The following is a 52,224-nucleotide window of genomic DNA, read 5'->3' as shown; positions in this document are numbered from 1 at the left end:
ATAAAACCTCCGTTTAACGTCTCGTCCGCGCTAACGGTCCAAGCCGGAGGTCTCTCCACTACGATGTAGAACTCGTCTAGTCCTCCACCGTAGGTGGAGGTTTACTTTGATTACAACGAAAACGCCCGGACAATGCCGGGCGTTTTGACATCAGAATTGGTGAGGCTCAGACGCCGGACTGGCCGTCCGGGCCGATATAGGCCATGCGCAACATGTTGGTGGCACCGGGCGTGCCTAGCGGAACACCGGCGGAAATGATGATGCGGTCGCCGGGCTTTCCGAAGCCTTCATTCGCCACGATGCGGCAGGCCTTGTTAACCATATCGTCAAGATCGCTCGGCTCTTCGGCCACAACGCAATGCAGGCCCCAGCAGACCGAAAGACGGCGTGCGGTCTGCACAACCGGCGAGAGCGCAATGATCGGCACCTGCGGACGCTCGCGCGAAGCACGCAAGCCGGTTGTACCGGACGAGGTATAGGTCACGATGGCGGAAAGCTTCAGCGTCTCGGCAATCTGGCGCGCAGCAAGCGAAATGGCATCGGCTCCAGTCGCTTCCGGCGACGGACGCTGCGCATAGATGATGTTCGAATAGTAGGGATCCTGCTCTACCGTGCTGGCGATGGACGCCATGGTGGAGACCGCCTCGACCGGATACTGGCCGGACGCGGATTCCGCGGACAGCATGATAGCGTCCGCACCTTCGAACACGGCCGTGGCGACGTCCGACACTTCAGCGCGGGTCGGAACCGGCGCCGTGATCATGCTTTCCAGCATCTGCGTGGCAACGACCACCGGCTTGCCGGCGCGGCGGCAGGCGCGGGTCAACTGCTTCTGCAGGCCCGGAACGGTTTCCAGCGGCATTTCCACGCCCAGGTCGCCACGAGCCACCATCAGCGCGTCGGAAAGCTCGATGATTTCCTCGATGCGCTCGATGGCCTGTGGCTTTTCGATCTTGGACATCAGGCCGACGCGACCCTTGGAGATCTTGCGCACTTCCGCCAGATCTTCCGGACGCTGCACGAAGGAAAGCGCCACCCAATCCACCTGGTCGGTTGCAAGAACGGCATCGAGATCGGCGCGGTCCTTGTCGGTCAGAACACCAACGGCGAGCAACGTATCCGGCAGGCTGACGCCCTTGCGGTCAGAAATGGAGGTTCCGGCAACCACAGTGCAGACAATGCTCTTGCCGTCGCACTTTTCCGCCTTCAGCATCAGCTTGCCATCGTCGATCAGCAGGCGATGACCCGGCTTTACGGACTCCAGAATTTCCGGATGCGGCAGGAAAACACGGTTTTCATCACCCGGCGCTTCGTTGTTGTCGAGCGTGAAGGTCTGGCCGGGAGCCAAGGTCACCTTGGTATTTGCAAACTTTCCGACGCGCAGCTTGGGACCCTGCAGGTCGGCGAGAATGCCAATGGGGCGGCCGTTCCGCGCTTCGACCGAGCGGATCCGCTCGATCAGCATGCGCATCACATCATGGCTGGCATGGCTCATGTTGATGCGGAAGAGGTCGGCGCCTGCCAGATGCAATTTCTCGATCATCGCCTCGTCGGATGAGGCAGGCCCCAGCGTTGCGAGGATCTTTACTTTGCGATTGCGCTTCATCAGTTCTGGCCTTCTTGCGTACCAGGCGTATCAGACAACTGGACCATCCAGCTTCCCTGACGGCCCGTGTCATATTCCTTGAATCCCATGCGCTGATACCCGCGAGCGAAGCAATCACCGACGCCGGTGATCTTGAACTCGTTTTCGGCAACGCACATGTTCACGTCACCGGTCCAGCGCCCGCCACGCGCGGCATCTTCCGCGTAGAGATAATAGTAGCGGGATTGCAGGTCACCCTCAATGAGAGTCGCGCAGCTGGAGGCCGGAACCTGCCACCACCCTTCAGAAATCCAGCCTTCGGCGGCGCGATAGCCAATGGCCACGCCGACGAGGTTTTGCGTGCCATTGCAGACACGAAAATCCGCGTGAGCAGGTGCTGCGGCCAGAAGAACCGGCGCGCCGATCAAAGGCAGCGCAATTGCCGGTATCAGCTTGAGAAGAATGGATGAGAATTTAATTGTCGACACGGCTTCCGCTGGGACTCCATGAGAAATGATCTGCACTGTCTTGGCCCGCGAGCGTTGGAAAGTCAACAAAATCTAATCGATTAAATTACCGTAAGCCACGGTTGACTTGTCTACTTTCCTGCTTGCGCCACGATTGTCAGCCATGCCATCAAAGACAAAATGGACATAAGCAAGGCAGCCCTTTATCGACATGCACGAGTTCGAATCGCACGAAATCATTGATGGAGACGATACGAAAGGTATGATTCTGCTGGCAGATCACGCCATGAACCGTCTTCCCGCATGCTACGGTTCGCTGGGTCTCGATGCATCGGCATTTCAGCGTCACATAGCCTATGATATCGGCATCGAAGGTCTTACAAGGCAGCTGGCATCAAGGCTTGGTGTTCCTGCAGTTCTATCTTGTTTCTCGCGCCTTCTGATCGATCCGAACCGGGGCGAGGATGATCCAACGCTGATCATGAAGATTTCCGACGGCGCCATCATTCCCGGCAATTACCCTATCAGCGACGAGGAATGGCAGCACCGGCTGAACAGGTTTCATCGGCCCTACCATCATGCAGTTGATCAGGCGATCTCGAAGGTCGCGGCCAAGGCAGGCAAGGCGCCTCTGGTGCTGTCCCTGCATTCCTATACGCCCGCTTGGAAGGGGACGCCCAGACCCTGGCATGCGGCAGTGCTCTGGGATACCGATCATCGCGCCGTGCATCCGCTGATCGCGCTCTTGCGCGAAACCGGGGACATTCTGGTGGGTGACAACGAACCCTACGACGGAGCCTTGAGGAACGACACCATGTACCGCCATTGCATGGTGCGGGGCATTCCTCATGCACTGCTGGAAGTACGGCAAGATCTGATCGGCAACGACAGCGGCATTGCGGCCTGGGCGGATCGGCTGGCGCCGATCTTCGAGACCCTGAACGCCCGGCCGGACTTGCACGAATACATGGTGTTTGCGTCCCGCACCGGCCCCTACCCGTCCGAACCTTGAAGGAATGAAGCCATGAGCGAACTGACCCAGGCGCAAAAGACGGAACTGGAGGCTGCCGCCTTCCGTCGCCTTGTCTCCCACCTGCGCAACCGGACGAATGTGCAGAACATCGATCTGATGAATCTCGCAGGCTTTTGCCGCAATTGTCTCTCCAACTGGTATCGGGAGGCAGCTGAAGAAGCTGGCCTTTCCGTCACCAAGGATCAATCGAGAGAAATGGTCTATGGCATGCCCTACGAAGAGTGGAAGGCGCGGTACCAGGCCGAGGCAAACGATGCACAAAAGGCAGCCTTCGAGAGCAGCAGCCCGCACAAATCGTGAGGTGTGATTTGAAAACGCCTTGACCTTGCCATGAGTTCACGGCACTTGGACGACCCAAGACGACAGCGGTCGGGCCGGTCATGATGATCCTCCTGCTGCTGCCTGCGAACAGATGCTAGCGCGTGTCCGGACGGGCACTCGCCACACCCAAATCCTTAATCTGACAGGAGGCCCCGATGTCTGATGCTCATGGCGTCGCCCGCGACCAACTCCGCGCCTTTGTCGAGCGCATCGAACGACTGGAAGAAGAAAAGAAGACCATCGCGGACGACATCAAGGATGTCTATGGCGAGGCCAAGTCCATGGGCTTCGACACCAAGATCCTGAAAAAGGTCATCGCCCTTCGCAAGAAGGATGAGCAGGAGCGTATGGAAGAGGATCTCATTCTCGATACCTACCTGCAGGCTCTGGGCATGGTCGTTGCCCCGGCGGACGAAGCCGCCTGATCGGCAACTGAGCTTTATCGCATAAGACGTACCCGCCGAGACCCCTCGGCGGGTATTTTTGTTTGGGCTGACATAAAACATGCCCTCCCCCATGTCCGCACAGCATCGACATGGCCGTAGTTCACGGCAAAAAAAGCACCTGCAGATCGATGGATTTCATCAACCGGCAGATGCTTTGAAACTTCGAGATCGCTCTCCGTAGCGCCGCTCAGGGCTTTACGGTATTGGCATCGCTGAAACGATTGGGATCCACGGCAACCGCCTGCGAAACCGGGCGGAAACCGCCGCTATAGGCACTGGCGGAATCCGTACTGAAGACGCGGGTCATCAGGCGCGGCGCCTTTGAGGACGCACTCGGGTCCGGGCGGCTGTTGGAGCTTGCCCATTTCGCCAGAATATCCCCGGTTAGAACTTTGGCGTCAGGAGTGGCTGGCGTTCCACCAAGCTTCGTCACCGCACCACCCTTTACGGCCCGCACGTTCTGCATGTCCTGCGGGCGTGGCGGCTTGGGCTGTGCCGCACGGGCAGGATGCGGCGCTGGCGGTTCTGCGGAAGGCTTTGGTGGATCAAAACCATCGTTGAATATCATGCCCCGGGCACCCGTATCCACCGGCGCTGGTGACGCAAGGGCGACCTGTTGCTGGGGCTCGCGCTTTGCCGGAACCGGAACTGCCGGGGCCGAGACGACAGGGCTTTGCGGCTCTTCCGCGGTCCGTGCCAGTTCGGCAATCAGGTCAGGTGTCAGCGCCTGCTTGTCTGTCTCCTGCGGTGCGGTCGCGGCGGCAACAGTCTCGGCACGAACCTGCGCAAGAGCAGGACGCTGGGCTGGCACTGGAACCGAGGCCAGCATGTATTCATCGCTTCCAGGCTGACCGAGTGAAGCTGTTGTCACACCCAGCGCATCACCCTTCAGGCCACGTGGACCGAGAAGGGTTGGAACAGGGACCGACATACTGGCGAGATCGGCAAATCCGGCGTTTTCAGGCGAAGGGCGTGCAAGCGGCGTAGCGGGACTTGCAGGCATGGCGGCCGCAATGGCTTGCTGTGCCGTGTCGCGCTGTGGAGAATAGAGCGCCGTCGCAAGGCTGCCCGGCTCTGGCTCCTGGCGAAATGCCGGGCGTGCCAACGGAACCGGAGCGGCAATGGCCACCTGCTGTGGCTGTGCTGGAGGTGCGGCCGTTGCCACGGCAACCGGTGCGAGTGCCGGACCTTCTTCGTCTTCGGAAGCCGCAGAGGCTGCGGCGCGTGTTGGTGCTGGACGCTGCGCGACCATGGTTGGAGCGGATTCTTCCGCATCCTCCTCTTCATCTCCACCACCAAACAGCATTGCAAAGAGGTTCTTGGACTTGCCGCTCGAACCGGAGCTTACGCCACCGGCAGTCCCTGCGATCTGAATGGAATCGGCTGCGACACGGCGCTTGTAATCGGCAACGGCCTGCTCGTAACCGGGAAGCGGCTTGCCATCCGCGGGAAGATGAACCGTATTTCCGTTTGGAAACAATCGCACGAGATCCTGTCGCGACATGCGGGGCCAGGCGCGAACACCGCCGACATCAAGATGCACGAAGGGTGAACCTGAGCTTGGATAAAAGCCGACACCGCCGACCTGCAATTTCATGGCGGTTTCGCGCAGGGTTGAAAGCTTCACGCCAGGAATGAAGAAGTCCATCGCCCTGCCCAGCATATGCTGGCTGTTCTTTGCCACCCCTTTGGTGCGCGAGCGCAGCATGCCATTCGTGTTGGGCGAACGATAGGCAGAAACGACATGGATGTACTCGGTCCCACCAACCCGGCGGTACACTTCCCAGACGAGATCGAAAAGGCGCGGATCCATGCGGGTCGGTTCATTGCGGCGCCAGTCTCTCAGAAAACGGTTCAGCTCCTGCAAGCCCTTGGGATCAAAGCGACCATTGCGCTTGTAGGTAATGACGGCGCGCTCACCGGTATGCACGAAATAGAGCTTGAGGCTGCGAGTCTCGTTTGCTGCGGCTGCATTGCTGACCGGCAGGATGTTCAGGGATAGACCAAGGGCAAGCCCGAGCATTGACGCCTTCGCCGCTTTGGCCACAGCTTGCGCCACGCGGCTTAGCATTCGCCGTCCGTTGTCACCCGAAGGCGTGGAATCTGCATTCTGATACGGCAAAACGTTCCCCGTCCGATTGACAACATCCGGTGCTGCCTCACATGACCGTGAATTGCGGTTACACGATGGCAAATCTGCCACACGTGTACAAGCATTTATTTCATGGTCAACAAATGACTACTGAATGGTTGACGGAACGTAACAATCCATCCTTACCCGAAGGTAAACGCGCAAACGCATAAGGGAGCGTCAGCGAGGCGCTCCCTAACTCGTGATGATATGGGCTTAGTTCGGAGGCGACGCGGGGTTCACGCCGCCTCCTTCAAAGGGTCGTCAGGGTCAATCCCGTAATCCTTGAGCTTGCGATAAAGGGTCGACCGTCCGATTCCCAGCTTCCTCGCCACCTGGCTCATCTGGCCGCGATAGAATTTAAGCGCGAAACGAATGAGTTCTTCCTCGACGTCAGCCAACTTGCGGACCTCGCCGCTGTCATCTGTACTGATGATGATGTTATCGCTCGTCAGATGGTGATGACTGTTCGTGCGGTTATGGTCGGCCCGTGCCGAGCGCAGCAAATCGGAAAGCGCTGCCTGTTCTTCCTGCGGGTCGTCATGAGGTTGCGTTTCGACGATCGTCGCCAGAAGCTCGGGGCTTTGATAGGCCGGAATTTGCGCCGCAATCTGCGGGAAGTCTTTGTCCGTCAGCTCCGCCCCTTCCGCCAGCACGACGGCCCGGAAGATCGCGTTCTCCAGCTGGCGAATATTGCCCGGCCAGTCATAGGCCGTTAGCAGCGCCATGGCGCTGGCGCCAACGGTCAGGGTTGTCGACAGCTTCTGCTCGGCAGAGAAGCGCTCTGTGAAGACACGTGCGAGATGCGGAATATCCTCCTTGCGGCGGCGCAGGGCGGGGATGGTGATCGGAAAGACATTGAGGCGATAGTAGAGATCCTCACGGAATCGGCCGACCCGGACCTCTTGGATAAGATCCTTGTTCGTCGCAGAGATCAATCGGACATCAACCTTCTGGACCCTGGATGCGCCAACAGTTTCGATCTCGCCCTGCTGCACGGCACGCAGAAGCTTGACCTGGACATCGAGCGGCAGTTCTCCGATTTCATCGAGGAACAGGGTGCCGCCATCCGCTTCGACAAACTTGCCCGTGTGCCGCTCCGTTGCGCCGGTGAAGGCCCCCTTCTCATGACCAAAGAGAATGCTTTCCACGAGATTGGCGGGAATGGCACCGCAGTTTACTGTGATGAACGGCTTGTGAGCACGCTCGCCGCTTGCCTGGATGGCGCGGGCGATCATTTCCTTGCCGACGCCGGATTCGCCTTCAAGCACGACCGGAATGTTGGATTGGGACGCGCGATGGGCAAGGTCGATGACGCGCAGCATGTCCGGACTTGCCGAAACAATGTCACCGAAGCCGACACTCGTTCCCTTGGTCTTGCGGGTCGCCTTGACCTTGGCCTCACGCGTATCCACCTTCAGTGCATTGGAAATGGAAGCAGCGATGCGCTCTGGTGAGACCGGCTTGACGACGAAATCAAAGGCACCGGCCCGCATTGCCTGGACCACGGTTTCAATGCCGCCCTGCCCGGTCTGCACGATCACAGGAACATTGACGTCGATTTCAGCCGCAGCTTGCAGAAAGCCAAGGCCATCCATTTCCGGCATCATCAGATCAAGCACGATGACATTGAACTGGCGGCGGTTGCGCTTCAAGAGGTCGATAGCAATGCGACCGTTCTCGGCCAGGTGAGCCGTATGTCCATGCCGCTCCACCGCATTTTTCAGGAGGCGCCGCTGGACTGGGTCGTCATCGACAACAAGTATATGGGCCGTCATGCTTGCTCCGAGTGCTCAAGTTCTGTCCCTCGACGGGGACCATCGAACATCGTTGTGTCAGAAAGGGTTGAATATCCTGTTTTGGGAAATGCTTGCATTTTAACTGCCGTCACGGAAAACAGAACAGGCGCCTCGATTTGCGCCAGAATTTAGTTGGGAGATCACCATTGACCGTTCAGCATCCTCGTCACCCCGGATCGTATGCAGCATTTGCCCACGCGTCGAGTCCCGGCGGTCAAGATCTGAGCCAGAACGAGGACGCGCTTGGCGATTTGCCCACCTGGCGCCTTCAGGATTTATACGAGGCGCGCGACAGCGCAAGCTTTAACGCAGATCTGAAGAAGGCCGCAGAGCTTGCGCAGGCATTCGAGACCAAGTGGAAGGGCAAACTCGAGCAGGCAGCACAAGCGACCGGCTCTGAAAGCCTCGGCGCAGCAATCGCGGAATTCGAAGCGCTGGAGGATCTGGCCGGAAAACTCGGTTCCTTCGCAGGCCTGACCTATTTTTCCGACACCTCCGATCCTGCCAACGGCAAGTTTTACGGCGATGTCCAGTCGAAGCTCACCGAACTTTCCTCGCATCTTCTGTTCTTTACGCTGGAACTGAACCGGATAGATGACACTATCATCGACAGCTGCCTGAAGCGCGACACAAAGGCCGCTCACTATGCCCCCTGGCTAGTGGATCTGCGCAAGGACAAGACCTACCAGCTGGACGACAAACTGGAGCAGCTCTTCCTGGAAAAATCCATGACGAGTGCGGCCGCTTTCAATCGCCTCTTCGACGAGACCATGAGCGAACTTCGCTTTGAGATCGATGGCGAGAAGCTTCCCCTGGAGCGCACGCTCAATCTGCTTCAGGAAGCTGACGAAGGGGTTCGCGCCAGAGCGGCGGCGGCATTATCAAAGACCTTCAAGGACAATCTGCGCGTTTTCACGCTGATTACCAACACGCTTGCCAAGGACAAGGAGATTTCCGATCGCTGGCGTGGGTTTGAAGATATCGCCGACAGCCGCCATCTGGCCAACCGGGTCGAGCGGCGGGTGGTGGATGCCCTGGCCGCTGCGGTGCGCGATGCCTATCCGCGGCTTTCCCATCGCTACTATGCCATGAAGGCCAAATGGCTTGGCATGGAGCAGATGAATTTCTGGGATCGCAATGCGCCTCTGCCGGAAACACCAAAGGCCCTGATTTCCTGGAGCCAGGCGCGGCAGACGGTTCTGGACGCCTACGGAAACTTTGCGCCCGAAATGGCGGACATTGCGCGCCGCTTCTTCGATGAACAATGGATCGACGCGCCCGCACGTCCCGGCAAGGCTCCCGGCGCCTTTGCCCATCCCACCGTTCCATCCGCCCATCCTTATGTGCTCGTCAACTATCTCGGCAAGCCGCGCGATGTCATGACCCTGGCCCATGAACTGGGGCATGGCGTGCATCAGGTACTTGCAGGCGGCCAGGGCGCTCTGATGTGCCAGACGCCGCTGACGCTTGCCGAAACCGCTTCCGTGTTCGGCGAAATGCTCACCTTCCGCGCACTTCTCAACAAGACCGCCGACAGCAGAGAGCGCAAGGCCATGCTGGCGCAGAAGGTGGAGGACATGATCAACACGGTCGTGCGCCAGATCGCTTTCTACGAATTCGAGAGAAAGGTGCACTCAGCCCGCAGGCAAGGCGAGCTGACTGCTGAGCAGATCGGCGAACTGTGGCTCTCTGTCCAGACGGACAGCCTTGGCCCCTCGATCAGGATCTCGGAAGGCTATGAAACCTGGTGGACCTACATCCCACACTTCATTCATTCGCCGTTTTATGTCTATGCCTATGCCTTCGGCGATTGCCTGGTGAATTCGCTCTACGCAGTCTATCAAAACGCCGAGGAAGGCTTCCAGCAGAAGTATTTCGATCTTTTGAAGGCCGGTGGCAGCAAACATCATTCCGAGCTGCTGGCGCCTTTTGGGCTCGATGCCACCGATCCAGGTTTCTGGAGCAAGGGCCTTTCGATGATAGAAGGATTGATCGACGAGCTGGAAGCTCTTTACAACCAGAAATAGAGAAAATCCAGTAAAAGTGCGTCAGCGGTCTTGCTTCTGGACTGCGTAAAAACAAAGAGATAGAGCATTGCAGGTGATCCCGTATTCAGGGGCAATGCGCTAGCCCTTAAAACGCGATTTTCGTCCTTGGATTGCAAATGCGATAGTAGATCCAACACGAAGCTGCTAGAAAAAAGCTGCCGGAAAAGGACCTCGTCCTTGGGAGACACAAACAAGCCTCATGTCGCTTCAAAAGCACATGGAATGCCGTGTGGATTGAAGCGACAGGCCTTGTTCTATAGTGACCTTGGCCATGAACAGGATTGAAGCACCAGAGCCATTCGGCAAAAAACAGAGGCCCTATGCCCTATTTCGCGACGACCGCGTCGGCACGTCACGCGTCTTTCGTGCGCCAAGAAAAATCGTTCGGGCGCACCGCGCCGCCGAGATCCTTCCCGCCCTTCAGCGTCTGGAGGAGGCGCGCCGTTCCGGCTTCTGGCTGGCGGGATACATATCCTATGAGGCAGGCCATATCTTCGAGGAGAAGCTGCGACATCTGATTGTCGATGACCGGGAAACTCCTCTAGTCTGCATGGGCGTTTTCGAGGCTCCGAAACACGAAAGCGACGTGCCGGTGCCATCCATCGGCGACAATGAAGCCGTCCTCTACGATGCACAGGCTGCCTGGAGCCTCTCTGACTATCAAATCCGCTTCGACACCCTGCATGAGCATCTGCGACGCGGTGACTGCTATCAGGCGAACCTGACAATGCCGGTCCATGCCAGATGGTCAGGTACGCCAACGGGCATTTTCGCGTCTCTGGTCGAACGCCAGCCGGTGCAGTACGGCGCACTGATCGAACTGGGCGGCCCGGCCATCGTATCCCGCTCGCCGGAACTCTTCTTTCGGGTGGACGAAGACGGCTGGATCGAAACCCATCCGATGAAAGGCACGGCACCGCGGGGAAAAACTCCCGCCGAAGACGACGCAATCATTGCTGCAATGCTAGCGGACGAGAAGACGCAAGCCGAGAACCGCATGATCGTGGATCTCCTACGCAACGACGTATCGATCATCTCTGAGGTTGGTTCGCTCGATGTGCCGAAGCTGTTTTCCATCGAGACTTATCCAACGGTTCATCAAATGGTTAGCCATGTCCGCGCGAAGCTTTTGCCGGATATCGGGTTACCGGACATTCTGGCCGCACTTTTTCCTTGCGGTTCCGTCACAGGTGCGCCCAAAATGTGGGCCATGCAGATCCTCGGGAAGCTGGAAGCCGGACCACGAGATGTCTATTGCGGTGCGATAGGCTATTGCGATCCGGCCGGACCCATGAGGTTTTCGGTGGCTATCCGCACACTGACCCTTTTTCCGGATGGAAAAGCGGTCTTCAATGTCGGTGGCGGTATCGTGTTCGATTCGAACGCAAAAGCGGAATATGAAGAATGCCTGCTCAAAGCGCGCTTCGCAGTAAGTCAGCAGCGGATTTCTCGCTGATCGAAACAGTTCGCTGGGAGCCTGAACAGGGCTTCCTGCGCCTCGACCAGCATCTGCGGCGGTTGACCCGCTCTGCGGATGCGCTGGGCTTTCGGCAGCCCCAGCAGGTTGGCAAGCTGCTCGAGGAAGCCGTGGCCGAAGCATCAACCCCCATGCGGACACGCTTGACCGTGACATTCCGAGGCAAGGCGGAGGTAACCGCCACTCCGTTCCAGCCGATTGCCGAGGGTACAGTCTGGAAGCTTCGCATTGCCAAGCAAACCCTGCTGTCCGATGACACATTGTTCCGGCACAAGACGAGCCGACGCGACCCCTATGAAGCGGCCCGCGCCGAGTTTTCATCAGACGAAGCGGATGAGGTTCTCCTGCTGAACGAGCGCGGAGAACTATGCGAGGGGACGATCACAAATCTCTTCGTCGAGGCCGAGGATGGACAATTGCTGACCCCGGCGCTCAACTGCGGTCTTCTGCCGGGTGTTTTGCGCGCGGAACTCATTCGCGAACGCAAGGCTCGCTCAGAAGTCCTCAAGCCCGCAGATCTCAAGCATCGGAAGATCTTCGTCGGCAACTCGTTGCGCGGGTTGATCGCAGCCGAGCTTGTCTGATCGACATGCCAACCTCATGCCGCTGACCCATACGCCCTATGCCACACGCCTTCGTCCGTTCACGATAGGTCTTTCCTCACTCGATCCAAGCCGTTGGATCGAGCCGGATCAGCACTTGCCGCCTTATGTGCGCGAGAAGAAAAGGCTGGCCGGGGAGCGGCTGCACGATGTGTTTCGCGCTACGCATGACAGCCTTGATGCGCAACAGGAATGCCTTGATTGCCTGCTCCTGCATCTGGAACGTGATCACCCCTATGTCTATCGGCGCGATGGCTCCATCATAAGTTTCGCGGGCCAGCAGATAGACCTTGCCGACGAGGCCGTTCCGCCCCTCATGCGCGCCGGATTTCTGGTGCAGGACGATCTGGTGATCATGCGCCGCCGCGCAACCGGCTGGCATGTTGCGGCAGCGCATCTTTCCTTTCCCTCATCCTGGGTGCTCGCAGAGAAGTTTGATCGTCCGATGGAAGAGATCCACGCCCATGTTCCGGGGTTTCAGGGCGGAACACGCAATGCGACGATGGTGAACCGCATCTTCGACAATCTGTTGCCGGAACAACCAGCCGAGCGCTTCAACTGGTCGATCAACTGGCAGGAAAAACTCTATCATCCGGAATCAGGTGGCCACGATGCGGCAGAGCCGGAGACCGCTGTCGTGCGCGTCGAACGTCAGACCCTGACGAAGCTGCCGGTTACGGGTGACATCGTCTTCACGATCCGGATCTATCTGGATCCCGTCAGTCTGTTTGCCACCCACCCCGATGGAAGCCGCCTGGCGCTGGCTCTTGCAGATCAACTGGATGGATTGAGCGGGGAGCAGGCCGCCTACAAGGGTCTGGACCGGCAACGGTCACCACTCGTTCAGCGATTGAGACAGATGGCACTCTCCAAAAATCAGTTTTGAAGCGATCAGAACCGGCCCCAACACTTTATTATGTCGCCGTTTTGTGATCTAGAACCGGCACAATTGGCCCGCTGGCGACCAACAGGCTGGCGGCCCCATGCACGGGTGCTCTACGCCCTTGCACCTCAAGGAGACACAGATGATTGAAATGACCTATCCGGTTCATGGCGAGATTACCGGTCCGATCGTCATGATCGGCTTTGGATCCATCGGTCGCGGCACGCTGCCGCTGATCGAGCGCCACTTCAAGTTCGACAAGAGCCGGATGGTGGTGATCGACCCGCGCGACGACGACAAGGCCATTCTCGACAAGCATGGCATCAGGTTCATCCAGTCGCATGTCACCAAGGAAAACTACAAGGAACTGCTGAAGCCGCTTCTGACCGAAGGCGAAGGCCAGGGCTTCTGCGTCAACCTGTCGGTCGATACCGGCTCGCTGGATCTGATGAAGCTGTGTCGCAAGCTCGATGTTCTCTACATCGACACGGTGGTCGAGCCTTGGCTTGGCTTCTATTTCGACAAGAACATGAAGAACTCCGAGCGTACGAACTACGCGCTGCGCGAAACCGTTCGTCAGGAAAAGAAGAAGAATCCGGGCGGCACGACAGCGGTGTCCACCTGCGGCGCCAATCCGGGCATGGTCTCTTGGTTCGTCAAGCAGGCGCTGCTGGACGTTGCCAAGGATGTCGGCCTCGAATTCGAAGAGCCTGGCGTGGATGACCGCGAAGGCTGGGCGAAGCTGATGAAGAAGGTGGGCGTGAAAGGCATTCACATTGCCGAGCGCGACACCCAGCGCACCAAGAACCCCAAGCCGCTGAACGTGTTCTGGAACACCTGGTCGGTGGAAGGTTTCATCTCCGAAGGCCTGCAGCCGTCTGAACTCGGCTGGGGCACGCACGAGAAGTGGATGCCGAAGAACGCCAAGAAGCACAAGAAGGGCTGCAAGGCTGCAATCTATCTGGAGCAGCCAGGCGCCAACACCCGTGTGCGCACCTGGTGCCCGACGCCGGGTCCGCAATACGGCTTCCTCGTGACCCACAACGAGTCGATCTCGATCGCCGATTTCTTCACGGTTCGCGACAAGGATGGCGAGGTCAGCTTCCGCCCGACCTGCCACTACGCCTACCATCCGGCCAATGATGCCGTGCTTTCGCTGCACGAAATGTTCGGCAATGGCGGCAATGCACAGCCCGTGCTTCACGTTCTGAACGAAGACGAGTTGGTGGACGGCGTGGATGAGCTGGGCGTGCTGCTCTACGGCCACGACAAGAACGCCTACTGGTATGGTTCACGCCTCTCGCTTGAGGAAACCCGCCGGATCGCGCCTTACCAGAACGCCACTGGTCTTCAGGTTACCTCCGCTGTTCTGGCCGGCATGGTCTGGGCGCTCGAAAATCCGAAGGCTGGCATCGTTGAAGCCGACGAGATGGATTACAAGCGCTGCCTCGAAGTGCAGACGCCCTATCTCGGCCCGGTCGAAGGGCACTACACGGACTGGACGCCACTCGATGGCCGCCCGGGCCTCTTCCCAGAGGATCTGGACGAGAAGGATCCCTGGCAGTTCAAGAATATTCTTGTGCGCAACTGATGCGTTTCCGGTCTTAGGCCGCAATTTCCACTGAAATTCATTGCAAGGCGGGTGTGAAAGCATCCGCCTTGTACTACATCTGGATGAAGTTGAATCGCGTCCGAATCGCGGGAGACAAGAATGAAAGTCAAAGGGAGCCTAGCGCTCATCGCTGCCGCAGCCATGCTGTCGGCCTGTGTTTCATCCCCTCAGCCGCGCTCCGTGCCGGTCGCCCAGCAGCAGCCGCAGGGCGTAGAAGGAACATGGGCAGATCCGAACGGTATCGTCTCGACGTTCCAGGCTGGCACATTCAACACGCGCTCGACAGACAACAACGCCCTTCTTGCTAGCGGCACTTACACGCAGACGGCACCAAATCTCATCGAGATCAACATGACATCGATCGTCCGTCAGAAGCAATCACGGGTCAATTGCGCGCTCATCAACCCGAACCAGCTGAACTGCACAGCCGACAGCGGTTCACAATTCTCGCTGATGCGCCGCACCTGAGCCTTCCGGATCCGGACTTCACTGCCCCTCAAAACCCTGCTTAGGCAGGGTTTTTTCTTTGGTAAGCATGACGATCCGAGCCTGTTGATGGATAAATTCGTCTTGTCACATTTCGCTTGAGTTCAGCATGCTCAAATGAAAACATGCGCATGAAATGCGTGTCACAAAAAACAACTAAGAACAGGCGGAACGGGCGAGCGGCACCGCGCCCATGAACAGGAGAGAACTCAGGATGATGAAACGCTTTGGTTTCAGCCTTCTGGCAGCAGCGACCTTGACATTGTCGTCCGGCGTCGCGTTTGCCGATTATCAGCTGAATATCCTTCATATCAACGATCTGCATTCGCGAATCGAACCGATCAACAAGTCCGACGCGACCTGCTCCCAGAAGGAGGCAGACGCCAAGGAATGCTTCGGCGGTATCGCCCGCGTGAAGAGCGCGATTGATGGTTTCCGCAAGGACAATGCTGGTGCCAATATTCTTGTTCTGGACGCTGGCGACCAGTTCCAGGGCTCTCTCTACTACTCCACGTTCAAGAGCGCGCCTGTCGCTGAATTCATGAACGGCATTGGCTTTGACGCCATGGCAATCGGCAACCACGAATTCGACGACGGTCCGGAAGAGCTGAACAAGTTCATCGGTGCGCTGAAGTTCCCGATCATCTCCGGCAACACGATTGCCAAGAAGGGTTCGCTGCTGGACGGCAAGTACAAGGGTTATGTGATCAAGGAAATCGGCGGCCAGAAGATCGGCGTGGTTTCCGTTCTGGCAACCGATAGCGGTGAAACATCATCCCCAGGTCCTGACATCAGCTTCGAAGACGAGATTACCTATCTGAAGTCCGCCGTAAAGGATCTTGAAGGCCAGGGTGTCAACAAGATCATTGCGCTGACTCATGTCGGTTACAACAAGGACAAGGAAATCGCAGCTGCCGTAGACGGTATCGACGTTGTCGTCGGCGGTCACAGCCACACGTATCTGTCCTCCACCGACAAGCAGGCTTCCGGCCCCTATCCGACCCTGGTGAAGAACCCCGCTGGCGTCGAAATTCCGGTGGTAACGGCCTATGCCTATTCCAAATATCTCGGCGAGTTGAAGGTTACCTTCGACGACAATGGCGTGGTGAAGGCGACGAGCGGCGCTCCGAAGCTTCTGGACGCCTCGGTCACGCCGGACGAAGCCTATGCCGCGCGCGTCAAGGAACTGGGCGCGCCGCTGGAAGAGCTGAAGAAGAAAGTCGTCGGCGTCTCGGACGGCCTGATCGACGGTGACCGCAAGAATTGCCGCGCCAAGGAATGCTCCATGGGCAACTTGCTCGCCGATGCATCGCTGGCCCGTGTGAAAGATCAGGGCATTACGATCGCCATCGTCAACGGTGGCGGTTTGCGCGCGTCCATCGACCAGGGCGACATCACCATGGGCGAGGTTCTGACGGTTCTGCCGTTCCAGAACACCATCGCCACATTCCAGATCAAGGGTTCTGACCTGAAGGCGGCTCTTGAAAACGGCGTGAGCCAGTGGGAAGACGGCGCTGGTCGTTTCGTGCAGGTTGGCGGCATGAAATACTCGTTCGACCGCTCCAAGCCGGTCGGTAGCCGCGTTGGCGAAGTTCAGGTCAAGGAAGGCGATCAATTCGTTGCGCTCGATCCGGCCAAGACCTATGGCGTCGTGACCAACAACTACGTGCGCGGCGGCGGCGATGGCTTCAAGATGTTTGCGACCAACGCCATCAACCCCTACGATTTTGGTCCGAACCTTGAGCAGACGGTTGCCGACTATCTGACCGCGAACAATCCTTACAAGCCTTACACCGACGGTCGCATCACCGACACGACCCCGGCTGATTACGTTGCGCCGGCCAAGGCTCCCGCCCCTGCTGCGGCTCCAGCCGCTCCGGCAACCGCTGCCGCGACACCAGCGCCTGCTGCTGCTCCAACGGCTCCGGCTCCTGCCGCTCCAGCACCTGCACCGGCAGCACCTGTTGCTGCTGCTCCGGCAGCGCCCAAGACCTACAAGGTCATTAAGGGTGACTCGCTCTGGAAGATCGCTGAAAGCACGCTGGGTGACGGTGAAGACTGGAAGAAGATCGCGGACGCCAACAAGATCCGCAATCCGAACCTGATCGAGATCGGCTCCGAACTGCAGATTCCGGCGAAATAAGTCGAGAGACGTTTTGCCACAAACCGATGAGCGGTCCGGGGCTTTCCCGGACCGCTTTTTGTTTCTAAATAGAACCGTTGATGGAAACTGTGCGTATTGAGGCCGGGTCTCAATAGTTTTCCGGGGAATAGTTTTATGATGAATGCTGCAGCAGTTCACCTGCCCTCAGATCACCCTGAGGTTCGGTTCGGCAAGGTGGGCGTCCTGCTCGTAAACCTCGGCACGCCGGATGGTACGGATTACAAATCCATGCGCCGCTACCTGGCAGAGTTCCTGACAGACAAGCGCGTGATAGAATGGTCGCGCCTGTTCTGGTATCCGATCCTCTACGGTATCGTGCTGAATCGTCGCCCGCAGAAAGTGGGCAAGGCCTACGAATCGATCTGGAACAAGGATCTGGACGAGAGCTACCTGCGCACCTACACGCGCAACCAGGCGGAAATCCTGGCCGAGCGTTTCAAGGACATGACACATGTGCATGTGGATTGGGCCATGCGCTACGGTCAGCCTGCCATCCAGGCCAAGATGAACGAGATGCAGAAGGCGGGCTGCGAAAAGATTCTGGTCTTCCCACTCTATCCGCAATATGCTGCCGCGACCACGGCGACGGTGAACGACGAAGCCTTCAAGGCGCTTCTGAAGATGCGCTGGCAGCCCGCCTTGCGCACGGTGCCGCGCTATCACGATGATCCGGTCTACATTGATGCGCTGGCGAACTCGATCGAGAAGCATCTGGCGACGCTGGACTGGGAACCGGAACTGGTGATCACCTCCTATCACGGCATTCCCATGTCCTACTTCAAGAAGGGCGATCCCTATCACTGCCAGTGCTACAAGACGACGCGCCTGCTGCGCGACCGGCTGGGCTGGCCGAAAGAAAAACTAATGGTCACCTTCCAGTCCCGCTTCGGACCGGAAGAGTGGCTACAGCCTTATACGGACAAGACCGTCGAGAAACTGGCGAAGGAAGGCACCAAGCGCATCGCCATCCTCAACCCCGGCTTCGTCTCCGATTGCCTTGAAACACTGGAAGAAATTGCGGAAGAAGCGGGCGAAGACTTCCTGCACAATGGCGGCGAGAAATTCACCCATATTCCCTGCCTGAACGACAGCGAAGACGGCATGCGCGTGATCGAGCACATCACGCGGCAGGAACTCAAAGGCTGGATCTGATTATCGAAAAGTAGTGAAAATGCCCGGCTAGCCGGGCATTTTCATAACTCACCGCGACTCCGCCGGCCAACCGGCGCTTTGAACGCGGTTTCGACCTGTCTCCTTTGCGCGATACAGCGCACGGTCGGCCTGCAAGAGCATGGCCTGCATGCTATCGGCCGGCGTCGCCTCATAAACCCCGAATGACGCTGTCACGCGGCCGGGCCGCAGAGGCTCGATCCAGAGCTTTTCGAACTGCGCCCGAAACCGCTCGGCAATCGCAGCAGCCTCATTCGCTCTTGTTTTCGGCAGAACCAGACAAAATTCCTCGCCGCCGATGCGCGCCGCAAGATCGTAACGGCGCAGGTTGTCGCGAATGACTTCGCCAACGGCCATCAGAACCTTGTCGCCCACATCATGGCCGTGGCTGTCATTGATATTCTTGAAGTGATCGAGATCGAACAGAACGACGGAAATAGGAGCCTTCTCCCGCTCCGCCCGGGTTTGCTCGATTGCAATGCGCTCCGTCAACCATCGTCGATTGCCAAGTCCGGTCAACTGGTCGGTCGTAGCCTGCTGGCGCAGCTTGCGCATCACGCTATCGAGTTCTGCAATCGTCGTGGCAACCGTGTTGGCAACAACACCAATTTCATCGGATTGGGCAAGCCGCAGTCTAACAGGCGTTCCATCCGCCTGGTATTGCTGCACGGCCCTCGCCAAGCCGCGCAAAGGACGGATGAACCACCAAAGGGTGGACAGGCAGGTTATCGTGCCAATCAAGGTCGCAGCCAGCAAAATGGTGAGAACCTCGCCGGGATTGGTTGAAAAGCCGCTGCCAAGATAGGCGATCATGGCAATGAGCGGCAGGTGAATAGCCAGAAAACAAACGGCAAAAATCTTGGCCACCAACGAACCGCGAACGGCCCGAAGTGCCATGGATGGCGTCGGAATCATTCCGAATTCCTCTCAACTGATTCATGTCAGGTGCCGGACCCTAGGACCGGGGGGCTAATCAGCACTTAAGCGAATCGTTAAAATTCGAATCAAAGAGGCTTAGGATTTTTTTATTTTCAAACGCCGCGCCGGTTTCCCCAGAGCAGCACATGCAACTGTGGCAGAACCGTTGCGGCAAACCAGCGATCGGCCATCACACGGTCGATCAGCCAGCGCATACGGCCCATGATTGCATCCATATCGATGGGGAAATCCTCTGCATCGGGCGGCGGTGGCGTATGGTTTCCGGGCTGGAGATAGACGCTAAGCTGCGGAAATCCTGCCGAAACCGAGCGGGCGAAGGCATAGTCTGCCTCATCGAACACGACGAATTTCAGCACCACGCGCGGGCCTTCTCCAGCCCGGGCGATGCAATCGACAAGCGTCTGCCGGTCATACTCCATTCCGCTGGAGGGCGGCTTGGGTGAAAGAACCAGCACATCAAGGCTCGAAAACCAGTCTCTCGCCAGACTGCCCTGCGTTTCGAGAGCAAAACGGTAGTTGCGCTTCTTTCCGTGTTCGATCAACGGAGCCAGAGGCTGGATTGCCGGATTACCGCCGGAAAGGGAAACCATCAACGGGGCTTTGCCCGAAAGCCGTTCGACCTCGGCCCAGATGTCTGGAACACTCATCGCAGTCCACGTATCGCGATAGGCGCTCTCGACAGCATGCAGGCTGTCGCACCACGAACAGCGGTAATCGCAGCCGCCGGTTCTGACAAAAACCGTTGGCTGGCCGATCAACACGCCCTCGCCCTGAATGGTCGGGCCGAAGATTTCCGAAACCCGGATCAAGTCACCGCTCACGGGCGATACTCCGCCCAAGTCTTCGGCGTTTCCGAAACCTTGACGGCAGAGGTTTCCGGGAAACGCGCCTTGCACCACTCATAGAAATGGCGGGCGAGGTTCTCCGCAGTCGTGTAGCCGTGACCCAGCACATCGTTCAGATGACGATGGTCGAACTGATCATCGATATAGGTCTTCAGCGCCGTGAGATCGTGGTAATCGCGCACGAAACCGTCAGCATTCAAACTCTCCCCGGCCAGTTCCACCACCACAATGTAGTTGTGACCATGGAGACGATTGCACTGATGGTCTTCCGGCAGATGGTCCAGCCGGTGTGAGGCGGAGAAATGAAATTCCTTGGTGATACGGAACATGGTTCAGACCTCCCGCGCTTCAAAGCCCGCCGTCGCGGTTTTCCAGAAATCCGGATCTTCATACTCGGTAGGGTCATCGATCCCGGCGAGATGGAAAGCCTCGCGCCGTTCCACGCAGGTGCCACAGCGCCCGCACTGTTTCGCGCCACCCTTGTAGCAGGACCAGGTATCGGCAAACGGCGTATCGTACTTCGCCCCTTCCCGCACGATTTCTGACTTTGGAACCTCCACGAAGGGAGCCAACAGCGTCACCGAGGCATAGCCTTCCAGCGCCGCGTTCTGCATGGTTTGAAAGGCGTTGATAAAACCGGGACGGCAATCGGGGTAGATGAAGTGGTCACCGCCATGGACGGCCACGGCGACCGCATCAGCCTGCCGGGCTGCCGCAAGCCCGAAGGCAATGGTCAGCATGATGGCGTTGCGGTTCGGAACGACGGTGATCTTCATCGTTTCTTCCGCATAATGACCGTCCGGCACATCCACGTCATCGGTCAGCGCGGACCCGGTAAGGTGCTTGCCGATGGGGGTGATATCGATAATGTCATGCGGCACGCCAAGTCTTGCTGCAGCCTTGGCGGCGAAGTCCACTTCCTTGGAATGGCGCTGGCCATAGTTGAAGGAGATGAGGCCAATGAGGGTTTGTTCCGCCGCGATCTTGTAGGCAAGCGAAACGGAATCGAGTCCGCCGGAGCAGACGACGAGGGTCTTCATGATCGTGTTCCTTGTTTTTACCGGGTAGGCTGCGACCGGAGTTTTACCTGCGCGCCTGTTAGCGCAGGAAGCGCATCTTTGGCAAGCACTGCGCTGTCATGACGCTGGCAGGTTGGTGCGATAAGGTTTACACGGACAGGAAGAGTAGAAAGCGCGGGAGAACAACCATGCCTATGTCGGGTTTCGATATCGTCGTCATCGCAGCTGTGGTGATCGTCATACTGGTGCTGTTTGCCGCTGTGAAAACAGTGCCGCAGGGCTATCGCTACACGGTGGAGCGCTTTGGCCGATACACCCGAACGCTCGATCCGGGCCTCAACATCATCACGCCCTTCATCGAGAAAATCGGCGCGAAGATGAACGTGATGGAGCAGGTTCTGGACGTACCGACACAGGAAGTCATCACCCGGGACAATGCCAGCGTCTCTGCCGATGCAGTGGCTTTCTACCAGGTGCTGAACCCGGCGCAGGCCGCCTACCAGATCTCGAACCTGCAGAACGCAATCCAGAACCTGACCATGACCAATATCCGCTCGGTCATGGGCTCCATGGATCTCGATGAACTGCTCTCTAACCGCGAAGTCATCAACGAACGCCTGCTGCGCGTCGTGGATGAGGCCGTCCAGCCCTGGGGCATCAAGGTCACGCGCGTCGAGATCAAGGATATCCAGCCGCCAGCCGACCTCGTTCAGTCCATGGCACGCCAGATGAAGGCGGAGCGTGAAAAGCGCGCGCAGGTTCTGGAAGCGGAAGGCTCGCGTAATGCCGCCATCCTGCGGGCAGAAGGTGCAAAGCAGGCAGCCGTTCTTCAGGCAGAGGGCGAAAAGGAAGCGGCCTTCCGGCAGGCCGAAGCGCGCGAGCGATTGGCCGAAGCCGAAGCGAAAGCAACGCGCATGGTGTCCGAGGCCATTGCCGCAGGCGATGTGAACGCCATCAACTACTTCGTCGCACAGAAATACACAGAAGCCATGGCCTCGATCGGCACCGCATCCAATTCCAAGATCGTGCTGATGCCGATGGAGGCCTCATCCCTGATCGGCTCTCTAGGCGGCATCGGCGCCATTGCTCGCGAGGTCTTCGGCGAACGGTCCGAAACACCTCGCGACACGGCACGCCGCGTCAGCAATCAGCCGCGCACCACGCCCGCCGTCAATCCGTTCAACCGCAATCCCGAGAGCGACCTATGATCGCGAGCATGATTGCCTCCCTTGGTCCCTGGAACTGGTGGATCCTGGGATTTGTACTTCTGGCTGCGGAACTGGCCGCACCCGGTGTCTTCCTGATCTGGATCGGTCTGGCCGCCCTTGTCATGGGTACGGCCTCCCTCTTCCTTTGGGAACAGACTCTCTGGAGCTGGCAGATCCAGTTGCTGCTCTTCGCCTTTCTCTCGGTGATCATCACGCTGATCGGCCGGCGTTTCTACGGAAGCGACGATGCGAAGACCGACCAACCACTGCTCAACCGCCGGGGCGAAAGCCTGGTTGGGAGAACGGCTACCTTAGCGGAACCCATCCGCGAAGGGCGAGGCCGGATCCGCCTTGACGATACCTGGTGGCCGGTCAGCGGCCCGGACCTTCCGGCGGGAATGCGCGTGCGCGTCGCACACTGGAGCGGCAGCGAACTGATCGTGGAACCGGTGGCCTGATCAGGCCACGCCGATCCGCAAGAGATCGTGGAAATGGACGAGACCCAGCGGGCGCTTGTCTGCATCGGCAATGATCAATGCACCGATGCTGTGCTTGTTGATCAGGGCCAATGCTGCCGTTGCCAGGGTTTCCGGGGGCACGGTTTTCGGCGTCCGGGTCATCACGTCATCGACCGTCAGTTCGCCCAGATTGCGCGTCAGGTTTCGCGCCATGTCGCCTTCGGTCACGATACCGGCAATGGTGCCATCTTCATTCAGAACGATAACGCAGCCGAAGTGCTTGCGGGAAAGAACCTGCACGGCTTCCGGCATTGAGGTTCCCGATGGTACGAGCGGCAGGCGCTCCCCCGTATGCATGATATCCTTCACATGCGTCAGACCAGCGCCCAGCTTTCCACCCGGGTGGAAGGTGTGGAAGTCGGTCGCGGTAAAGCCGCGCGCCTCAAGCAGCGCAATCGCCAGCGCGTCGCCGATTGCCAACTGCATCAGTGTCGATGTGGTGGGGGCAAGCCCATGCGGACAGGCTTCCTCCTCGTTCGGCAGCAGCAGCACCACGTCGGAAGCGCGAGCAAGCGAAGATTCAGGTGAACAGGTGAGAGACACCAGCGGAATCGAGAAGCGCAGCGTGTAGGAAAGAATGTTGCGCAATTCCGCGCTTTCTCCGCCCTTCGAGAGCGCAATCACGAGATCATTTCCTGCAATCATGCCGAGATCGCCATGATTGGCTTCCGCAGCGTGGACGAAGGAAGCGGGCGTTCCGGTAGAGGCGAAGGTCGCCGCAAGCTTGGCGCCGATATGACCGCTCTTGCCAACGCCCGTCACGATCACTCGACCCGTTATGTTCGAGATCAACTCGACAGCGCGCGTCAACGGTTCGGCAAGCCCGTTCTGCAGGGCCGCCTCCAGCGCCTCCAGCCCGCGCTTTTCGGTAGCCAGCGTCCGCAGCGCTGAATGAACAGGATCGGTCAAGGTCAAGGATCTGGTCTCGCTCATCATGGGCGGGAGCCATAGCCGCGAACCGACCAAATGTCCATGCGGCCAATCAAGCTCCGCAAAAGGGAAATCAACCAATCGTTAACCACAAGGGTTTACGAATGGGTAAGAATATTTGGGAGCCCAGTCGGCGCCATGACGAAACGCATTTCAAACGATGCTTTGCGGCAGCGGCGCCTCGGCGCTACGCTGACCCTGCTTGCGTCAACCATTTTAGCCATTCCGACCATTGCATCAGCGCAATCCGCCAGCAGCAGCAATCGCAATACGAATGCGACGGCCAGCAGCGGAAGCACTGCACGAACTGGCTCCTCAAGCACACTGAATGAAACCTTTCCGATCCGCAGCACAGGAACAGGCACCAGTACCGGCTTTGGCGCGGGTCAACTGCCTAGTATGACTGATCCTGATTCTGCCAGTGTAACCTCGCTGACCGATGGCGAGGCAACGGATCCTCTCGACCAATCAAACAATGGGCTGTCTTCAACCGCGTCCGGCACGACAAGCCTTGCCACCACCCCCCTGCGTGCGGGAACCAATATGCTGCAGGGCACAACGCTCAATCAGGCGGACGGTCTCATCGCCGACGATCTGAGCGAACTTACAGAACCGCAGCAGAATACGGCCGAGGAAGGGATCGAGGGCGGGGAAGCGCCTGCCGGTCGTGGCGATGGTCTTGGGGTAAAACTTGGCACCTTCACACTTCGGCCAAGCGTGAACCAGAGCGTCAATTCGGAAACAACCCGTAGCGGATCCAATACGAGCCGACGCAACTATCTTGCCACGACGCTGAATGGAACGCTGACCTCGGATTGGGCACGCCATGCACTGACCATCACAGGCTCCGGCACCTGGCAGAAGAACCTCAGCGGCACAGGTCAAACCGAGCCGAGTGCACGACTGGATGCCGATTTGCGTTTGGATCTGTCAAACCAGACCGTCGCCCATGTTCTCGCCGGTTACGCGTTCGAGCGTGAAGATGCCAGCGACCCGAACGCGATTGCCGGAACGGTGCAGCAGGCGCGCGTCGATCGCTTCTCTCTGGGCGGAACGATCGAGCGCGACTTCGGCATTCTGCGCGGAACCGCAGCGCTGACCGGAACACGCTCCCTCTATGGCTCTGCCCGCTTTGCAGACGGAAGCTCGCTCAGCCTCAGCGACAGGGACCGTAACGCTGTCGAGGGACGCATCCGTGTCGGCTACGAGCTTTCGCCTGCTCTTATTCCCTTCATCGAGGCAACACTCGGGCGCGCGCTCTACGACGACGATGTCGACCGGCTGGGTTATGCCCGATCCTCCTGGAGCTACGGCGGCCGTGCAGGCGTGCAACTCGATCTCGGAGAAAAGTTGCGCGGCGAACTGGGCCTTGGCTACGCCATAGTCGACTATGAGGATGCCCGTCTAAAATCCATCAACGCCTTTACCGTAGACGGAACTCTGCTCTGGTCGCCCCAACGGGGCACGGATGTTGATCTAGGTCTCAGAACCACCGTGCAGGATGCCACGGCAGCTGGCCAGAGCGGTTGGGTGGACTATCAGCTAAGTGCGGGCCTCTCGCATCTGATCCGCAACGATCTGACAGGCCGACTGACCGCCTCCTCCACACTGCGCGATTATCCGAGCACGGAGAACGCCTTGAACTGGTCTCTCGGAACCGGTCTCATCTGGAACATCAATCGCTATTTCGATGCCACCGCCAATGTGGCTTACGAGTTCACCGACAATCCGGGCGGAACCGACAGCAAGCAGTTGCGCGCGGGCGTCGGCCTAACCCTCAGGCGATAGAAAAGAGGCCCCGGAATCGCTTCCGGGGCCCTGTTCGTTTTCACGAAATGCAAGCTCACATCTTCGATGTGATGGCCTTCAACGGTCCTTCGATCAGCGGACGGATGTCGTCACGCTTCAGGGCGAAGGCGAGATTGGCGAGGATGAAACCATCCTTGGCACCACAGTCGAAGGTCTCGCCCTTGAAGTGATAGGCCGAGAACTCCTGAGACTTGGCCAGCGCAAGCATGCCGTCCGTCAGCTGGATTTCGTTGCCCGCACCGCGCTCCTGGGTCTCAAGGATCGTAAAGATTTCGGGCTGCAGGATGTAGCGACCATTGATGAAGAAGTTGGAAGGTGCAGTGCCCTTGGCAGGCTTCTCCACCATCTGGGTGATCTTGAAGCCCTCTTCGCCAACTTTGTCCCCCATGCCGACGATGCCATATTTATGCGCGAGTGCAGGATCGCACTCTTCAACGGCCAGAACATTGCCGCCGGTCTTGTCGTAGAGCTCTACCATGCCCTTGAGGCAGCTTTTCTCCGACGCCATGATCATGTCAGGCAGCAGCACGGCGAATGGCTCGTTGCCGACGATATCGCGTGCGCACCAGACGGCATGGCCAAGACCGAGCGGAACCTGCTGGCGGGTGAAGCTTGCCGTACCGGCAGTCGGCAAGAGGTCGGAAAGCAGGGTCAGTTCCGCATTTTTGTTCCGCTCGCGCAACATCTGTTCCAGTTCGTACTGGATGTCGAAATAGTCCTCGATGACGCCCTTGCCGCGGCCTGTCACGAATACGAAGTGCTCGATGCCGGCAGCCGCCGCCTCATCGACGACATACTGAATGACCGGCTTATCCACGACCGTCAGCATTTCCTTCGGAACAGCCTTGGTCGCGGGTAGGAAGCGAGTTCCAAGACCTGCAACTGGGAATACGGCTTTACGGATCTTCTGTTGTCCCACTCATGCCTCCTTCAAGCACAAACCTAAGAGGGTGCCATGGCCTTCGCCTTAGCAGCCAATCACTACTGTTTCACAAACAATGACAGAGGAGTGTCCACATGGTAAAGAATTTGTTGACACTGTCGGTCTACCCTGTTGCTTCAATGTCAGGGCGTCGTTCCCGATCCTGGCAAATTTGAGACCGGATAGAACAAGGAACACTCCGCCGATGAAAAAATTCAGCGCCAGACGCTTTGCTCTCTCCGCGATCGCAGCCGTTATTGTTGCGACTTCTGCGATAGATGCCAAGGCAGACGCAGGTTTCAAGGCATGGGTCGCCAGATTCTATGAAACGGCTGCAGCGAATGGTATAACCAAATCAACCTATAACCAGGCATTTGCCGGAATTACCGGCCCGGACGAGGAAGTGCTGGAAAAGGCACGCTATCAGCCCGAGTTCAAGGCGCAGATCTGGGATTATCTCGATTCCCGCGTAAACCCGTATACCGTGAAGGTCGGGCGCGAGATGCTGGCCAAGCACAACCGCACGCTGACGGCGCTGGAACGCCATTTCGGCGTCGACAAATATATCCTGCTGGCCATCTGGTCGATGGAAACGAATTACGGGGCGGCCCTCCAGAACCACGACCGTCTTCACCACGTGCCGCAAGCGCTCGCGACCCTTGCCTGGGGTGACCCGAAACGAGCCAATTTTGCCCGCAAGCAATTGATTGCTGCGCTCAAGATCCTGCAATCGGGTGATGTGACACCGAAGCATCTGACCGGCTCCTGGGCAGGCGCCATGGGGCATACGCAGTTCATACCGACGAGCTATCTTCTCTATTCCGTCGATGCCGATGGCGATGGCCGTCGCGATATCTGGAGTTCTGTACCCGATGCTCTAGCGACTGCCGCAAATCTTCTTGCGAAAAACGGCTGGCAGACCGGCGCTACATGGGGCTATGAGGCCGTAAGCCCTGCCGGTGCGGCACGCCATGCAGGCCAGACAAAGACGCTGGCGCAATGGGCAAAACTTGGCTTCGTGCGCGCCAATGGCAAGGCGTTTCCCCGCCCCAATGATCGCGCAACGCTCAAATTGCTCGCAGGAGCCGAAGGCCCCGCATTCCTGATGATGACCAATTTCACCGTCATCAAACGATACAATGCGGCAGATTCCTATGCGCTGGGTGTTGGTTTACTGGCCGACGAGATCGCCGGTTACGGCGGCATGCAACAATCCTGGCCGCGTCCGCACAACACGTTGGACATCAAGGAAAAGTTCGAGCTACAGAGCCGTCTCAAGGAGCTGGGCTATTATGACGGCGAAATCGACGGAAACTTCGGCTCGGGTTCAAAGGCCGCCATTGCCGCCATTCAGGCGCGTCTGGGCATGGAGCGCGATGGCGAACCTTCCAAGAGCCTGTTGAAAGCCTTGCGGAATTGACCACATTGCCGCAGACTTGACCCAATGGCCCGCATGGCTTCTTTTGCCGCGCGGACATCGGTCCCAATGGATGGGACCAGCTTATCGAGAATGGGCCGAAGATATGACTTCCAAGCGCAGGCTCCCTCGCCGCCTCCTGACGACGGCCCTCATTCTAGTGATGGCCCTGCCTGTGGGCGTGGGCTTTGCGCAGGAGCAGCGACGAACCCTGCTCGATATGTTGTTCGGCAATGAACGGCGCCGCCCCGAAAGCTCCATCATCCAGATGCGACCTCGCCCAGAACGGGTGCGGCCACTGGGCGCAACGCGACCAGTTGCACCAACGCCCGTCAAGCCTCCTGTGGCTGTACTGCAGCCGGAGGCCGTTGAAAAAATGGACAATGCCCGCAAGCTTCTGGTGGTCGGTGATTTCGGCGCTATGGGTGTGGGACAGGGACTGGAAACCGCTTTCCAGCAAGATCCGTCCGTCAGGATAGTGGAGAAGGGTTCGGTCGCATCCGGTCTCGTCCGACAGGACCATTATGATTGGATCGGCGAGCTGCCGCGCATGCTGGACCAGGAAAAGCCGCAGATCGTGGTGGTGATGCTGGGAGCAAATGACCGGCAATCCATGCAAGTGGGTGCGGAGCGAGAGCGTTTCCGCACCGATATCTGGCTGAAGGAATATGAGGAGCGCGTCACGCGCCTCGCGAAAATAGTGACGGATCGCAAGATCCCGCTTCTCTGGGTTGGTCTTGCCGCCTTCGAATCCCCGTCACTGACAGCCGATGCGGTGACGCTGAACGGTATTTACAGGTCGAATGTAGAGGAAGTGGGCGGAGAATTCGTCGACATCTGGGACGGCTTCGTTGATGAAAGTGGCCAGTTCATCGTGACCGGATTGGACGTGAACGGCCAACCGGCCCGTCTTCGGGGTGCGGATGGCGTGAGCTTCACCGATGCGGGCAAACGCAAATTGGCATTCTATGTGGAAAAACTGGCAAAGCGCCATCTGGGCGATCTCTCCGTAGGAGATCTGATCCGCCTGGATGCGGGCGAACTGCCGCTGCTTTCCAGCCTGCCGCCGGAAGTAGAAGCGAAGATACCGAGCCAGCCTATCAATCTCTCCGATCCGGAACTGGACGGTGGCAAGGAACTTATGGGCGCCTCCACCATCAAGCCGGTGGCCCGAGAAACGCCTCAGAACCTGTTGCTGACCAAGGGCTTCCTGCCCGACGCCCCTGTTGGTCGTATCGACAATGTCAGGCTGAACCCAACATCACCGTGATGCATACCATTCCAGACAGGACCGGAACGCTGTCAGGTCCGTGTAGAGCGCGTCAGGCGCTGCATCATGCACGGCGATGAAGCCGCCGCGACGCTCGATGCCGCCATGCAGCATCAGATTGTCGATCATGTCGAAATCTTCGAGAGACAACCCGTCCGGGCCGCGCTTGCGCCCATCCGGCCCTTCCACGATCTCACCCTTGTATAATTCCCGCGTGCGCTGGAAATGGTTCGCGTTCATGTTTGTGTAAGCAGCAACACGCTTGCCCTGGGCGCAGACATAGCCAAGCTCGAAGGCGGTGCCGACATCGGCGGCGATACCCCGAAACGGCGTGAGATTGGCGATAATCCCATCTGCGCGGTTCATCATGCCTTCATCTACGGCACTGATCTTCAGGCCGAATTCATGGCGAGTGGGTGCAGGCTCAATCGTAACATCGCCAGGGCAGATGGGCTCGAACCCGAACTCGCGCGCCATAGCGGCCTTTGCGTCCAGCATGTGGCGGGCATTGGGGAGAAAAACTTCCGGTCCAGCAAGATAGAGTTTGAGGCTCATCGACAAATCCTCCGGATCGGAACAGAAAAATCATAACCCGAAGCGTGGTACGCGAGGTTGGGCTTCGCGTACCACGCTTCGGGCCGTAGTAACTCTTTGTCGGGACGTACAGACGTTAGCGCGGCAGGACCGAGGACCCCATCAGCGCCTCGTCCACGGCACGGGCGACCTGACGACCTTCACGAATGGCCCAGACCACCAGCGACTGGCCGCGACGAACGTCACCTGCCGCCCACAGCTTGTCGACCGAGGTCTTGTAGTCCTTCTCGTTCGCGACCACGTTCGTGGAACCGCGGCGGTCTACATTCAGCTGCAGCTTGTCACCCAGGTCCTTCAGCACGCAGTCCTTGGCAGGACCGGAGAAGCCGATGGCGATGAAGGCCAGATCAGCCTTGATGATGAATTCGGTCCCTGCAATCGGCTTGCGGCGCTCATCCACCTGGCAGCAGCGAACGCCGGTCAGCTGGCCGTCTTCGCCAACGAATTCGAGCGTTGCGACCTGGAATTCGCGGTTCGCACCTTCCGCCTGCGAAGAGGAGGTGCGCATCTTTGTGGCCCAGAACGGCCAGACGGCCAGCTTGTCTTCCTTCTCGGGAGGCATGGGGCGAATGTCGAGCTGGGTGACCTTGACCGCACCCTGGCGGAAAGCCGTGCCTACGCAGTCCGATGCCGTGTCGCCACCGCCGACGACGACAACATGCTTTGCGCCAGCCAGGATCGGCTCCGACGGCCAGCCCACGCTATCGATGTTTTCGCGGCCAACGCGGCGGTTCTGCTGCACGAGATACGGCATGGCATCATAGACACCGTGCAGATCGACGCCCGGAATACCGGCTGGACGCGGGGTTTCGGAGCCGCCGCAATAGACAACGGCATCATGGTCGGCGAGAAGCTTTTCCATCGGCAGATCGACGCCGATGTTCACGCCGCAATGGAAGGTCACGCCCTCGCCCTTGATCTGCTCGACGCGGCGATCGATGAAGTTCTTCTCCATCTTGAAGTCCGGGATACCGTAACGCAACAGACCGCCAGGCTTGCTCTCGCGCTCGTAGACATGAACTTCATGGCCAGCACGGCCCAATTGCTGGGCAGCGGCAAGGCCGGCAGGTCCGGAACCGATAATGGCGACCTTCTTGCCGGTATGAATGGTTGGCGGCTGCGGCGCGATGAACCCCAGTTCATAGGCTTTGTCGGCAATGGCCTGCTCGACGGTCTTGATCGCAACAGGCGCATCTTCCAGGTTCAGCGTGCAGGCTTCCTCGCAAGGGGCCGGGCAAACGCGACCGGTAAATTCCGGGAAGTTGTTGGTGGAATGGAGGTTGCGGATCGCCTCTTCCCACTTGTTGTTATAGACGAGGTCGTTCCAGTCGGGGATCTGGTTATGAACCGGACAGCCGGTCGGGCCATGGCAATAGGGAATGCCACAATCCATGCAGCGCGCGGCCTGTTTGGTCACTTCGGCATCCGACATCGGAATGGTGAATTCGCGGAAATGGCGAATACGATCCGATGCAGGCTGGTACTTTGCCACCTGCCGGTCGATTTCCATGAAACCCGTAACCTTGCCCATGTTTCATCCCTCAATCTTCGCCGCTAGCGCAGCCAATTTTCAACCTTCAATCCCGGCACGCGGGAAAACTCACTCTCATTGTTCGTCACCAGCACAGCATCCAGCGCCAGTGCATGGGCAGCGATCCAAAGATCATTTGGACCTATGTTCTTTCCTTGCCTCAACGCCAGCCGGATTTCGGCGTAACGCTGGTCGCCCGGGAGTTGGAGCGGTGCGACATAGAGCCGGCGCGTAACTGCCGACACCTTGCGGGACAGCTCCTCGGAGCCGTTTTTCCTCACGCCGTACCAGATCTCACCATGGGTGATTATGCTGATGAAGGCATTTTCCTCTCCAACCTCGAGAAGCCGTTCGAGAACTACCCCACGCGGATCCCGAACGATCGCCGAGACGATGTTGGTATCAAGCATGTATGGCATCAGATCTCGACCTCACGGAGCGGTGCAAGATCATCGTCCTCTTCAACGAAGTCTTCTCCGTTCCAGGCTTCGGCCTGCTTGAGATACTCGATGAGGCCAGCAGTTACTGCAGTCCGCATCAGAATCGAACCATCCGGCTGCTGCACCAGAACGGCGCGATCACCATCGAACTCGAATTCCTTTGGTATGCGAACCGCCCGGCTTCGACCGTTTTTGAAGATGGCGGCTGCGACCTCGCCATCTGCATTTGCCTCTTTTACATACTCGTTCATATCCACCTCCACCATTGGCATATGCCAGAAGCATATCACAATGATGGGGTTTGTCGAACTATTCCGCCGCAACGCCCATGCGCATGCGTTCCATTTCCTCAAGCGCACGGCGGTATTCGACCGGCATGACCTTGCGGAACTTCGGACGATACTCGCTCCAGCGGTCCAGAATCTCCTTCGCACGGTTGGAGCCCGTGTAGTGGAGATGGTTGGAAATCATCTGGTAGAGACGCTCTTCGTCATGGCGCGTCATGTCCTCGGAAACGTCCACGCGCCCCTTGTGCATAAGGTCGCCACCGTGATGGTGGAGCTTCTCCAGCATGTCATCTTCTTCTGGGACCGGCTCCAGCTCGACCATGGCCATGTTGCAGCGCTTGGCGAAATCGCCGCTCTCATCGAGAACGTAAGCCACGCCACCGGACATACCAGCCGCGAAGTTACGGCCCGTTTCGCCGAGAACCACCACGATGCCGCCCGTCATGTATTCGCAGCCGTGATCGCCTACGCCTTCGACAACGGCAACCGCGCCGGAGTTACGCACGGCAAAACGCTCGCCCGCCACACCGCGGAAATAGCACTCGCCAGTGATGGCGCCGTAGAGAACCGTGTTGCCGACGATGATCGACTGCTCGGCAGCAAGCTTGGAGTTTTCCGGCGGACGCACGATGATGCGGCCACCTGAAAGACCCTTGCCCACATAGTCGTTGCCGTCGCCGACGAGATCGAAGGTGATGCCTCGTGCGAGGAAGGCACCGAAGGACTGGCCAGCCGTGCCACGCAGCGTGACATGGATCGTGTCGTCCTTGAGCCCCTTGTGACCCCAGCGCTTGGCAAGTGCGCCCGAGAGCATGGCACCGGCAGAGCGATCCACGTTCTTGATCGGCACTTCGAAGACCACCGATTCCTTGCTTTCCAGCGCGGGCATCGACTTTTCGATCAGCTTGCGATCCAGCACGTCATCGATCGGGTGCTTCTGGCGCTCGGTCCAGTAGGTTGCTTCCTTAGGTGCTTCCACCTTGTGGAAGATGCGGCTGAAATCGAGACCCTTGGCCTTCCAGTGCGCCAGCATCTCATCCTTCTCAAGCAGTTCCGAAGCGCCGATGATCTGGTCCAGCTTGGTGAAGCCAAGCGAGGCCAGGATTTCGCGCACTTCTTCAGCCACAAAGAAGAAGTAGTTGATGACGTGTTCCGGAGTACCCTTGAAGCGCTTGCGCAGAACCGGATCCTGTGTGGCCACTCCAACGGGGCAGGTGTTCAGATGGCACTTGCGCATCATAATGCAGCCAGCCGCAATCAGCGGAGCCGTTGCAAAGCCGAATTCATCAGCACCGAGAAGTGCGCCGACGATCACGTCACGACCGGTCTTCAGGCCACCATCGACCTGAAGAGCAACACGCGAACGAAGACCGTTCAGCACCAGCGTCTGCTGGGTTTCAGCAAGGCCGATCTCCCAGGGGCTACCGGCATGCTTCAGCGAGGTGAGCGGAGAGGCACCCGTACCGCCATCGAAACCGGCAACCGTAATGTGGTCGGCGCGTGCCTTGGCAACACCGGCGGCAACCGTGCCAACGCCCACTTCGGACACCAGCTTGACCGAGATATCGGCATCCGTGTTGACGTTCTTCAGGTCGAAGATCAGCTGTGCCAGGTCTTCGATCGAATAGATGTCATGATGCGGCGGCGGCGAAATGAGGCCCACACCCGGCGTGGAATGGCGGGTCTTGGCGACTGTCGCATCCACCTTGTGACCAGGCAGCTGACCGCCTTCGCCGGGCTTTGCACCCTGCGCGACCTTGATCTGCAGCATATCGGCATTGACGAGATATTCCGTCGTCACACCAAAGCGGCCGGAGGCGATCTGCTTGATGGCCGAACGTTCCGGGTTCTGCGAACCGTCCGCCAGCGGCATGTACCGGTCGCTCTCTTCCCCGCCCTCGCCCGTGTTGGACTTGCCACCGATGCGGTTCATCGCAATAGCCAGCGTGGTGTGCGCCTCGCGACTGATGGAACCGAAGGACATGGCACCTGTCGAGAATCGCTTGACGATATCGACAGCAGGCTCGACCTCGTCGAGTGACACCGGCTTGCGACCGATCTGCTCTGCCGACTTGATCTTGAACAGGCCGCGAATGGTGTTCATGCGCAAAGATGTATTGTTCACCATCTCGGCGAATTCGCGGTAACGATCCTGACTGTTGCCGCGAACAGCATGCTGCAGCGAAGCAACCGCATCCGGCGTCCAGGCATGGTTTTCGCCGCGCATACGATAGGCATATTCGCCCCCGATATCGAGGTTGGAAGCCAGAACCGGATCCTTGCCGAAAGCAGCCTTGTGGCGCGCAAAAGTTTCTTCGGCGATTTCCGAAAGGCCAACGCCTTCGATGGTCGTGGCCGTGCCGAAAAAGTACTTGTTGACCAGCTCCGAAGACAGGCCAATGGCATCGAAAATCTGTGCGCCGCAATAGGACTGATAGGTGGAAATGCCCATCTTGGACATGACCTTGAGAATGCCCTTTCCTACTGCCTTGATATAGCGGTAGACCACTTCGCTCGCATCGACTTCCTTAGGGAATTCGCCGCGTGCATGCATGTCTGTCAGTGTATCGAATGCCAGATAAGGGTTGATGGCTTCCGCGCCGAAACCGGCAAGGCAGCAGAAATGATGAACCTCACGGGGCTCACCCGTTTCCACAACCAGACCAACGGAGGTGCGCAGACCCTTGCGGATCAGGTGATGGTGCACGGCAGCCGTGGCAAGAAGCGCTGGAATGGCGATACGATCCGGGCCAAGCTGACGATCCGACAGCACGATGATGTTGTAACCGCCGCGAACGGCAGCTTCCGCACGCTCGCACAGGCGATCCAGCATTTCCGGCATGCCTTCGGCACCGCGCTCCACATCATAGGTGAAGTCCAGCGTTTTGGTGTCGAAATGGTCTTCCACGTGGCCGATGGAGCGGATCTTTTCCAGATCGCCATTGGTCAGGATCGGCTGGCGCACTTCCATGCGCTTGGCCTTGGCCATGCCTTCGTGGTCGAGAATGTTCGGGCGCGGACCGATGAAGGAGACGAGGCTCATCACCAGCTCTTCGCGGATCGGGTCGATCGGCGGGTTCGTAACCTGCGCGAAGTTCTGCTTGAAATAGGTGTAGAGCAGCTTGGACTTCTGCGACATCGCCGAGATCGGCGTGTCGGTGCCCATGGAGCCGACCGCTTCCTGACCCGTCGTTGCCATCGGCGACATCAGGATCTTGGTGTCTTCCGAGGTGTAACCGAAGGCCTGCTGACGATCGAGCAGGGACACGTCACGGCGCAGCGCACGCGGCTCCACCGGCTTCAGGTCCTCCAAAATGATCTGAGTGCGGTCAAGCCAGTTGCGATAGGGGTGCTTGGTCGCAAGTTCGCTCTTCACTTCCTCATCGGAAATGATCCGGCCCTTTTCCATGTCGATCAGCAGCATCTTGCCCGGCTGCAGGCGCCACTTCTTGACGATCGTTTCTTCCGGCACCGGCAGAACGCCCGCTTCGGAAGCCATGATGATACGGTCGTCGGAGGTCACGACGTAACGCGCTGGACGCAGGCCGTTGCGGTCGAGCGTGGCACCGATCTGTTTGCCATCCGTGAAGGCAACGGCAGCCGGACCATCCCACGGCTCCATGAGAGCTGCGTGATATTCGTAAAACGCCTTGCGCTCGGGGCTCATGGACTGGTTGCCGGCCCAGGCTTCCGGGATGAGCATCATCACCGCATGCGCCATGGAATAGCCGCCACGCACGAGGAATTCGAGGGCGTTATCAAAGCAGGCCGTATCCGACTGGCCTTCGTAAGAAATCGGCCAAAGCTTGGAGATGTCGTCGCCAAAGAAAGGCGAGGATACGGACGCCTGACGCGCCGCCATCCAGTTGACGTTGCCGCGCAGCGTGTTGATCTCACCGTTGTGCGCCACCATGCGATACGGGTGCGCCAGCTTCCACGACGGGAAGGTGTTGGTGGAGAAGCGCTGGTGCACGAGGGCAACGGCGGATTCAAAGCGCGGGTCGCTCAGATCCTTGTAATAGGCGCCGACCTGATAGGCCAGGAACATGCCCTTGTAGACGATGGTCGAGGACGACAGCGAGACCGGGTAGAAGCCGGTTTCCTGACCGCCGAACTGGTCGTAGATGCGATTGGAAATGACCTTGCGCAGCAGGAACAGCTTGCGCTCGAAATCATGGTTCGTCGCGGCATCGCGGCCAGCGCCGATGAAGATCTGACAGTGATAGGGTTCTGTCGCAGCAATTTCCGGCGCCTTGGAGAGCGAGGAGTTATCAACGGGCACATCGCGGAAGCCAAGGAACTGCTGGCCTTCTTCGGCGACGACTTCAATCATCACCTTCTTGAAGTGCTCGATCTGCTCCGGGTCGCGCGGCATGAAGATGTGACCAACGGCATATTCGCCAGCCTTCGGCAGGGTCACACCCTGCTTCGCCATTTCCTCACGGAAAAAGCGATCCGGGATCTGCACCAGAATGCCAGCGCCATCGCCCATCAGAGGGTCGGCACCGACAGCGCCGCGATGGGTGAGGTTTTCCAGAATGAACAGACCGTCCTTGACGATCTGGTGCGACTTCTGACCCTTCATATGCGCGATGAAGCCGACGCCACAGGCATCGTGTTCGTTACGGGGATCATAAAGCCCCTGCGCGAGCGGCAAGCCGGACGGCGACAAACTGGCAGGAATGAGCGCTTTCACCGTCTCGCTGCCATCAGCGGGGGTGGATATAGCCTTCGTCATCATTTCCTCCTTGTCAGCGCACGCGCGCGTAAGGGTTGAACCAGAAAAGCGTCGCTTGACGCGCCGCAGAGGCACCGCCTGAAACGAGCAACCCTTGAAGGTTAACAGTTTCAACCAGTGCCGAGACCCGAAATAGGACAGGATAACTGTCCTAGTTCTAAAATTTTATGACAGACATCTGATCAAGGCGCAAGGCGCATGCCCGAAAAAAGAAGGCTTGTTACGACATGAAAGTTATCTTGAGTTCGGCACCGCTGAAATAAAATTAGGGAAAACAGCGGCAAATCGCATTTTCGTTGCGACCTATTCCGTTCGTTCAGAGGGTATTTGAGCGACCCTTGATCAAGCGGCAGATCTGTCTAGTTTGACCGCCAGGGTCTCCCAAGGGTTCATTGGCGCATACGAAAGGTCACTTCATGTTCTTTGCCTCCGACAACTGGGCGGGCGCACACCCCCTAATCAGCGAATGCTTGACGAAGGAAGCCGCGGGTTTTGCATCCGCCTATGGCACCAGCGATCTGGACCGCTCCATCGAAGCACGTTTCAGCGACATCTTTGAGACAGACGTTGCCGTCTTCTATGTCGCGACGGGAACAGCGGCAAATTCGCTGGCGCTTGCCAGCCTCGCCAGATCAGGAGGCGTGACATTCGCCCATTCGGAAGCCCATGTCATTGAGGATGAGCTCGGCGCTCCGGACTTTTTCTCCGGCATGCGTATGGTGGAGGTCAGTGGCTCACTCGGCAAGATGAACCCCGCAAGCCTGAAGGCGCAGATCATTCGCTTTCCGCAGGATGCCATTCACCACGGCCGTGCCAACTCGATCTCGCTGACGCAGGCGACCGAGCAAGGCACTATCTACGATCTTTCGGAGATCGAAACACTCACGCAAATCGCCCGGGAAAACGGCCTCGGTGTACATATGGATGGCGCACGCTTCGCCAACGCCCTGGTGGCGCTTGACGCAACGCCTGCGGAAATGACCTGGAAACGTGGCGTCGACGTTCTCTCATTCGGCGGCACGAAAAATGGCTGCTGGTGCGCCGAAGCCATCGTCTTTTTCGATCCTGCCAAGGCACGTGAAATGTCGTTCATTCGCAAGCGGGCGGCACAACTCTTCTCCAAGTCGCGCTTCATCTCCGCCCAACTGGCCGCCTATCTGGACAATGATCTTTGGCTGGATCTCGCAAGGCACGCCAATAGCATGGCCGGCAGATTGCGCGACGGTCTCGCCGCATCCAATACAGCACGGCTTGCGTGGGACAGTCAAAGCAACGAGGTTTTCGCCGTGATCCCCAGACACACGGCGAAATCGGCCGAAAACAAGGGTGCGAAGTTTTACGAGTGGCCGATACCGAAGGATCTGGGCGAAACGGTCCATGAGGACGAAACCCTCATTCGCCTCGTCACCAGTTTCGCAACGACCTCTGATGAAGTCGATCGGTTTCTCCAGGTTCTACAACAGGACTAATACCAAACGTCGATGATATGAACCGATTGCGTGGGACCGGAGACCTTCATCCGACGTGGGACGCATACCGCAGAGCGATGCTCGCGCATCGGTCGAGGATTGCGACGAAGTCGGTAAAGAAAATCTGGCCCATTCGAAGAACCGAGCGCTTTTTGCCTTCGGACGTCGACAAAAATCCGCGCCAGAGCGATGGATCCGACTGTGGTTTTCTCCTCGCCGCAAACCAAAATCGCTCCAGCGCAATCAGTCCCTATCGTCTACATTTGGTATAAATAACAACGGGAGGGAAACCTCTTCCTGGCGTATTCAATACTTACACACGCCGCAATTATATCCAATGTTTGACGGATTTATGCTCGAGTATTTCCTTATTTTTACAATGAAAAATTGTGATATATGCTTAGTGATGCAGATAACAAGAATGTAATCTGTTTTTTTTAAAGACGTTATTGTTTGGAAGGAAGCGCGCCTCCATATGCTCAATGTCAACCAACGAGCATCGGAGATGCACAACATGAAAAAGTACTTTGTAGCCGGCAGCATGGTTCTGGGGGCGTCAATCGGTGGAGCAGGTGTTGCGCAGGCAAAATCCGTCAGTTGCCCCGATACAACGCCGGCCCAAATCGAGGCACTGTTCACTGAATTCAACAATGCCTGGGCCACAAAAGACCCTGCCAAGGTGACATCACTTTTCACCAAAGAACCAGTTCTGCTGGCTACCGTCTCCAATAAACCTCGTACAACGCCAGCAGAGGTGAATGACTATTTCGTCGGGTTTCTGAAGAGCAGCCCCGTCGGCAAGATCGATACTTCAACGGTTGAGATTGACTGCAATACGGCATCGCGTCTCGGCACATGGACCGTAACGCTTACCGATGCGAAAACGGGCGCAAAAACCGATGTTAAGGCGCGCTACAGTTTCCTCTATCGCTACGAGGACGGGGCCTGGAAGATCGACCATCTCCACTCATCAATGATGCCTGAGAAATAAGTTCTGTACGTGAATAAGGGGGCCCGGAAACTATTCCGGGCAATCTCTTTTCAGTCTGCCTGGGGCACAAGACGCGCGATAATCAGCGCCGACAATGCTTCGACCAGAGCTGCATCTGCCCCCCGACGGGGTACAAGCACAAATTCCACGTCATCGAGAAGCGGGAGCCACCCGCCCGACACTTCTTTCAGTCCATCGGGCGCCATGCTGCGCGGCTGCACCAAAACGCCCATCCCGGCGCGCGCTGCTGCCGTCAATCCGCTCAGGCTGGCGCAGGTGCAGACGATGCGCCACAGAATTTTGTGGCGGTCCAACGTGTCTTGGGCAATCTTGCGCGTAATGCTGGGCGTCGGAAAGGCGATGAGCGGCACCGGTTCGCCCTCCTTTAGGCGAAGAAGTTCAGGATCGCGCGCGAGCCAGACAAGAGGTTCGCGGTACAGCAATCGACCCTGCGCTTCCCCGATATGGCGCTTTGCCAGAACCAAGTCCAGTTCACCGACATCAAGCATTTGATAGAGAGGCGAACTCAGGGCCACAGTCAGTTCCAGATCGACCAGCGGATGAAGCCGAATGAAATCTTCCAGGATCAGCGTCAGGCGGCTTGCAACGACATCTTCCGAAACTCCGAGGCGCAGGCGTCCGCGTAGACGGTTTTCACCAAACAGGGAATAAACCTTCCCGTTCAGGTCCAGCATGGCGCGCGCATAGCTCAAGAGCGCTTCGCCCTCCGTCGTTAGTTGAACGCGGTGTGTTGTACGATCGATCAGCTGCTTGCCAAGGCTTTTTTCCAACCGCTGTATATGCTGTGTCACAGTCGACTGACCGATGCCAAGCCGGTCGGCGGCGGCGGTAAAGCTGCCACTCTCCTGCAGGCAAACAAAGCTTTCCAGATGGATCAGGTTCAACATTGTATCACGATCTACGATAACTGTTAGTGTTTGCATTTTGCTTCATGATCTCTCATCCGTAAATCTGGCTTTTCGAATGGATAAGATCATGCGTCGTTTTATGCCCGACACTTTTACGTTGCTGCTGGTTGCGACCGTCATCATTGCCTCTCTTCTCCCCGCACAGGGACAATTTGCAACGATCTTCGGCTATACGACGGATTGCGCTATCGCACTTCTGTTCTTCCTGCATGGGGCACGCCTGTCGCGCGACGTGGTGATTGCCGGTATTCTGCACTGGCGGCTGCATATCACCATCCTTGCCGTGACCTTCGGCATATTTCCTTTGCTGGGATTGGGCCTTGGCTTCATTCCGCAAACGGTCTTGAAGCCGGAGCTTTATCTCGGCCTTCTCTTCGTCTGTGTTCTCCCCTCCACGGTTCAGTCGTCAATTGCCTTTACCTCAATTGCCGGCGGCAATGTTCCCGCAGCGATTTGCTCGGCTTCTGCCTCCAACCTGTTTGGTATGTTTTTAACGCCTTTGCTCGTCGGCCTGCTGATGAGCACAAGTGGTAGCGCAGGCTTCAACCTTGGCGCTCTGGAGACTATCGTTCTCCAACTATTGGCACCGTTCATCCTTGGCCAGGTTCTGGAACCGTGGATCGGCAAGTGGATCCGTTCGAAGAAGAAGCTTCTCCTGCCGGTCGATCGCGGCTCCATCCTCATGGTCGTCTACCTGGCATTCAGCGAGTCCGTGAATGAGGGTCTCTGGAGCACATTTTCGGTGCAGGACATCGGTGTCGTCATCGCCCTCGACATTCTGCTTCTCATCGTCGTCCTGATGATCACGATGTTCGGAAGCCGCCTGCTGGGTTTCAACAAGGAAGACGAGATTACCATTACCTTCTGCGGATCGAAGAAGAGCCTTGCTTCCGGTGTCCCGATGGCAGGCGCCATCTTTGCCGGGCAAAGCATTGGCGCCATCGTGCTTCCCCTGATGCTGTTTCATCAGATCCAGTTGATGGCCTGCGCCGTCATCGCCCAGCGTTATGCTGCCATGAAAGCGGAGCGGGAAGCATTGGCAGAGGCTGCGCTCGCAACGAAACCGGCGTGAGCAAGCGTCAGTAAAGTCCAGGCACCAAAAAGCCCCTGCCGAGATCATCGGCAGGGGCTTCAAGTTTCAAACGCTCATCAATTGCCTGCTACAGGCTCAGTTGACCTGCTTTGGCGCAGGCTGAGCCTCGATGGTCTTGGTCGCTTCGGCAATATCAGCCGCAATCGCAATACGACGTGGCTTCAAGGTCTCGGGAATGTTGCGTAAGAGATCGATGTGCAGGAGACCATTCTTCAGGGAAGCGGCCTGAACCTCCACGTGATCGGCAAGCTGGAAGCGGCGCTCGAAGGCGCGCTTGGCTATGCCGCGATACAGGAATTCGGTCTTGTTGGCTGCCTCGTCCTCAGACTTCTCACCCTTGACCGTCAGCACGTGTGCATGAGCCTCGATGCTGAGTTCCTTTTCGTCGAAACCGGCAACGGCCATCGTGATGCGATAGGTGTTTTCACCCGTCCGCTCGATATTGTAGGGGGGATAGCTGGGTGCCTGCTCCGGTTGGCCAACGCTGTCCAGCATGGAAAAGAGACGGTCAAAGCCAACGGTAGAGCGATAGAGCGGCGAAAAATCAACGTGACGCATAGTGTCCTCCTTGAAGCGACGTTTGCGAAAATCAAAGCAAGGGAAACGACCCATCCTGGCGACGCTTCCCCGTTATCACGAACCCTTGCGGCGTCCGTGACCTTGAGATGGTGAGCCAATTTTACCCGTTCAAGACCTTTTCGAATTTTCTCGAAATTTCCGCAAAGCTGACATTGGCGAAAGCCTGAACTCCAGGTGAACAGGGCATTCCCGGCCTGTTCAGATTGATCCGGCTATTTCTTGCCTCGAACCGGATGGGTCTGCCTCCGGCGACTGAAGCCACGTCCCTTCTCTTCAGTCATTCCCCCTCGCCGGAACTGGCTCGACCGGTTCCGGCTTTTTTCTTTGACCTTGTGGCCAGCACCCCCTATCCCTGACAAAAAGAGCAAGGCGGCACCATGGACGAAGCTCAGGTTTCCCGATCGGACATTCTCTTCTCCACGCCGGATAATCCGGTCCCGGACAATTGCACGGCAGGCTATTTCGAGGGCTTTCGTGGCACCCGCCTCCGATATGCTCTGTTCCGATCAGCCATCTCTCCCGCCAAGGGAACGGTGGTTCTGCTGCAAGGACGCAATGAATTCATCGAGAAATATTTCGAGACCATTCGCGATCTCAATGCGATGGGCCTCTGGGTCGCGACCTTCGATCTTCGCGGACAGGGCGGATCGCAGCGGCTGTTGAAAGATCAGCGCAAAGGCCATGTGCGCCGCTTTATGGACTACCAGCACGATCTGGAAATCTTCCTGCAAACCATCGTGCTGCCGGACGCGCGTCTGCCGTTCTTTCTGATTGCCCATTCGACCGGAGCCCTGATTGCTCTGGCTTCAGCGCCACGTCTCAACAACCGGATCGACCGGATGGCGCTCGCGGCACCCTTCGTGGGATTGGGCGGACAGGCTCTGCCGGAAAAATGGGTACGGCCCCTTACCTCAACTCTGTGCAGACTGGGCCTGGGCTCGGTATCAATGGGCAAGCACCAGGCTCAACGCGCCTTTGCAAACAACCCGCTGACATCGGACGAAGCTCGCTTCAACCGGAATGCGGCTATCATCGCGGCAAGGCCAGACCTCGCCATTGGGGCACCCACGGCACGATGGCTGCACGAAACCCTGATGGCGGGTTTTCTGGTCAATGAACAATCGCATCTGACACGGATCACGATCCCGACGCTCGTTATGGCACCCATGCTGGATGGCATCGTGCCCTACCTGTATCAGGAGCGGTTGTCACGAAACTTCCGGGCCGGACAACTCATCACGATCACCGGTGCCCGGCACGAAATCTTTCAGGAACGCGATATCTATCGTGCCCAGGCGCTGGCCGCGATCCAGGCCTTCATGCCCGGCACGGAGCCGTTGGTGGATCTTTCCGAGACGGCCGCCTGAGCGTGATCGTCACCGATCTGCCAGCAGGTCCATGGCCTGCTCATAGACCGCGCGACTGCCGGCTGCGATGATGCTACCACCATCTTCCGGACGACCGCCATCCCAGGTGGTGATGATGCCGCCCGCCTGCTCGATCAGCGGAATGAGTGCGCCAACATCATAGGGCTTGAGACCGTTTTCGACGACAAGATCAACATGCCCCGCCGCCAAGAGCGCATAGGCATAGCAATCTGTGCCATAGCGGAAGAGGCGAACCTTACTCTCGACGCGGTCGTACTGGCTGCGCTCAGCGGTCGAGAAGATGTGCGGCGATGTGGTGAATAGAATGGCGTTGGAGATATCTCCACAATCGCGCACCTGGATACGATGCGCACCATCGGGGCCGGAATACCAGCTTGCAGACCCATCGGCAAAATAGCGTTCGCCGGTAAAAGGCTGATCAACCAGTCCCATCACGGCTCGTCCGCCGGAACGCAAACCTATTAGCGTACCCCAGACGGGAACGCCTGAAATGAAAGCGCGGGTTCCATCGATCGGATCGATGACCCAGACATGCTCACGATCAAGCCCAATCGATTCGTGTTCTTCGCCCAGAATGCCATGGTCGGGAAAAGAATTGATGATGAGTTCCCGGATGGCGAGTTCCGCCGCCTGGTCGGCCTCGGTCACCGGATCGAACCCCCCGTGCAGCTTGTTGGTGACAGCAGTCCCGACCCTGAAACGAGGCAGCGTCTGGCTGCGCGCGGCATCGGCTAGGCTATCGAAGAAGGCGCGATCTGGCAGCATGTTTCCCCCGGTCGAAAATTTGTTCTCCTTTCTAGTCGAAAGGCCGAGAGGAGCAAGCGCAACTGCATCGAATTAACGGCACAACATGCGTCTGCCTTAAGTTTGATCACCGAAAAGGAATGCTTGACATTTGGGCAATGTGTCATTAATGTGATTTTTGCAGTCGAAAGATTGTAAATACCCTCCTTGGGTGTTTCCTCCCTAGACTTAGCCGCGTCCGTGAGGCGCGGTTTTTTTTGCCCGCGCGCAAGCGTCTGGGCAGAAGTGACAAAACAGGGAAACGAAAACTACTCCGCCGCGAGCGTCGATTCGATCGAAAATTCGTCCGCAAAATCGATCATCTGCCGCATGAAGAGCGACAGTGCCGTAGCAACCACCTCGAAATCCGCGCGCTTTTCCAGCGTCGCCTCATCGACATACAAAGAACGGTTGATTTCGATTTGCAGGGCATGGAGCCCACGGACCGGCCGGCCGTAGTGCTCGGTAATGAAACCGCCCGCATAGGGCTTGTTGCGGACGGCATTGAATCCGAGATCTTCCAGAATATGCAAGGCCGCACGCGACAGTTCGGCGGAGGCACTGGTGCCGTACCGATCACCAATGATGAAATCGGGCCTCGTATCCGAGCCTGCAATTCGGATATTGCCTGGCATGGAATGGCAATCGATGAGGACGGAAAAGCCAAAACGGGCATGAGTGCGAGCGATAAGGCGTCTCAGGCAGGCATGATAGGGCTTGTAGAGAACCTCGATCCGCGACAACGCATCAGCCACAGGCATACGTCGCGCATAGATTTCCATGTTTTCGGCAACGATCCGGGGAACCGTGCCCAGACCTCCCGCAACGCGCATGGAGCCGATATTGGCGAAGGATGGCAGAGCATCCTCGAACATGCGCGGATCAAGCTCGTAAGGCTCGCGATTGACATCGAGATAGGCACGTGGAAAGTGAGCAATTAGCAGTGGCGCACCAAGGTGGGGCGCATCCGAGAATAACTCATCGACGTAGTGGTCTTCAGATCTGCGTATATTCAATGCATCGAGCCGGGAGGCTGCCAAAAATTCCGGTGGATAAAACCGGCCGCTATGGGGAGAATTGAAGACAAAGGGAATGGTTTGTTGCTCAGGCTCCCGCACTTGAAAGGGTTCCAGCCGACCATCAGCCCATTGCATTCGTTCTTTACCATGTAGTGAACAACTCAAGGTGACATGTTGCCAGTTGCCTGCCCTGAAGTCCATACTATGTAAATCCATAAATAAGGCATCTGACGGTTATCGTTCACCGGTTTTTTACTGGGCAAAAGCTACCGTCAAAGCCCTAATTCAAGAGAAACCCATTAACGGTCCTGATGATGCAAAAGATCCTTCTCGCCGAAGATGACAATGATATGCGCCGATTCCTGGTCAAGGCGCTGGAAAAGGCCGGTTACAAGGTGACCTCCTTTGACAATGGAGCAAGCGCCTATGATCGCCTGCGCGAGGAGCCTTTCTCCCTCCTTCTGACCGATATCGTGATGCCTGAGATGGATGGTATCGAGCTGGCGCGTCGCGCTACCGAACTCGACCCGGATCTCAAGGTCATGTTCATCACCGGCTTCGCCGCCGTGGCGCTCAACTCCGATTCGAAGGCACCAAAAGACGCCAAGGTGCTTTCCAAGCCATTCCACTTGCGTGACCTTGTGGATGAAGTGAACAAGCTTTTGGCCGCTTGATCCCGGTTTTGACGACTTATTCCTGACGTTTCAAAAAAACGTCATGAGGATACAAAAAAGCGGTTGACGGGTCGGCCGCTTTTATGGTCTATCCGCCGCCACGGGAGGGCGTGTAGCTCAGCGGGAGAGCACTACGTTGACATCGTAGGGGTCACAAGTTCGATCCTTGTCACGCCCACCATTCCTATCCCCTGCATTTGCAGGCGTTTGCGAGGTTGACGACATAACCCGCATTCCTTTCTCTTTCTATCTTCCCAAGTTTCGCCCATGAAACCGCCTCTTGGCGGTGCTCATGTGGCTTGGGGAGTGGTGTCCATAAGTATCTCGAATGGTCTTTTCAGAGGTGCCGGTGAAGCCAGCGACTTCCCACATTGGAACCTCTCTCTGAAGCATGCAGGTGTGCTTCATGATGTGAGGCGTCACCTCTTCGCCAAGTCCGGCAAGGTCGCGGGCACGGTCCCAGCCTTTTCTTTCCTTGAGGATCAACCGGCCATGATATTCGACAGGCCCGTTGACTGTGATCCGTCGCCAGCGTTCGACATGCGGCGCAAGGTTCTCAGGGATCGGAACAGGCGGACGGCGTTTTTTGGTTTCGGCCTGCCCCTGCCCTCTTCGATACATGACGCCGCGCGTGAGATCGAACCAGCCGCCCGAGGAATTCACGCCCCAACGCATTGCCAAAATCGCCTCATGCCGTGTTCCGGTGTAGAGGCCGATTAGGATGAACCGAGCCACATGATAGCTAGGCCTATACATTCGCCCCCATTTGACCGGCTGGCGACTTTTGACGTCATAAGCTGTGGCGACGATCCCGAGCGCACCAGCAAGCAGCATGGCGGCTTCTGAGCGAGTGAGCCAGCGTTCTCGCGCGGGCGATTTCGCAGGCAAGGTTACCGGAACCGGGAAAAGGAGCTTCTTTTCCTTGTGCGCGAAGTTGAGAGCAGATTGAAGCGTCTCCAGCTCGCGACGCGCCGTCCCGACAGTAACCGGACGTTTTCCGATTTTCCCCTTACCGCGAGCCGCAACATAGGCACGGCACGAGGTGCCATCCACGAAGACGCACATCTTTCCGCCGAAAAACTCCAGCAAATTGGCGATGTGGAAACCGACAAGCTCAGGGTGAGCCAATTCAGGTGCGCGATGCTCCCCATAAAATGCGAGCACGTCAGCAATGGTCACTTCCGAAGGATCACCGCGTCGCCAATCCGGTCTATGCTTCTCAGCTAGATATCCTTGGAGTGCGATTTCAGCTTTTGCGCGATCATCGAGGCCGCAGCCTGTGCTGCGCTCAGTCGTTCCGTCGAGGATAACCCATTGTCCAGCCCTGCCTGAGCGCGGCTTTCGCCAGTGGAGGCGCGCGCCTTTTGATTTTCGCGGCATTTCGCCCTCATCTCGTTAATGCTGTTCAGCGTCGTGTATTGCTTGTTGGCGATGAGTTCGACTGCCAGATTTCCCTTCTTGAACTCGCACCGGAGACCACTTGCAGTCATCGATCCGTCAGGAAACGCAAGCTTTGCAGCAACTGCCAACCGGATTGGCTGATCGGGCGCCACTTTTTCGATACTATCCATTGGCGCGAGCCTTGATCGTCATTGCCGCGCTTTCGACGCGGCCGGATTTGCGAAAAAGTGGGAGAAAACTGGCAAGTATCCGCTGATTATCTTCAGCATAATCGACATCACTCTCGAGACGCAGGCTAAGCCATTCCGAGGCTCGCTTCATCTTCAGCGCCGCATCGTCCAGCGTCTGACAGTCTTGGGAAAGAGCCGCATCGAAAGCAGCCATCGAAAGCTTCATCAAATCATCGGATCGCGAGCGCAGACGCTCAGTTTCCGCGATGTACGGAATTTTCGCCGCTTCTGCCCCAGGCGCAAGCGCCCTCCGGTCGATCTCTTCAAGCAACTCGGTCCGAGCATTTTCAGCCGTGTCGCAGATTTGGAATAAGCCGCCGACAGAGATTGTCTCCAGCGGCTCCGGTTCAGCTGTGGTGCAATCTGTCTCACTGAGAAAACCGAGAACTGCAGTGACCATTGGAAGCGTGAGGAATGGCCCGGCTGACCCGCGAAGCTCATCAATAGTGAGCTGCAATGCCGCGCGAGCTTCTTCCACGGTTGCGGCTGGCTTGGACCAATTGGCCAGCATTTGCTGCAGAGGTTCAAAGCTAGCTTCAGCGAAGGCTTCCGACGCTTCATCAGTCTCAAATGACCGCGAGTTGAAGTCCGCCAGAGAAGCTCGATAGGCGGCAATGAGAAAGCCGAGCGAAACAGCGGGGCTTGCGCCTGCGCCCGCTTCTGGTGTATTTATCCCCTGCATTGTTTAGCTCCTTCGTGGGGTTAGGAAAAAGCCGACGCTGGTTCTTCAGGCCTGAGCGTCGGCTTTTTGCGTTTCGGACTTCTGAGGAATTGCCCTTAGTAGATGGAATACAATTTCGGAGTTCATTGAACGCCCGCTCTCTTGCGCGGATCGCTTGATCGCCGCACGCAATCCTTCCGGAAGACGCAGTGGATACTTGTCCGAATTTCTCGACTGCATAATCAAAATATCACCCTCATTCTAATAATGTCATTAGGACACTACAGGAATATGTCCTAATGACATCATTGGCGTCAAGAGGAAAATTATGTCATTAGGACACCATGACCGAGGATCAAAATCGCTCTTATCAAGATAAATTCATGCTGCGTCTTCCCGACGGGATGCGAGAGCGCCTCCGTTCTGCCGCCGAAAGAAACCAAAGATCGATCAATAGCGAGATAGTTCATAGGTTAGAGCAGTCATTCTTGATAAAAATTGAGAGCATCACAGATCCATTTGAGAAGATTAAACGTCTTTCAGAGGAGATTTCATTGTTCTCAGAAAAGGCTCAAGAATATCAAAATGCTTTATACAAAGAACTAGAGTTACAAAGGCCATTTAGTGCCGCCTTCCATATGCACATATTTAATCTAGTAGCAGAATGGCTACATTCAGGCCATGAAGTAAAACCTAATGAACTTGAACAGGAATTTGCGAATTTTCGGCAATGGCTGGAAGAATCTGGAAAAGCTCCAAGAGCATTTTCGAGTGACCCATACGCCTTGAGCGAGGCGCGCAAAGCTTTCCTCAATTGGTTCAGCCAAGGACAAGGTGCTGACCTTCGCCCATCTGAAATCTAACTCGTGAGTCGGATGCAGGCAAATTGAGCGAGGCATGAAAGTTTCGAGACATTTCCTAGTTCGGTTATACCGATCGTAAGTTAATGTCCTGGCTTCCGTGATTTCGACCGACTCAACGGCACTGTTTGCAAAATTTCGATATTTCGCAAAGCGAGGCTAAGTGCTGCAAGTACCAAAACGCATTAGGGCGCACTCATTCAGAATGCGCCCCTTTTATCGCCCAGCCCTACTATATGCTATCAGGCAGCATCTAGCTCATAGGTATGGTTGTCGTTGTTAACTTTGCTGATCTTAATCGTCTGTGGCTGAGCCGATGGGACACTGCGCTTTGAAAGCTCATCAATCCCAAGCTCGTCAGTTAGCTTCAGCTTCTCGATCGCCATTCGTCGAATTAGAGCCTCAGCCGAACTATCCAGCTCAAACTCACCACGCTCCCAACGCCCTATGGCCTGCTTATCACGGTGAACGTATTGAGCGAGTTCGGCCTGAGTAAGCCCCATCTCAGTTCGCAGGAAGCGAAGCTCATCGCCGGACATGCCTTTCGGATGGCTCACGATGCCTTCAGCAATAACGCGATGCAGTTCGTTGACTGCCGGGATGGTGATGATCTCATCACCATCATCGTCAACCTGCACCTCGATACCGCTGATGAACACGTTCATCAAACCGCACTCTGTGTAATGATGGTCGACCTTACTCATGTTTCTTCTCCAATTATCGAGCCCGCAATGCGCTCGAATTCATCTATCCACATCACAGTCACTATCTTGAGATAGTAACCGGAGTTTTCGGGGATAACGACAACTCCTATCGCTCTACTTCCGCTGTTTGGCGTACGACATTCCACGCGATAACGATAATATCCTGAACGCGTTGCAGGCACTGCCTTCTCGTAGACGAAACCATTCTTCAGCGCATACAAGACATCAGACATCAGCAGGTTCCGCTCAGCCAGTCTGTCTTTTGCATGCAGCTTGTAACTGATTGTAAGCAATGGACTCCGTGCAATACGACGAATGTTGTCAGTTGCTTCCTGCGTTGTCCAAGGACTTGTATGTGTCAAAGGTTCTCCTTTGGCGCTGCCCTTAACAGCGCGCATTATGTATCATGGTGATACCTATATGGATATGAACCGTCAATTAACAAGATTGACGCACATGCCATTATGGATAACGTTTCCGTCACTTCGAATGTCGCTGTTGCTATTTTGTCAGCGCACTCTGGCGTACGTATCCTCACGTTTATGTGCGTTGTAGCAACGGCTGATGAGCCGCATCGACAGGATATAATGGTAGTTAGTGGCTCTTGTCATTTCGATTTAGATTAAAGACAGAACCAGTTTTGACGGCTTTCGCCTGATGATGATCAGATTCACGATTAGACACGCTGTTAGGCTTATACAGTTTTAACGGATGTATCTTGCACCCGGGTTCATCATTCCATGACTTAAGCGACTTCATATTTATGCCGTCGCGATCCACGATAGTCAGCACGGCCGAGCCGCCGGCGATATGACCGAAAGCTTTCGAGCCAGATCCAGGCAGAGGAATATCTCAAATCTTCTGGAGCACCGCAGGTATCCGCACAGTCTGGATTGACTCTATGTTGTAGCGAAGTTCATTTTGCAGCGTGGGAGAGTGCACATGCTGCGATTTCGAGCCTTTTCAGCTTTTGTTGCCGTATTCATTGCCGGAAGCCTGTCGGCAGTTGATGCAAATGCTGAGACAGCGGCGGACTTTGCACCGTTCAGGGTCATGAACGGTGCAGACCACGTGATCGCGCTTGATGGGCCGATTGATTTTCGCGCGCCTTTGGCATTCCGGCGTATACTGGCTGCCTACCCCGAAACAAAAGGAATACTGCTCAATAGCGCTGGAGGCTCCGTTCAAGGCGCTCTGCTGATCGCTGAGGAAGTTCATGAGAAAAAGCTGGCGACGATTGTTTTGCCAGGAACAGAGTGCATGTCGGCATGCAGCTTTGTGTTTTTTGCCGGTGACGCACGATTAGCAGGCGGGAGCCTGGGCGTGCATCAAATGTCCGGCAGTGCAGACCTGAAGAACGCGCAGCTCAATCTCAGCGATGTTTTGGAAACGCTGGCGAAGTATGGCGTTCATCAAGGCGTAATCACGCGCATGCTGCGGACGCCACCGGAATCGATGTACGTGTTTTCCCAGCAGGAAGTCGTTGAGCTTGGCATCAATCGCGACCGCCAACGGGCAGACACAGTAAGCGCTCCCGCTGCGGTTCAAGCTGTACCCACCCCTCAGCCCCTCCAGCAAGCGTCCGCCGTCAGTGTTGAACAGGAACAAGCCGCAAAAAAGTTTGTGTTGAGCCTGATCGCTGCGGGGTCTCTCTCCAAAGCTGGACTTATCGACCTGTCAGGGCGCGTCTACAGCGATCCGGTGGAGTTCTACGGCAAGCAGCTCACGCGACGAGAAATCATCGAGGATAAGGCGAAGTATGCCGAAAAATAGCCGGTGCGCTCTTCGTTCGCCAGACCTGAGACGATAACCACCAACTGCAACGGTAGCAGTTGCCGTGTGACGGGCGTTTATGATTGGGTGGTATCAGACCCGCGCAAGAATAAGACCTTGAAGGGCTCTGCGGTCTTCGAATACCAGGTGCGTCAGCAAGCAGACGGCAAGCTTGTCGTAATTGGAGAGAACGGCAAGGTTCTCGAACGCATCACGCCTTAAAACTCGTGTTTGCCCTCCGAATGGCTTACTGAGGCTGCGCGTTGAAGAACTCTGCCAGCGATATTACAGCTAGATCGCATTGCATTCGCGACCTCCTATCGAGGCTTTTAGGAAAAGGTGCCGCCGCATCCGAGGATCATGGACCGGCGGCTGACGAAGGTTATTGCGGACACTCTTCGCCTTGTCCGGGGACGGGCGCGATCCGTCACCGATAGAAGATCAGGTGGTGATCTTGAGGAACTTCACCGCGCGGCTATCGGCAGGCGCGCCGCCGACGCGCTTGCTGATGTAAAGGCGAAGCCAACCGGGCTTTGTATAGGGATCGCGCACGATGCGCGTTCCGATGCGGTCAACGATCAGATACGCCGCGCGCCAATTTCCGAACGCAATCGGTAGGGCATTGGAGCCGATATCCGGCATATCCTCATTTAGCCACACGGGATAACCGCAAAGAAGCGCCGGCTCCCCTTGCATCATGGCCTCCTGCCAAAGGTAGTTGCCCTGACCATCCTTCATCTTGCGGATTGCACCCGCCGTGGCGGAATTCATCTGCCAGCCGACATTAGGACCGACCCGATATTGAGGCTTCACCGCGTAGATAAGGTTGATCAGCGCATCGCCCGGAGCAGTCGAAGGGAAACCGGAACCATCCTGGCTTTTGATGAACTGCCATGTGCCGAAAGTCATAACCTCCACCAGAGGTGGAGGTTTGAAACGCTGCGCTTGAACCGCTAGAAGCGGTTTTGCTATAAGTTAG

Annotated in this window: 50 protein-coding genes and 1 tRNA gene; 25 read left to right on the top strand and 26 right to left on the bottom strand. The window is 57.3% G+C overall.

Translation table 11 applies throughout. The features are described 5' to 3' along the window. Positions 1 to 166: 166 nt before the first annotated feature. Both pyk and MUU53_RS16785 read right to left on the bottom strand, forming a co-directional pair. Positions 167 to 1,606 (bottom strand): pyruvate kinase, encoded by a 1,440-nt coding sequence (gene pyk, locus MUU53_RS16790; RefSeq protein WP_247261923.1) that lies wholly within the window; start codon positions 1,604 to 1,606, stop codon positions 167 to 169. Next, positions 1,606 to 2,037, bottom strand: a complete 432-nt coding sequence (locus MUU53_RS16785; protein ID WP_377307216.1) for a DUF1036 domain-containing protein — start codon at positions 2,035 to 2,037, stop codon at positions 1,606 to 1,608. Before MUU53_RS16785 ends, pyk begins: the two co-directional genes overlap by 1 nt. A gap of 226 nt (positions 2,038 to 2,263) precedes the next feature. On the opposite strand from MUU53_RS16785, the gene MUU53_RS16780 reads away from it, so the two are divergent. The 3 genes from MUU53_RS16780 to MUU53_RS16770 all read left to right on the top strand — a co-directional run bounded on the left by MUU53_RS16780 (position 2,264) and on the right by MUU53_RS16770 (position 3,831). Beyond that, complete coding sequence (locus MUU53_RS16780) at positions 2,264 to 3,064, top strand: N-formylglutamate amidohydrolase (protein WP_247261922.1); 801 nt, start codon at positions 2,264 to 2,266, stop codon at positions 3,062 to 3,064. Between the two features lie 12 nt (positions 3,065 to 3,076). Next, entirely contained in the window at positions 3,077 to 3,385 is a 309-nt protein-coding gene (locus tag MUU53_RS16775; protein ID WP_247261921.1) for a DUF1244 domain-containing protein, read from the top strand. A gap of 176 nt (positions 3,386 to 3,561) precedes the next feature. Beyond that, the gene (locus tag MUU53_RS16770; protein WP_247261920.1) at positions 3,562 to 3,831 is read left to right on the top strand and encodes a DUF2312 domain-containing protein; all 270 of its coding nucleotides are present in this window, start codon (positions 3,562 to 3,564) and stop codon (positions 3,829 to 3,831) included. A gap of 208 nt (positions 3,832 to 4,039) precedes the next feature. Here MUU53_RS16770 and MUU53_RS16765 read toward each other — a convergent pair whose 3' ends face one another. Next, complete coding sequence (locus MUU53_RS16765; protein WP_247261919.1) at positions 4,040 to 5,923, bottom strand: peptidoglycan L,D-endopeptidase MepK; 1,884 nt, start codon at positions 5,921 to 5,923, stop codon at positions 4,040 to 4,042. A 299-nt stretch (positions 5,924 to 6,222) separates the two neighbouring features. Further along, on the bottom strand, positions 6,223 to 7,761 hold the full coding sequence (locus MUU53_RS16760) for a sigma-54-dependent transcriptional regulator (RefSeq protein ID WP_247261918.1): 1,539 nt from the start codon (positions 7,759 to 7,761) through the stop codon (positions 6,223 to 6,225). Positions 7,762 to 8,003: 242 nt separating this feature from the next. Here MUU53_RS16760 and MUU53_RS16755 point away from each other — a divergent pair, with 242 nt between their 5' ends. From MUU53_RS16755 to hemH, 8 genes are all read left to right on the top strand, one after another. Then, positions 8,004 to 9,809, top strand: coding sequence for a M3 family oligoendopeptidase (locus MUU53_RS16755; protein ID WP_247261928.1), 1,806 nt, complete (start codon positions 8,004 to 8,006; stop codon positions 9,807 to 9,809). 292 nt (positions 9,810 to 10,101) lie between these two features. Next, on the top strand, positions 10,102 to 11,286 hold the full coding sequence (locus tag MUU53_RS16750; RefSeq protein ID WP_247261917.1) for an aminodeoxychorismate synthase component I: 1,185 nt from the start codon (positions 10,102 to 10,104) through the stop codon (positions 11,284 to 11,286). Continuing rightward, positions 11,235 to 11,891 (top strand): aminotransferase class IV family protein, encoded by a 657-nt coding sequence (locus tag MUU53_RS16745; RefSeq protein WP_247261916.1) that lies wholly within the window; start codon positions 11,235 to 11,237, stop codon positions 11,889 to 11,891. The genes MUU53_RS16750 and MUU53_RS16745 overlap by 52 nt, the downstream gene beginning before the upstream one ends. Beyond that, a complete protein-coding gene (locus MUU53_RS16740) occupies positions 11,884 to 12,795 on the top strand; it encodes a heme-dependent oxidative N-demethylase family protein (RefSeq protein WP_343229118.1) in 912 nt (303 codons plus the stop codon). Before MUU53_RS16745 ends, MUU53_RS16740 begins: the two co-directional genes overlap by 8 nt. Before the next feature lie 139 nt (positions 12,796 to 12,934). Further along, a complete protein-coding gene (locus tag MUU53_RS16735) occupies positions 12,935 to 14,383 on the top strand; it encodes a homospermidine synthase (protein ID WP_247261915.1) in 1,449 nt (482 codons plus the stop codon). A 120-nt stretch (positions 14,384 to 14,503) separates the two neighbouring features. Beyond that, positions 14,504 to 14,872 (top strand): outer membrane lipoprotein Omp10, encoded by a 369-nt coding sequence (gene omp10, locus MUU53_RS16730; protein ID WP_247261914.1) that lies wholly within the window; start codon positions 14,504 to 14,506, stop codon positions 14,870 to 14,872. Positions 14,873 to 15,104: 232 nt separating this feature from the next. Continuing rightward, positions 15,105 to 17,033 carry a 5'-nucleotidase C-terminal domain-containing protein gene (locus tag MUU53_RS16725; protein ID WP_247261913.1) on the top strand — a complete coding sequence of 643 codons (1,929 nt, stop codon included), beginning with the start codon at positions 15,105 to 15,107 and terminating at the stop codon, positions 17,031 to 17,033. Positions 17,034 to 17,171: 138 nt separating this feature from the next. Next, positions 17,172 to 18,206: a ferrochelatase gene (hemH, locus tag MUU53_RS16720; protein ID WP_247261926.1), complete on the top strand. Its 1,035-nt coding sequence runs from the start codon at positions 17,172 to 17,174 to the stop codon at positions 18,204 to 18,206. Between the two features lie 48 nt (positions 18,207 to 18,254). Here hemH and MUU53_RS16715 read toward each other — a convergent pair whose 3' ends face one another. From MUU53_RS16715 to queC, 4 genes are all read right to left on the bottom strand, one after another. Continuing rightward, on the bottom strand, positions 18,255 to 19,139 hold the full coding sequence (locus MUU53_RS16715; protein WP_247261912.1) for a GGDEF domain-containing protein: 885 nt from the start codon (positions 19,137 to 19,139) through the stop codon (positions 18,255 to 18,257). A gap of 116 nt (positions 19,140 to 19,255) precedes the next feature. Continuing rightward, positions 19,256 to 20,002: a 7-carboxy-7-deazaguanine synthase QueE gene (gene queE / locus MUU53_RS16710; protein ID WP_247261911.1), complete on the bottom strand. Its 747-nt coding sequence runs from the start codon at positions 20,000 to 20,002 to the stop codon at positions 19,256 to 19,258. Next, complete coding sequence (gene queD / locus MUU53_RS16705) at positions 19,981 to 20,337, bottom strand: 6-carboxytetrahydropterin synthase QueD (protein WP_247261910.1); 357 nt, start codon at positions 20,335 to 20,337, stop codon at positions 19,981 to 19,983. The genes queE and queD overlap by 22 nt, the downstream gene beginning before the upstream one ends. 3 nt (positions 20,338 to 20,340) lie before the next feature. Then, positions 20,341 to 21,048, bottom strand: coding sequence for a 7-cyano-7-deazaguanine synthase QueC (queC, locus tag MUU53_RS16700; RefSeq protein ID WP_247261909.1), 708 nt, complete (start codon positions 21,046 to 21,048; stop codon positions 20,341 to 20,343). A 167-nt stretch (positions 21,049 to 21,215) separates the two neighbouring features. On the opposite strand from queC, the gene MUU53_RS16695 reads away from it, so the two are divergent. Together MUU53_RS16695 and MUU53_RS16690 are read left to right on the top strand one after the other, a co-directional pair. Then, the gene (locus MUU53_RS16695) at positions 21,216 to 22,235 is read left to right on the top strand and encodes an SPFH domain-containing protein (protein WP_165134700.1); all 1,020 of its coding nucleotides are present in this window, start codon (positions 21,216 to 21,218) and stop codon (positions 22,233 to 22,235) included. Next, positions 22,232 to 22,693, top strand: coding sequence for an NfeD family protein (locus MUU53_RS16690; RefSeq protein WP_247261908.1), 462 nt, complete (start codon positions 22,232 to 22,234; stop codon positions 22,691 to 22,693). The genes MUU53_RS16695 and MUU53_RS16690 overlap by 4 nt, the downstream gene beginning before the upstream one ends. Here the strand turns inward: MUU53_RS16690 and MUU53_RS16685 are convergent, their stop codons facing one another. After that, a complete protein-coding gene (locus tag MUU53_RS16685; protein ID WP_377307212.1) occupies positions 22,694 to 23,689 on the bottom strand; it encodes a KpsF/GutQ family sugar-phosphate isomerase in 996 nt (331 codons plus the stop codon). It abuts the gene before it with no gap. Between the two features lie 132 nt (positions 23,690 to 23,821). Here MUU53_RS16685 and MUU53_RS16680 point away from each other — a divergent pair, with 132 nt between their 5' ends. Beyond that, complete coding sequence (locus tag MUU53_RS16680; RefSeq protein ID WP_247261907.1) at positions 23,822 to 25,471, top strand: outer membrane beta-barrel protein; 1,650 nt, start codon at positions 23,822 to 23,824, stop codon at positions 25,469 to 25,471. A gap of 55 nt (positions 25,472 to 25,526) precedes the next feature. Here MUU53_RS16680 and galU read toward each other — a convergent pair whose 3' ends face one another. Further along, positions 25,527 to 26,411 carry a UTP--glucose-1-phosphate uridylyltransferase GalU gene (gene galU, locus MUU53_RS16675; protein WP_247261906.1) on the bottom strand — a complete coding sequence of 295 codons (885 nt, stop codon included), beginning with the start codon at positions 26,409 to 26,411 and terminating at the stop codon, positions 25,527 to 25,529. A gap of 208 nt (positions 26,412 to 26,619) precedes the next feature. Here galU and MUU53_RS16670 point away from each other — a divergent pair, with 208 nt between their 5' ends. Then, positions 26,620 to 27,834, top strand: coding sequence for a lytic murein transglycosylase (locus tag MUU53_RS16670; RefSeq protein ID WP_247261905.1), 1,215 nt, complete (start codon positions 26,620 to 26,622; stop codon positions 27,832 to 27,834). Positions 27,835 to 27,937: 103 nt separating this feature from the next. After that, a complete protein-coding gene (locus MUU53_RS16665) occupies positions 27,938 to 29,101 on the top strand; it encodes an SGNH/GDSL hydrolase family protein (protein WP_247261904.1) in 1,164 nt (387 codons plus the stop codon). Here MUU53_RS16665 and MUU53_RS16660 read toward each other — a convergent pair. The 5 genes from MUU53_RS16660 to gltB all read right to left on the bottom strand — a co-directional run bounded on the left by MUU53_RS16660 (position 29,093) and on the right by gltB (position 36,691). Beyond that, a complete protein-coding gene (locus tag MUU53_RS16660; protein WP_247261903.1) occupies positions 29,093 to 29,656 on the bottom strand; it encodes a nucleoside 2-deoxyribosyltransferase in 564 nt (187 codons plus the stop codon). The two genes, MUU53_RS16665 and MUU53_RS16660, sit on opposite strands and share 9 nt — an antisense overlap. Before the next feature lie 115 nt (positions 29,657 to 29,771). After that, entirely contained in the window at positions 29,772 to 31,226 is a 1,455-nt protein-coding gene (locus MUU53_RS16655) for a glutamate synthase subunit beta (RefSeq protein ID WP_247261902.1), read from the bottom strand. A 23-nt stretch (positions 31,227 to 31,249) separates the two neighbouring features. After that, positions 31,250 to 31,636: a type II toxin-antitoxin system VapC family toxin gene (locus tag MUU53_RS16650; RefSeq protein WP_377307213.1), complete on the bottom strand. Its 387-nt coding sequence runs from the start codon at positions 31,634 to 31,636 to the stop codon at positions 31,250 to 31,252. Positions 31,637 to 31,644: 8 nt separating this feature from the next. After that, a complete protein-coding gene (locus tag MUU53_RS16645) occupies positions 31,645 to 31,917 on the bottom strand; it encodes an antitoxin (RefSeq protein ID WP_247261900.1) in 273 nt (90 codons plus the stop codon). A 58-nt stretch (positions 31,918 to 31,975) separates the two neighbouring features. Beyond that, entirely contained in the window at positions 31,976 to 36,691 is a 4,716-nt protein-coding gene (gene gltB, locus MUU53_RS16640) for a glutamate synthase large subunit (protein ID WP_247261899.1), read from the bottom strand. A 416-nt stretch (positions 36,692 to 37,107) separates the two neighbouring features. Between gltB and MUU53_RS16635 the strand changes: the two genes are divergently transcribed. Both MUU53_RS16635 and MUU53_RS16630 read left to right on the top strand, forming a co-directional pair. Continuing rightward, complete coding sequence (locus MUU53_RS16635; protein WP_247261898.1) at positions 37,108 to 38,160, top strand: threonine aldolase family protein; 1,053 nt, start codon at positions 37,108 to 37,110, stop codon at positions 38,158 to 38,160. Between the two features lie 514 nt (positions 38,161 to 38,674). Then, on the top strand, positions 38,675 to 39,151 hold the full coding sequence (locus MUU53_RS16630; protein ID WP_247261897.1) for an SgcJ/EcaC family oxidoreductase: 477 nt from the start codon (positions 38,675 to 38,677) through the stop codon (positions 39,149 to 39,151). 50 nt (positions 39,152 to 39,201) lie between these two features. On the opposite strand, the gene MUU53_RS16625 is transcribed toward MUU53_RS16630, so the two are convergent. Further along, positions 39,202 to 40,059 (bottom strand): LysR family transcriptional regulator, encoded by an 858-nt coding sequence (locus MUU53_RS16625; protein ID WP_247261924.1) that lies wholly within the window; start codon positions 40,057 to 40,059, stop codon positions 39,202 to 39,204. Between the two features lie 88 nt (positions 40,060 to 40,147). Here MUU53_RS16625 and MUU53_RS16620 point away from each other — a divergent pair, with 88 nt between their 5' ends. Then, positions 40,148 to 41,152, top strand: coding sequence for a bile acid:sodium symporter family protein (locus MUU53_RS16620; protein WP_247261896.1), 1,005 nt, complete (start codon positions 40,148 to 40,150; stop codon positions 41,150 to 41,152). Positions 41,153 to 41,248: 96 nt separating this feature from the next. On the opposite strand, the gene MUU53_RS16615 is transcribed toward MUU53_RS16620, so the two are convergent. Beyond that, a complete protein-coding gene (locus MUU53_RS16615; RefSeq protein ID WP_062555732.1) occupies positions 41,249 to 41,731 on the bottom strand; it encodes an Hsp20 family protein in 483 nt (160 codons plus the stop codon). A 398-nt stretch (positions 41,732 to 42,129) separates the two neighbouring features. On the opposite strand from MUU53_RS16615, the gene MUU53_RS16610 reads away from it, so the two are divergent. Beyond that, on the top strand, positions 42,130 to 43,119 hold the full coding sequence (locus MUU53_RS16610) for an alpha/beta fold hydrolase (protein ID WP_247261895.1): 990 nt from the start codon (positions 42,130 to 42,132) through the stop codon (positions 43,117 to 43,119). Between the two features lie 9 nt (positions 43,120 to 43,128). Here MUU53_RS16610 and hisN read toward each other — a convergent pair whose 3' ends face one another. Together hisN and MUU53_RS16600 are read right to left on the bottom strand one after the other, a co-directional pair. Then, positions 43,129 to 43,905 carry a histidinol-phosphatase gene (hisN, locus tag MUU53_RS16605; protein ID WP_247261894.1) on the bottom strand — a complete coding sequence of 259 codons (777 nt, stop codon included), beginning with the start codon at positions 43,903 to 43,905 and terminating at the stop codon, positions 43,129 to 43,131. Between the two features lie 287 nt (positions 43,906 to 44,192). Continuing rightward, the gene (locus tag MUU53_RS16600; protein ID WP_247261893.1) at positions 44,193 to 45,077 is read right to left on the bottom strand and encodes an N-formylglutamate amidohydrolase; all 885 of its coding nucleotides are present in this window, start codon (positions 45,075 to 45,077) and stop codon (positions 44,193 to 44,195) included. A gap of 176 nt (positions 45,078 to 45,253) precedes the next feature. On the opposite strand from MUU53_RS16600, the gene cpdR1 reads away from it, so the two are divergent. After that, positions 45,254 to 45,616, top strand: a complete 363-nt coding sequence (gene cpdR1 / locus MUU53_RS16595; protein WP_062555736.1) for a response regulator CpdR1 — start codon at positions 45,254 to 45,256, stop codon at positions 45,614 to 45,616. Between the two features lie 106 nt (positions 45,617 to 45,722). Further along, a tRNA-Val gene (locus tag MUU53_RS16590) sits at positions 45,723 to 45,797 on the top strand. Positions 45,798 to 45,862: 65 nt separating this feature from the next. On the opposite strand, the gene MUU53_RS16585 is transcribed toward MUU53_RS16590, so the two are convergent. The 4 genes from MUU53_RS16585 to MUU53_RS23395 are packed head-to-tail and all read right to left on the bottom strand — an operon-like array spanning position 45,863 to position 48,148. After that, positions 45,863 to 46,795, bottom strand: a complete 933-nt coding sequence (locus MUU53_RS16585) for a site-specific integrase (RefSeq protein ID WP_247261892.1) — start codon at positions 46,793 to 46,795, stop codon at positions 45,863 to 45,865. Positions 46,796 to 46,839: 44 nt separating this feature from the next. Continuing rightward, positions 46,840 to 47,187, bottom strand: a complete 348-nt coding sequence (locus MUU53_RS16580; protein ID WP_247261891.1) for an excisionase — start codon at positions 47,185 to 47,187, stop codon at positions 46,840 to 46,842. After that, entirely contained in the window at positions 47,180 to 47,929 is a 750-nt protein-coding gene (locus MUU53_RS16575; RefSeq protein ID WP_247261890.1) for a hypothetical protein, read from the bottom strand. The genes MUU53_RS16580 and MUU53_RS16575 overlap by 8 nt, the downstream gene beginning before the upstream one ends. A 45-nt stretch (positions 47,930 to 47,974) precedes the next feature. Beyond that, the gene (locus tag MUU53_RS23395) at positions 47,975 to 48,148 is read right to left on the bottom strand and encodes an Arc family DNA-binding protein (protein WP_377307214.1); all 174 of its coding nucleotides are present in this window, start codon (positions 48,146 to 48,148) and stop codon (positions 47,975 to 47,977) included. Between the two features lie 104 nt (positions 48,149 to 48,252). Between MUU53_RS23395 and MUU53_RS16570 the strand changes: the two genes are divergently transcribed. Then, positions 48,253 to 48,771 carry an Arc family DNA-binding protein gene (locus tag MUU53_RS16570; protein WP_247261889.1) on the top strand — a complete coding sequence of 173 codons (519 nt, stop codon included), beginning with the start codon at positions 48,253 to 48,255 and terminating at the stop codon, positions 48,769 to 48,771. 239 nt (positions 48,772 to 49,010) lie between these two features. Here MUU53_RS16570 and MUU53_RS16565 read toward each other — a convergent pair whose 3' ends face one another. Beyond that, entirely contained in the window at positions 49,011 to 49,472 is a 462-nt protein-coding gene (locus MUU53_RS16565) for a helix-turn-helix domain-containing protein (RefSeq protein ID WP_247261888.1), read from the bottom strand. Beyond that, positions 49,469 to 49,870 carry a DUF4258 domain-containing protein gene (locus MUU53_RS16560; RefSeq protein WP_247261887.1) on the bottom strand — a complete coding sequence of 134 codons (402 nt, stop codon included), beginning with the start codon at positions 49,868 to 49,870 and terminating at the stop codon, positions 49,469 to 49,471. Before MUU53_RS16560 ends, MUU53_RS16565 begins: the two co-directional genes overlap by 4 nt. A 544-nt stretch (positions 49,871 to 50,414) precedes the next feature. Between MUU53_RS16560 and MUU53_RS16555 the strand changes: the two genes are divergently transcribed. Together MUU53_RS16555 and MUU53_RS16550 are read left to right on the top strand one after the other, a co-directional pair. After that, complete coding sequence (locus tag MUU53_RS16555; protein ID WP_247261886.1) at positions 50,415 to 51,245, top strand: COG3904 family protein; 831 nt, start codon at positions 50,415 to 50,417, stop codon at positions 51,243 to 51,245. A gap of 66 nt (positions 51,246 to 51,311) precedes the next feature. Beyond that, complete coding sequence (locus tag MUU53_RS16550; RefSeq protein WP_247261885.1) at positions 51,312 to 51,467, top strand: hypothetical protein; 156 nt, start codon at positions 51,312 to 51,314, stop codon at positions 51,465 to 51,467. 219 nt (positions 51,468 to 51,686) lie between these two features. Here MUU53_RS16550 and MUU53_RS16545 read toward each other — a convergent pair whose 3' ends face one another. Further along, positions 51,687 to 52,154 carry a phage major capsid protein gene (locus MUU53_RS16545; RefSeq protein WP_247261884.1) on the bottom strand — a complete coding sequence of 156 codons (468 nt, stop codon included), beginning with the start codon at positions 52,152 to 52,154 and terminating at the stop codon, positions 51,687 to 51,689. Positions 52,155 to 52,224: the final 70 nt, after the last annotated feature.

Source organism: Affinirhizobium lemnae (assembly GCF_022968395.1).
Classification (GTDB): domain Bacteria; phylum Pseudomonadota; class Alphaproteobacteria; order Rhizobiales; family Rhizobiaceae; genus Neorhizobium; species Neorhizobium lemnae.
This window is presented reverse-complemented; position numbering and strand designations above follow the sequence as displayed.

Excerpts from the sequence above, each read along its gene's own strand:
- pyk (WP_247261923.1), bottom strand. The coding sequence starts at position 1,606 with ATGAAGCGCAATCGCAAAGTAAAGATCCTCGCAACGCTGGGGCCTGCC.
- MUU53_RS16780 (WP_247261922.1), top strand. The coding sequence starts at position 2,264 with ATGCACGAGTTCGAATCGCACGAAATCATTGATGGAGACGATACGAAA.
- MUU53_RS16775 (WP_247261921.1), top strand. The coding sequence starts at position 3,077 with ATGAGCGAACTGACCCAGGCGCAAAAGACGGAACTGGAGGCTGCCGCC.
- MUU53_RS16770 (WP_247261920.1), top strand. The coding sequence starts at position 3,562 with ATGTCTGATGCTCATGGCGTCGCCCGCGACCAACTCCGCGCCTTTGTC.
- MUU53_RS16765 (WP_247261919.1), bottom strand. The coding sequence starts at position 5,923 with ATGCTAAGCCGCGTGGCGCAAGCTGTGGCCAAAGCGGCGAAGGCGTCA.
- MUU53_RS16760 (WP_247261918.1), bottom strand. The coding sequence starts at position 7,761 with ATGACGGCCCATATACTTGTTGTCGATGACGACCCAGTCCAGCGGCGC.
- MUU53_RS16750 (WP_247261917.1), top strand. The coding sequence starts at position 10,102 with ATGAACAGGATTGAAGCACCAGAGCCATTCGGCAAAAAACAGAGGCCC.
- MUU53_RS16745 (WP_247261916.1), top strand. The coding sequence starts at position 11,235 with ATGCCTGCTCAAAGCGCGCTTCGCAGTAAGTCAGCAGCGGATTTCTCG.
- MUU53_RS16735 (WP_247261915.1), top strand. The coding sequence starts at position 12,935 with ATGATTGAAATGACCTATCCGGTTCATGGCGAGATTACCGGTCCGATC.
- omp10 (WP_247261914.1), top strand. The coding sequence starts at position 14,504 with ATGAAAGTCAAAGGGAGCCTAGCGCTCATCGCTGCCGCAGCCATGCTG.
- MUU53_RS16725 (WP_247261913.1), top strand. The coding sequence starts at position 15,105 with ATGATGAAACGCTTTGGTTTCAGCCTTCTGGCAGCAGCGACCTTGACA.
- hemH (WP_247261926.1), top strand. The coding sequence starts at position 17,172 with ATGAATGCTGCAGCAGTTCACCTGCCCTCAGATCACCCTGAGGTTCGG.
- MUU53_RS16715 (WP_247261912.1), bottom strand. The coding sequence starts at position 19,139 with ATGATTCCGACGCCATCCATGGCACTTCGGGCCGTTCGCGGTTCGTTG.
- queD (WP_247261910.1), bottom strand. The coding sequence starts at position 20,337 with ATGTTCCGTATCACCAAGGAATTTCATTTCTCCGCCTCACACCGGCTG.
- queC (WP_247261909.1), bottom strand. The coding sequence starts at position 21,048 with ATGAAGACCCTCGTCGTCTGCTCCGGCGGACTCGATTCCGTTTCGCTT.
- MUU53_RS16695 (WP_165134700.1), top strand. The coding sequence starts at position 21,216 with ATGCCTATGTCGGGTTTCGATATCGTCGTCATCGCAGCTGTGGTGATC.
- MUU53_RS16690 (WP_247261908.1), top strand. The coding sequence starts at position 22,232 with ATGATCGCGAGCATGATTGCCTCCCTTGGTCCCTGGAACTGGTGGATC.
- MUU53_RS16685 (WP_377307212.1), bottom strand. The coding sequence starts at position 23,689 with ATGATGAGCGAGACCAGATCCTTGACCTTGACCGATCCTGTTCATTCA.
- MUU53_RS16680 (WP_247261907.1), top strand. The coding sequence starts at position 23,822 with ATGACGAAACGCATTTCAAACGATGCTTTGCGGCAGCGGCGCCTCGGC.
- MUU53_RS16670 (WP_247261905.1), top strand. The coding sequence starts at position 26,620 with ATGAAAAAATTCAGCGCCAGACGCTTTGCTCTCTCCGCGATCGCAGCC.
- MUU53_RS16665 (WP_247261904.1), top strand. The coding sequence starts at position 27,938 with ATGACTTCCAAGCGCAGGCTCCCTCGCCGCCTCCTGACGACGGCCCTC.
- MUU53_RS16660 (WP_247261903.1), bottom strand. The coding sequence starts at position 29,656 with ATGAGCCTCAAACTCTATCTTGCTGGACCGGAAGTTTTTCTCCCCAAT.
- MUU53_RS16655 (WP_247261902.1), bottom strand. The coding sequence starts at position 31,226 with ATGGGCAAGGTTACGGGTTTCATGGAAATCGACCGGCAGGTGGCAAAG.
- MUU53_RS16650 (WP_377307213.1), bottom strand. The coding sequence starts at position 31,636 with ATGCTTGATACCAACATCGTCTCGGCGATCGTTCGGGATCCGCGTGGG.
- MUU53_RS16645 (WP_247261900.1), bottom strand. The coding sequence starts at position 31,917 with ATGAACGAGTATGTAAAAGAGGCAAATGCAGATGGCGAGGTCGCAGCC.
- gltB (WP_247261899.1), bottom strand. The coding sequence starts at position 36,691 with ATGACGAAGGCTATATCCACCCCCGCTGATGGCAGCGAGACGGTGAAA.
- MUU53_RS16635 (WP_247261898.1), top strand. The coding sequence starts at position 37,108 with ATGTTCTTTGCCTCCGACAACTGGGCGGGCGCACACCCCCTAATCAGC.
- MUU53_RS16630 (WP_247261897.1), top strand. The coding sequence starts at position 38,675 with ATGAAAAAGTACTTTGTAGCCGGCAGCATGGTTCTGGGGGCGTCAATC.
- MUU53_RS16625 (WP_247261924.1), bottom strand. The coding sequence starts at position 40,059 with ATGTTGAACCTGATCCATCTGGAAAGCTTTGTTTGCCTGCAGGAGAGT.
- MUU53_RS16620 (WP_247261896.1), top strand. The coding sequence starts at position 40,148 with ATGCGTCGTTTTATGCCCGACACTTTTACGTTGCTGCTGGTTGCGACC.
- MUU53_RS16615 (WP_062555732.1), bottom strand. The coding sequence starts at position 41,731 with ATGCGTCACGTTGATTTTTCGCCGCTCTATCGCTCTACCGTTGGCTTT.
- MUU53_RS16610 (WP_247261895.1), top strand. The coding sequence starts at position 42,130 with ATGGACGAAGCTCAGGTTTCCCGATCGGACATTCTCTTCTCCACGCCG.
- hisN (WP_247261894.1), bottom strand. The coding sequence starts at position 43,905 with ATGCTGCCAGATCGCGCCTTCTTCGATAGCCTAGCCGATGCCGCGCGC.
- MUU53_RS16600 (WP_247261893.1), bottom strand. The coding sequence starts at position 45,077 with ATGCAATGGGCTGATGGTCGGCTGGAACCCTTTCAAGTGCGGGAGCCT.
- cpdR1 (WP_062555736.1), top strand. The coding sequence starts at position 45,254 with ATGATGCAAAAGATCCTTCTCGCCGAAGATGACAATGATATGCGCCGA.
- MUU53_RS16580 (WP_247261891.1), bottom strand. The coding sequence starts at position 47,187 with ATGGATAGTATCGAAAAAGTGGCGCCCGATCAGCCAATCCGGTTGGCA.
- MUU53_RS16575 (WP_247261890.1), bottom strand. The coding sequence starts at position 47,929 with ATGCAGGGGATAAATACACCAGAAGCGGGCGCAGGCGCAAGCCCCGCT.
- MUU53_RS23395 (WP_377307214.1), bottom strand. The coding sequence starts at position 48,148 with ATGCAGTCGAGAAATTCGGACAAGTATCCACTGCGTCTTCCGGAAGGA.
- MUU53_RS16570 (WP_247261889.1), top strand. The coding sequence starts at position 48,253 with ATGACCGAGGATCAAAATCGCTCTTATCAAGATAAATTCATGCTGCGT.
- MUU53_RS16565 (WP_247261888.1), bottom strand. The coding sequence starts at position 49,472 with ATGAGTAAGGTCGACCATCATTACACAGAGTGCGGTTTGATGAACGTG.
- MUU53_RS16560 (WP_247261887.1), bottom strand. The coding sequence starts at position 49,870 with ATGCGCGCTGTTAAGGGCAGCGCCAAAGGAGAACCTTTGACACATACA.
- MUU53_RS16555 (WP_247261886.1), top strand. The coding sequence starts at position 50,415 with ATGCTGCGATTTCGAGCCTTTTCAGCTTTTGTTGCCGTATTCATTGCC.
- MUU53_RS16545 (WP_247261884.1), bottom strand. The coding sequence starts at position 52,154 with ATGACTTTCGGCACATGGCAGTTCATCAAAAGCCAGGATGGTTCCGGT.